Raw genomic sequence first — 55,559 nt, 5'->3', positions numbered from 1 at the left:
GCGGAGACGGCGTGGAATATGCCGTACCAGAGCCCCCGGATCACGCCGAACTGGGGGATGAAACGGCTGGCCAGGATCACCGCGCCGATGCCCTCGATCAAAAAGGTGCCCCGCAGGGCGTGGCGCACCACCCGGACCACGCCGTCCATTTCGTTCAGATTAAAGGTAGAGACCATCACCAGCCGCTCGGAGAGTCCGATGCGGCGGCGCAGGGCCAGGGACAGCAGGGTCAGCACCGTCATGAACCCCAGGCCGCCCATCTGGATCAGCCCCAGGATGACCACCTGGCCGAAGAGGCTCCACTGGGTCCAGGTGTCCACCAGGATCAGGCCTGTCACGCAGGTGCAGGACGTGGCGGTGAACAGCGCCGTGAAGAATCCGGCGCTCTGCCCGTCCCGCGAGGCGACGGGGAGCGTCAGGAGCAGCGCGCCCAGCAGAATGATGATGCCGAAGGAGAATACCACCACCCGGGTGGGATTGAGGCCCCGCCGGTTCTGGAACCGTTCCCGCAGCCAGGCCATGATTTCGTAACGCATGGAATGCTTCCTTTCCCCCGCGCGGATTTCCCGGCTTAGGCCGCTCCGCGCGAAGTTATTCAAATTGCAGTATAGCATACCCCAACCACGGATTCAAGTCAACCATGATTTCCCGACGCCGGCAAAAAACCGGCAGGGACAAACGTCCCTGCCGGTTTGAGGGTGCGGAGCGCTCCCGTCAGCGCTGTCCCTTGTCGTAGGGGATGCCTTCCGCCTTGGGCGCGCGGGAATTCTGGGAGGTGAAGGCCAGCACGATGAGGGAGATGATGTAGGGCAGCATGTTGTACACGCTGCTGGGGAGCTGGAGCGAGTTGAGGAAATCGAAGCCGGTGTACACGTTGGCCAGAGCGCGGAACAGGCCGAACAGCAGCGCCGCCAGGGCGATGCGGGTGGGCTTCCACTGGCCGAAGATCATGACGGCCAGGGCCAGGAAGCCGAAGCCAGCCACGCCGTTCTCAAACTTCCACTCGCTGACGCCGGCGGTGATGTACACGATGCCGCCCAGGCCGCCCAGCATGCCGGAGATCAGCACGCCCGCGTAGCGCATCTTCATCACGCTGATGCCCACGCTGTCCGCCGCCTGGGGATGCTCGCCGCAGGCGCACAGGCGCAGACCGAAGCGGGTCTTATACAGCACCACATAGGCCATCACCAGCGCGATGAGGGCCAGCAGCATGAACCAGTTGAACTCAAAGCCCCCGATGTTGACCAGGAAGGCCTTCTTGGGCTCGATGTACTGGATGGTGGAGGACACGTTGTCCACGCTCTCGGCGGTGTTCATGGCCTTGACGAACACGGTGGCCGCCGCGGTGCCCAGCAGGTTCATGGCGGTGCCCACCAGGGTCTGGTCGGCCTTGAAGTTGATGGCCGCCACCGCCAGCAGCAGGGAGTAGACCATGCCCAGGCCGATACTGGCCAGGACCACCAGTACGATGATCAGGAAGGGGGACGTGCCGCCGGGGAGGAACTTCATCATCAGCGCGCCGCCCAGGGCGCCCATGACCATGATACCCTCCAGACCGATGTTGATGACGCCCGAGTGCTCCGAGAAGCAGCCGCCCAGGGCCACCAGGATCAGAACGGAGGCAAAGATCAGCGTATATTGGATCAGAAGCAGCATTACGCGTTGCCTCCTTTCTGCGCCGCGGCTTTGGCCGCCTCACGCTCGGCACGGCGGTCCAGCTGCCGGTCCAGCGTGGTCTTGAAGAACAGAACGAAGCCGCACAGGTAGATGATCAGCGACGACACCAGATCGGAGATCTGGGCAGAGTACATGGTCTTGTCCACGTACGCGCCGCCGTTGGTGATGTGCTGGATGAAGTAGGAGGAGAAGATGGCGCCGATGGGGTTCAGGCCGCCCAGGAAGGCAGCGGCGATGCCGTTGAAGCCCATGGCGGGCACCGAGGACTGGGTGGTGGACCACTGCTCGAACCCGGTCAGGTACAGCAGGCCCGCGCCCATGCCCGCCAGCGCGCCGGCGATGGCCATGGTGAGGATGATGTTGCGCTTCTCCTTCATGCCGCAGTACTTGGCGGCAAACTTGTTGAAGCCGGTGGCCTTGAGCTCATAGCCGAACTTGGTCTTTTCCAGCAGCACCCAGATGAGCACCGACATCACGACGGCCAGGGGGATGGCGATGGTGACGTAGCGGTTGTTGCCGAACAGCGCGCTCAGCCCCAGGGAGGGGATGATGGCGCCGGGGTTACCGGTGGAGAGCTGGATGGTGTAGGGGCTGGCGCCCTCCTTCACGTTGGTCAGCAGGGTGTTGACCAGGTAGAGGCTGATCCAGTTGAGCATGATGCAGGAGATGACCTCGTTGACGTTGCAGTAGGCCTTCAGCGCGCCGGAGATGGCGCCCAGCACCGCACCGGCCAGGATACCCGCGATGAGGCAGACAAACCAGGGCATGTTCAGGCCCAGGGCGAAGTAGAGGCTGGCGCCCGCGCCCACCACATACTGACCGGCGGCGCCGATGTTAAAGAGGCCCACCTTATAGGCAAACAGGATGGACAGCGAACACATCAGCAGCGGCGCGGTCTTGACCAGAGTGTTGCCCAGATAGCGCAGCCGTGCGTTGGCGGTGGGATAGTAGAGGAAGTTCTCCACGATGGTCTTGATGGCCTCCCACGCGCCGGCGGGATTGATGATGAGCAGCACGATGTAACCCACGATCAGGCCGATCAGGATGCACAGCAGAGCCGCCAGCAGGGACTGTACGCCCTTGTTGCGCAGAAGGGGCTGTCGTTTTCCTTTCATCTCTTATGCCCCCTTTCGCTTGGCGCCGGCCATGTACAGACCCATCTCTTCCACGGTGGTGGTCTTGGGGTCCAGTTCGCCCACGATCTCACCCTCGTACATGACCAGGATGCGGTCGGACAGGGCCATGACCTCGTCCAGCTCCAGCGACACCAGCAGCACGCCCTTGCCGGCGTCCCGCTGGGCCACGATCTGCTTGTGGATGTACTCGATGGCGCCCACGTCCAGGCCGCGGGTGGGCTGCACCGCGATCAGAAGCTCGGGGTCCTTGTCGATCTCGCGGGCCACGATGGCCTTCTGCTGGTTGCCGCCCGACATGGCCCGGGCGATGGTGATGGGGCCCTGGCCGGAGCGCACGTCGTACTGCTCGATGAGCCGCTCGGCGTACGCGCGGATGGCCTTCCGCTTCAGGAATCCGGCCTTGGAGACAAACTCCGGCTCGAAATACCGCTGGAGCACCATGTTGTCCTCCAGGGTGTAGTCCAGCACCAGGCCGTGCTTGTGCCGGTCCTCGGGGATGTGGCTCATGCCCATGGTGGAGCGCTTGCGGATGGAGGTGTGGGTGATGTCCTGCCCATTCAGGGAGATCTTGCCGCCCTTCAGCGGCTCCAGACCGGTCAGGCCGTAGACCAGCTCGGTCTGGCCGTTGCCGTCGATACCGGCGATGCAGACGATCTCGCCGGCCCGGACGTTGAAGCTCACGCCCTTGACGGCGTTGTTGCCGTGGCTCTTGGAGCCCACGGTGAGGTCCTCCACTTCCAGGATGACATCCTTGGGCTTGGCGGGCTCCTTGTGGACCTGGAACTCCACGTTGCGGCCCACCATCATCCGGGAGAGCTCTTCCTTGGTGGTATTGGCGATGTCCACCGTGCCGATGTACTTGCCCTTGCGCAGCACCGAGCAGCGGTCGGCCACCTCCATGATCTCGTTGAGCTTGTGGGAGATGAAGAGGATGCTCTTCCCCTCCTTCGCCAGGTTGTGCATGATCTGCATGAGCTCCTCGATCTCCTGAGGCGTCAGCACCGCGGTGGGCTCATCAAAGATGAGGATCTCATTGTCGCGGTACAGCATCTTCAGGATCTCGGTGCGCTGCTGCATGCCCACCGTGACGTCCTCGATCAGCGCGTCCGGGTCCACCATGAGGCCGTATTTCTCCGAGAGGGCCATCACCTTTTTGCGGGCATCGGCCTTCTGGAGGAAACCGTGCTTGCACGGCTCCACGCCCAGGATGATGTTGTCCAGGACGGAGAAGCACTCCACCAGCTTGAAGTGCTGATGGACCATGCCGATCCCCAGATCGTTGGCGTCATTGGGGTCTTTGATCTGCACCACCTGTCCGTCCTTCTTGATGGTGCCCTCCTCCGGCTGGTAGAGTCCGAACAGCACGCTCATCAGCGTGGATTTTCCGGCTCCGTTTTCGCCCAGCAAGGCGTGGATCTCGCCTTTTCTCAGCTGCAGCGTGATATTGTCATTGGCGATGATGCCGGGGAAGCGCTTCGTGATATTCAGCATCTCAATGGCATAGGGCTGTTCCAAGCTTACCGACCTCCTTCTTTCGCAGGATAGTGACAAGACTATTGTACTATATTGCGTCTCATTTTTCAAAATAATTTTGTGGAAGAGAGAGAAAGAGAGGGCGGGATGAACCCGCCCTCTCTTAGAGACAGAGATAACCGGTACCGGTTTTACTTGATGTTGCCGTAAGCGTTGACGGTGATGGCCGAAGCGTTGGCAGCGGGCTCCACGGAGGTGTCGTTGGAGACGGTGATGGTGCCGTCGTACAGAGCGGCCACCAGAGCCTTGTAGCTGTCCTGGGTGAAGTTGTCATCCCACTGGGTGGACTCCATGGGCAGCTGGACGTAGTTGGCCTCGGGATCGTCGCCGGACACCAGGCCCAGGGTCTCGATCTTACCAGCGTAGTTGGACCAGTTGTCGTTGTTGATGATCTCGTCCAGGATGTGCTGGGTGGTGGGGGCCAGACCCTTCATAGCGGAGGTGACGGTCATGCCCTCGCCGTACTGGTCGATGATGGCAGCCTGGTCCACGTCCACGCCGATGACCTTGCCGCCAACCTTGGCAGCGGCCTCAGCCGCGGAGGTGTAGATGCCGCCGCCGCAGGCAAAGACGACTTCCACGCCCAGGGTCTGATACCAGTTGTCCATGTAGCTGGTGATGTCGGCGTCGCCGGAGAACTGGTTGCCGTAGACGTACTCCACGGTCACCTGATCGGCGATGCCCAGCTCAGAGGCAGCGGCGTCGGCGCCCTGGATGAAGCCGTAGCCGTAGCGCATGACGGCGGGGACGGCCATGCCGCCCAGGAAGCCCAGGTGGGTGTAGCCCAGCTGCACGGCGGCGTAGCCGGCCATGTAGCCGCACAGCTCCTCCTGGTACACGGCGCTGTACACGTTATCGGAGTAGTAGTAGTCGGTGACGTTCCAGTTGTCGGGGTTGTAGTCGTACTCCTCGCCCTTCAGAGGCACACCGGCCTCCAGGATGTCGCCGGCGGCCACGTCCAGAGCCACGAACTTCACGTCGGGGTAGTTCTGGGAGGCCTCCACGATGGTGCCGCCGAAAGCGTAGCCGGGCATGACGATGACGTTGTAGCCGTCAGCCACGGCGGCGTCCACCATGGCCACACGCTCGGCGGTGGAGTCGCCGCTGGGCTTATAGTAGTTGAAGGTCACGTTGTTGGCATCACAGAAGGCCTTGCAGGCCTCGTAAGTGGTCTGGTTGAAGGACTGGTCGGTGATGTCGCCATAGTCGGTGATCATGGCCACCTTGTAATCGCTGGCGGCAGTGCTCGGATCACCGCTGCCCTCCGGCGGATTGCTGGTGGTGCTGCCGCCGCCTCCGCAGGCCACCAGGCCGGCGCTCATGGACAGGGCAAGCAGCAGGGCTGCGATCTTTTTACCCTTCTTCAATGTAATCAACCTTCCTTTCCTGAACAGAAACAAGTTCCCAGCCGGAGGCGGCCTTTCCGCGTCTCTCTGGGCTGGGCACGCATATATTATACAACACCGACGAATAAAGGGCAACTGTAATTTTACAATTCGACGGAACTTTTTACAAAAGTGTTAAATAAGTGCGAAGGAGCCCCTGCAAATTTGCAGAGGCTCCTAATTTCTTATGATTTCTTTACGATTCCTTACGCGTCGGCCAGCTTCACCAGGGCGCTGGCGCCGATGCGGTCCGCGCCGGCATCCATCATGGCCTGGGCCGCCTCGAAGGTGCGGATGCCGCCGGCGGCCTTGATCTTCACCTCGGGGCCGATGTGGGCCTTGAACAGGGCCACATCCTCCACGGTGGCGCCGCCGGTGGAGAAGCCGGTGGAGGTCTTGATATACTCCGCGCCCGCCTCGGTGACCAGCTCGCAGAGCTTGATCTTCTCCTCCTCGGTCAGGAGGCAGGCCTCCACGATGACCTTCAGGATGCGCCCGTTGCAGGAGGCCTTGATGGACTTCATCTCGGCCAGCACGTCGTCCCAGCGGCGGTCCTTCACCCAGCCCAGGTTGACCACCATGTCGATCTCGTCGGCGCCGTTGCGCACAGCGTCCTCGGTCTCAAAGACCTTCACCTCGGTGGTGGAGTAGCCGTTGGGGAAGCCGATGACGGTACAGATCTTCAGGTCGTTGCCCACGTAGTCGGCCGCCTGCTTGACATAGGAGGCGGGGATACACACCGAGGCGCACTCGTACGCCTTGCCCTCGTCGCAGATCTTCTTGATCTGCTCCCAGGTGGCCTCCTGTTTCAGAAGGGTGTGGTCGCAGTGTCTCAAAATTTCCTTCTTATCCATGCTGCATATTCCTTTCTCTTCACGCTCAGGGCGGATATGGGCCTCCATCATTATACCCTTTTTCCAGGTTTTCGGTCAAGGGGCGCTTACTTTACCTCGATGAGCTGGTAGCTCCGGGTGCCCAGGCCGATCTTCTCGGCGTGGCTCAGGCAGGTCTGCCAGTTGGTCTCGGGGAAGTTGTTGCAGAAGTGGTCGTGGTGGTCGTGGAAGCCCTCACGGTGGAGGTTCTCGTCCAGCTGGGAGCCGGGGATGGGCTGCTGGCGCAGGCAGGCGTCAGCACAGGCCTGGTCCAGGGCCACCGGGTCGAAGGAGGCGAACATGCCCACGTCGGGCAGGATGGGCAGGTCGTTCTCCGCGTGGCAGTCGCAGTAGGGCGAGATGTCGATGACCAGGCTGATGTGGAAGTGGGGACGGCCCCACAGCACCGCCTTGGAGTACTCGGCGATCTTGGCGTTGAGCTCGTCGTTGGCGCAGCTGTTGGAGTTGGAGATGGCGTCGAAGTTGCACATACCCAGACAGCGGCCGCAGCCCACGCACTTGTTGTGGTCGATGGAGGCCTTCTTGTTCTCCCCGAAGGAGATGGCGTCCTGGGCGCACTGCTTGGCGCACTGGCGGCAGCCCACACAGACCGACTGGTCCACGTCGGGCTTGCCGGCGTTGTGCTGCTCCATCTTACCGGCGCGGCTGCCGCAGCCCATGCCGATGTTCTTCAGCGCGCCGCCGAAGCCGGTGGCCTCGTGGCCCTTGAAGTGGGACAGGGAGATGAACACGTCGGCGTCCATGATGGCCCGGCCGATCTTGGCGTTCTTCACGTACTCGCCGCCCTCCACGGGGACCTCCACGTCGTCGGTGCCCTTCAGGCCGTCGCCGATGAGGATCTGGCAGCCGGTGGTGAAGGGGGAATAGCCGTTCTCATAGGCCGCGTCCAGGTGCTCCACGGCGTTCTTCCGGCGGCCCACATACAGGGTGTTGCAGTCGGTGAGGAAGGGGATGCCCCCCAGGCTCTTCACCACGTCGGCCACCACCTTGGCGTAGTTGGGCCGCAGGTAGGACAGGTTGCCCGGCTCGCCGAAGTGGAGCTTGATGGCAACCATCTTCTTCTCAAAGTCGATGTCTCCGATGCCGGCGGTACGGATGAGCTTCTCCAGCTTGTTGAGCAGGTTCATCCCGGGCTTGGCCCGCAGGTCGGAAAAATACACCTTTGCTTCGTTCATACTCGCATCTCTCCTTCTTTACTCCGGCTTTCGGAAATCGGGCAGCAGATGGTTGACCGCCACCGCAACGGCGATGCCAACCACCGTCTCCACCACCCGGCTGAGGAAATAGATATACCGCTCCACGCCGCCGTGGTTGATGAGCACCACGCTGAGCACCACGCAGCCCAGGGAGCTGGAGCTGGCCCGGCCGATGAGATTGCACAGCCAGATCACCGCCACGCACCCCGCGCCCAGCATCAGCCCCAGCAGCAGATTGCTGTTCACGCTGTCGTCCACAAAGAGGATCACCAGACCCACAAGGCCGCCCAGCAGGGTGCCGATGGTGCGGGAGACCCCCTGCCGGAAGGATTTCTCCACCGAGTCCTGCATGCAGATCACCGACGCGATACAGGCATAAAAGGGACCCACCTCACCGGACGGGTCCCAGAAGGGCAGGAAGATAAAATAGCACAGGGTCACCGCCACGGCGGTCTTGATGTTGCGCATCCCCGGCTTGTGCCAATGGAGCTTCACGGCAATTCCTCCCCGCCCGGACGCCAGGCGCACCAGACGGTGTGGGGCATGTCCATATCATAATAGTGTTTGACCAGATGCCCCCGGGGGGTCAGGCCGTTGCGCTGAGCCACCCGCTGAGAGGGCAGATTGTTGTCCCGGATGATGGAGCAGACCCACAGAAGGCCCAGGCGCTCAAAGGCGTAGTCCATGCACCCACGGGCCCCCTCAGTGGCGTAGCCCATCCCCCAGAAGCGACGTTTCAGGAGATACCCCACCTCGGGCACCCGCCGTCCGTCCCAGTCCTGGAGGGTGAGGCCGATCTGGCCCACCATCTCCCCGCTCGTCCGGTCCACGGCGGCCCAGAGGCCGAAGCCCTCCTCCCGGTAGCGGCGGAGCTGGTTCTGGAGCCACTGGTCCACCTCTTCGTCGGAAAAGGCGTGCTCGTAGGCGTACATGGTCTCCTTGTCCTGGAGGATCTCGCACAGGTCGCCCCGGTCCGCCGGGGTGAGCGGGCGCAGGAGGAGACGCTCCGTCTCCACCACCGCGTCCGCCCCCAGTTGCGCTGCGCGGTCCATGCTCAGAAGGACAGGCCCAGCCCGCCGGTGATCTGCTGCATGGAGCTGGCCGCGTCGCTGTCGGCCTTGCGGATGGCCTCGTTCACGGCGGCCACGATCAGGTCCTGGAGCATCTCCACGTCCTCGGGGTCCACCGCCTCGGGGTCGATGGTCAGGCTCTTGAGCTCCCGCTTACCGGTGACCACAGCCTCCACCACGCCGCCGCCGGCCTGGGCGGTGTACTCCTTCTCCTGGAGCTCCTGCTGCATCTTCTGCATGTCCTGCTGCATCTTCTGGGCCTGCTTGATCATATTCATGTTGATGCCGCCCATGCCCCCCATACCGGGGCGTCCAAAGCCTTTCGCCATGTGTACTTCCTCCTTTAAATCTTCACAGCGATCCGGGTCCTATTCAATGACCACGTTGTCAAACTGCTTGCCTGTTTCCACTAATTCGTCCAGCTTGTCCTTCTTTGCCGCCGCTCGCTTCGGGCGGGCCGCGCCGGGCGCCGGGGGCTTCCCCACCGCCGCCTTGCAGCGCACAGGATGCCCCAGCATCCCCTCCGCCGTCCGGGCGATGGCCTGGAGCACAGCGGTCTTGCCCACCATGCTCTTGGTAAAGGCGCTGTCCATCCAGAGGGTCAGCTCCTCCCCTTCCAAACGCCCGTCTACCATGGCGGAGTTGCTGAGGAAGGGGTAGACGCCCGCCGGCACCACCCCGTGGAGGGCGGCCACCAGGTCGGGCCAGATGGAGACGCTGCCGCCCGTCGCGGGAGCGGCAGACTGCGCCGGGGCCTGTTGGGCGGTCCGGGCCGCCGGGCGGCTGGGCTGCCGCACCGGAGCGGCCGGAGCAGCGGCCGGGGCCTCGTCCTCCCACACCGGCTCGTCGGGCAGCGGGGGCCGCTCCTCCTCCCAGGGGGGACGGTCCTCCGCCGGGGCGGTCTGCGCGGGCTGGGCCGCGGGAGTGGGCGTCTTTGTCTCCTGCACCGGAGCCGCCTCCGTCTGGACTGCCTTGGTCCGGGGGGCAGCGCGGCGGGGGGCCGCCTTGGCCTTCTGCTCCTCGGTGAGCTCCGAGACCGGAACACAGCCGGAAGAGACCCGCTCCTCCAGCCGGGCCAGCCGGGCCAGCACCCCGGCGGGGCTGCTGTCCAGGGTGGCGTCGCACAGCCGGATGAGGCACAGCTCCATGTCGGTGCGGCGGTTGCTGCTGCGGGGCAGGTCGTTGGCGGTGCGCTGTAAAAGCTCCAGCATCTGCATCAGCCGCCGGGGCTCCAGCGCCGAAGCAAGGCGGCGCATGGTGGTCTCGTCATAGCCGCCGGTGAGGAGGGCCGCGCCTCCCTCCGGCGCAGTACGGCGCACCAGCAGGTCCCGGGTGAGGGCAGAGAGCTCCCCCACCAGCGCACCCAGGTCCTTGCCCGAGGCGTACAGCCGCGCCAGCGTCTCCAGCGCCCCGGCGGTGTCCCCGGCGGCGATGGTCTCCATCAGGCGGGCGGTCTCCAGATTGCCGGCCAGACCCAGGGCGGAGAGGACCTCCTCCTCCCCCAGCTTCCCATCGGGGCTGGCGCACTGGTCCAGCAGCGAGAGGGCATCCCGCAATCCGCCGTCGGCCAGGCGGGCCAGCAGCGCCGCGCCCTCCGCCGTCAGGTCGATGCCCTCCTGCCCCGCCACATACTCCAGCCGCCGGGCGATGTCCCCGGGCAGGATGCGCTTGAAGGAGAACTGCTGGCAGCGGGACTTGATGGTGGCCGGGACCTTGTGCAGCTCCGTGGTGGCCAGAATGAACATGAGGTGGGCCGGGGGCTCCTCCAGGATCTTCAGCAGCGCGTTGAAGGCCGCCGTGGAGAGCATATGCACCTCGTCCACGATGTAAACCCGCTTGCGCACCGCGGCGGGGGTATACACCGCCTCGTCCCGCAGGGCGCGGACCTGGTCCACGCCGTTGTTGGAGGCGGCGTCCAGCTCCAGCACGTCCAGGATGGAGCCGTTGTCGATGCCCAGACACGCCGGGCACTGGTTACAGGGGTTGCCGTCCACCGGGTGCTCACAGTTGACCGCCTTGGCCAGGATCTTGGCGCAGGAGGTCTTGCCGGTGCCCCGGGTGCCGGTGAACAGGTAGGCATGGGACAGCCGCCCCGCCGCCACCTGGCGCTTGAGCGTGTCGGTGATGTGGGACTGCCCCACCACGTCGTCGAAGGTGCGGGGCCGCCATTTTCGATACAGGGCCTGGTACAATGCTGTCACCTCATCCACACAAAACAAACAAAAAGGAGCGGAGGATGCGGGTCCGCCCCGTCCCTCGCTCCTCTCCTATTCATGTCCCGCCCGGCACAGGGCAAGACCGCACACCGGCCTTTGAAGTTTTCGTTATGCCCGTTACCCAGGCAGCCGGCTCAGGAACGGTTGTCCCACGGCACACGGAGCGATCCGCTTAGTGCTGCTCGGTTCCCCGCCTGACACGGTTCACGGGACCCCGTTGCGCGGGGCCGGTCCATCATCGCTGCTTACCAGGGTCAGACGACACAACGAAAATCCGGGGGCCGGGATTCATCCCTGCTGTAGCGGATTGCAGGTACAGGGCACCGCTATCTCCCCGACTAGTGCGGCCTTGCCGTGGGCCGGACGGACATGTCCGGCTTCGGAAAGCTCGTACGTGTTATCATACATCATTTTCTCCGATTTATCAAGTTCCATTTCAATTTTTGTACGGGAATTTCCGCGCGCCCGGGCGGGGGCCTCCGCCCCCGCCCGAAGACGCAACATTTCAGCGGAGATTGTGGCGGTAATGCCACCCGTCCCGCCGCCAGCGGCACCCTCCCGCGCCGTCCAGCCAGAGCTCCACATTGGACCCCGGCGGCAGGCGGAGGACCAGTGCGGTCCTGCGCCCGCCCCGGCACAGCGTCAGGCCGTAGGCCCCCGGGGGGAGGTGGCCGAAGCACACCTCCCCGCCGGTGAGAAGGGGCCGCTCGGTCTGCTGCTCCCGCTCCAGGCTCCACAGGCACACCCGGTCCAGCGGCTCCCAGGCACACACCCACACCCGTACGCCGCACCGGCTCCAGCCGGGAAAGGCGCACAGGTCCTGCCGGGCCTCTTCCCCGTGCCCCAGGCAGAAGGAGGGGCCGGCGATCAGGCCTCCATCTTGGCCTTCACCAGATATTCGCCGGCGGTGACACCGCCGAAGAGATACATCCCGGCGGTGTTGGTCTTGGTGGCGGCGGTCAGGGTCTCCACACCGCCTACGATCTGAAAAAGGCCCACGAAGCACCCCGCCACGGCGTTGCCGTTCTGGTCCCGGATGATGCCGCTGACGGTGCCGTTGTAGGTGCGGGTGTCCACCGTCATGACGATGGTCATGTTGACGATGGAGCCGTTCAGAACCGTGGCCGCCATGGGGGCGGTGGCCCGGTAGCCCTCGGCGGTGGCCAGGACGGTATACACCCCATCGGCCACGTCGTAGAAGGCGAACTCGCCGTCCGCCACCGAATAAGTGGCCGCCACCGCGGTGTCCAGGGCATCCATCAGGGTCAGCTTCACCCCGGCCAGCGGGGTCTCCACCCCCAGCTGATTCACCTTCACCACGCCGGCGATGGCGCCCAGCGCCAGGGAGGTGTCGGCGGTACAGACCAGATTGGCCTGGATGGTGCCGCCGCCGGTGAGGGTCACGCCGAAGGCGTCGCTGAGGAGATAGCCCTCCTTGACGGCGCTGACGGTGTAGCTCCCGGCGGGCACCCCGTCCAGGGTGTAGGCGCCCTCGGCGTCGGTCATGGTGTGCTGGAAGGGCTGGCCCAGGCTGTCAAAGAGCTTGACGGTGGCGTCGGGGATGGGGTCGGTGCCGTCAGTGACGGTGCCGAACACCGTGCCGGAGGCCCCGGCGGCGGGGGTCAGGTTCAGATTGATATCGGCCTCCTGCAGACCGGAAATGGTAAAGTTGGAGCTGTACTCCAGACCGTACAGGTCCTGCTTGACATCAGCCATTGGAACGAACCTCCTGATGTGATCTGCCCGGACCGCTCTCCCGGCCGGGCACCTACAGCCTATGCCGCTCCGGCCGGGCGGGTGCCTCTTTCGATAAAGCTCGATCTCCAATATTGAAAAACACACTACGCGGATGCTCTCCCCCGCATTGACACCCATTTCTCTGTGGTTTTATAATGCTAATTACTTGTAATCCCGGGGAAAGGAGCGAGATGCGCCATGCACGCCCTGATTCTGGACTGTGACAACACCATGGGCCTGCCCGGCCGGGACGCCGACGACGGTCTGGCCCTGCTCTACCTGCTGGGCTGCCCCGACGTGGAGGTGCTGGGGGTGACCACCACCCACGGCAACGCCCCGCTGGAGCTGGTGGAGGAAAACACCCGCCGCCTCCTACGGGAGCTGGGCCGGGAGGATATCCCCTGCTACCGGGGCGCGCCCGGCCCCGGCGACCGCCGCAGCGAGGCGGCGGAATTTTTAGCCCACACCCTCCGCGCCCGGAAGGGCGAGGTGGCCGTGCTGGCCACCGGCGCCCAGACCAATCTGCTGGGGGCGGCCGAGTACGACCCGGAGTTCTGGCAGAATGCCGCCGCCTTCTCCCTCATGGGCGGGCTCATCGAGCCACTGTTCGTGGGCGGTAAGGAGATGGGAGAGCTCAATTTCTCCTGCGACCCCCAGGCCAGCCTGGCGGTGGTCACCCGTGGGAAAAATGTGGCCGTGTGTACCGGCACCCACTGCCTGCCCGCCTATCTGGACCGCGCCGAGACCAACCGGGTCCTCGCCGGCTCCGGGCCGGTGGGGGACTATCTGGTCCGAAAGCTGGGCTACTGGTTCGACTACAACCGGGACCACTGGAACCAGGACGGGTTCGTGAACTGGGACACCGTGGCCGCCGCGTGGCTCGCCCAGCCGGAGCTTTTTGAGGCGAAACAAGCCGTCATTACCCCCACCGAGACCTCCATGGCCCGGGGGATGCTGCTGGGCGGCGGCGCGCCCCATACCATTACCCTCCCGGTCATCCGGGACGCCCACGCCTTCCGCGCCCAGGTCTTTGCCCACTGGAAGGCCGCCCGGGTGGACCCCGCCCGGTCCTGACTCAGAAAGGAGTTTTCAGCCCATGTCCATTCGATTCCCCCGCGTCCTGACCGCCGCGGCCCTCTCTGCCGCGCTGCTGGCCGGGTGCGGCTCTGCCGCCGCCGACCCCACCCCGGAGCAGACCCTTCCCACCGACTTCGATTCCCTGGTGGAACTGGCCCGGGGCACCACCGTCACCTTCTACGGCTGGGGCGGCGATGACGCCCGCAACCAGTTCCTCCAGACCACCGTGGCCGATACCTTAAAAGAGAAATACGACATCACCCTGGAGGTGGTGGGCATGGACATCGACGCCATCCTGGCCAAGCTCTCCGGGGAAAAGGGGGCCGGGCAGACCACCGGCACCATCGACATGATCTGGATCAACGGCGAGAACTTCTACTCCTGCAAGGAAAATGGGCTCCTCTACGGGCCCTTCACCCAGGACCTGCCCAATTTCAACGCCTATGTAGACCAGGAGGACACCGAGACCCTCACCGACTTCTGCTACCCCATTGAGGGGTATGAGGCCCCCTATGCCAAGGCCCAGCTGGTCCTCATCCGCGACAGCGCCGCCACCCCGGAGGCCCCCACCAGCACGGAGGAGCTGCTGGAGTTCGTCCAGAAATACCCGGGTAAAGTCACCTACCCCGCGCCCCCCGACTTTACCGGCTCAGCCTTCGTGCGCAATGTGGTGTACGATATCTGCGGCTGGGAGCAGTTTCAGGACATGGAGGCCGACAAGGAGACCCTCCGCGCCGCCGTGGCCCCCGCCATGGAGTATTTGCGGGAGCTGAACCCCTACCTCTGGAACGGCGGCGAGACCTTCCCCGCCTCCTCCACCCAGCTCACCAACCTCTTCGCCGACGGCGAAGTGCTGCTGGACATCAGTTATAGTCCCTACAGCCCGGCGGTGAACATCGAAAAGGGCATCTACCCCGACACCGCCCAAGCCTTCCTCTGGGACAACGGCACCATCGGCAACACCAATTACATAGCCATCGCCTACAACGCCCCCAACAAGGCCGGGGCCATGGTGGTCATCAACGAACTCCTCTCCCCGGAGCTCCAGGCCGCCCAGTACGAGGCCCAAAAAGTCCTCCCCGTGCTGGACGAGGAGAAGCTCTCGGCGGAGGAGCAGGCCCTCTTCGACGCCGTGGACATCGGGGAAGGCACCCTGCCCCAGGATGCGCTGCTGGAGCGCCGCCTGCCCGAGATGCCCGCCGCCCTGGTGCCTCTGCTGGAGGAGATCTGGACCGAGGAAGTGGTGGGACAGTGAAGCGTCTGGCTCCCCTGCTGCTCCTCCTCCCCTTCCTGGCCCTGATGGGGCTGCTCCTCTGGGCCATGGGCTGCGCCCTGGTGCAGAGCCTGGGCTACATCCCCGCCTTCGGCCTCACCGAGCTCACCCTGGACTATTATCAGGCCCTCTTCACCGACGGGACCCTCACCGCCTCGCTGATGCTGAGCCTGAAGGTGGCCTTTCTGTCGGCCCTCTCCTCCACCGTGCTGGGCACCGCCCTCTGCGCCGCCCTGCTGGCCCTGCGCCGGGGGCGGCGGGGGGCGCTGCTGCTGGTGCGCCTCCCCATTCTGGTGCCCCACACGGTGACCGCCCTCTTCCTCATCGTGCTGCTGTCCCAGAGCGGACTGGTGGCCCGGGCGCTCTACGCCGGGGGGCTCATCGACGGACAGGAGGACTTTCCCTCCCTTCTCTTCTCCTCCGGCGGCATGGGGATGCTGTTGGCCTATCTGTGGAAGGAGATCCCCTTCGTGGCCTACTTCGTGGCTGCCCTCATGGGGAGCGTCCGAGACACGTTGGGCGAGGCGGCCTGCAACCTGGGGGCCTCCCCGGTGCGGGCCTTCTTCCACATCACCCTGCCGCTGAGCCTCCCCGCCATCGGCAGCGCCTTCCTCATCATCTTCGCCTACGCCTTTGGCTCTTATGAGGTGCCCCTCCTGCTGGGCAGCACCCTGCCCAAGGCCCTGCCGGTGCAGGCCTATCTGGAGTACACCCACCCCGACCTGCGCCACCGGCCCTACGCCATGGCCATGAACGGATTTATTCTGCTGGTGAGCCTGCTGCTGGCCCTGGTGTACGCCTGGCTGCTGCGGCGGAAGTTGAATGCCGGGAGGGTGGTGCAATGAGACGGAATCCCCTTCCCGCCCTGGCCGTGGCCGTGGCGGGACTCTGTATTCTGCTGCCGGTGGCACTGCTGGCGGTATGGAGCGTGGCCGGGCGGTGGCCCTGGCCGGAGCTGTGGCCGGAAAGCTTCTCCCTGCGGGGGTTTCAGGAGCTCTTCGCCTCCTATAACCACACGGGGGCGCTGCTGCTGTCCAGCGTGGGCCTCTCCCTGACCGCGGCGGCTCTGGCCACTCTGGTGGGGGCTATGACCGCCCGGGCCCTGGCCTTCCACTCCTTTCCCGGGAAAGAATTGGTCCGCTTCGGCGCGCTGTTCCCCATCCTGGTGCCGGGCACCGTGCTGGCCATGGGCCTGCACACGGTGTTCCTCCGGCTAGGGCTGGCCGACACCTTGGCGGGGGTGGTGGTGGTCCATGTCATCACCGCCCTCCCCTACACGGTGAGCATCCTCACCGACGTGACCCAGGCCTGCGGCAAAAACCTGGAAGAACAGGCCGCCGTGCTGGGTGCGTCCCCCGCCCGGGCCTTCCTCCACGGCACCCTCCCCGCCCTGGCGCCGGGGCTCCTGTCGGCGGGGAGCATGGCTTTCGCCATCTCATACAGTCAATACTTCACCACCCTCCTGCTGGGCGGCGGCCAGGTGCGCACTCTGTCCCTGGTGATGGTCCCCTACATCCAGAGCGGGGACCGCACCCTGGCCTCCCTTTACGCCCTGCTCTTCGTGGGCTCGGCTCTGGCTGTGTTCGCGGTGCTGGAGGGGCTCATCCATCTTTGGACAGGAGGCAGGAAATGGAACTGAAACTCACCGGCGTCCGCGCCGCTCTGGGAGGCAAGGAGATCCTCCATGGCGTGGACCTCACCGTCCGGGACGGGGAGCTGCTGGCCCTGCTGGGGGCCTCGGGCTGCGGCAAGAGCACCTGTCTCAAAACCATTGCGGGCATCGTCCCCCTCAGCGGCGGGTCAATTTCCCTGGGGGAGGAAAATCTGGCCGCCCTGCCGCCCCACCGCCGGGGCGTGGTGGTGGTCTTTCAGGATTTAAGGCTCTTCCCCCACCTGACGGCGGCGGAAAACGTGGCCTTCCCCCTGCGGATGCGGGGCGTGCCCCGGCAAAAGCGGCTGGAGGAGGCCGGGCACTGGCTGGAGCGGGTGCAGCTCGCTGGGCTGGACAGGCGCAGAGTGGGCCAGCTCTCCGGCGGACAGCTCCAGCGGGTGGCCCTGGCCCGGGCTCTGGCCGCCCAGCCCCGGGTGCTGCTGCTGGACGAGCCCTTCTCCAGCCTGGACGAGAATTTAAGAGAGGATATGCGCGCCCTGGTGCGCACCCTCCAGGCACAGCTCCACATGACCACCGTCCTGGTCACCCACGACCGGCGGGAGGCCCTCTCCATGGCCCACCGGGTGGCGGTGATGTTCGACGGGTCCATCGAGCAGTGCGGTACGCCCCCAGAGGTCTACGCCGCCCCCGCCACCCGTCGGGTGGCCGACTACTTCGGCGGCGGCGGGTACCTGCCCGGCATCGTGCGGAACGGGGTCTTTTCCGTGGGGGAGCTCTCCTTCCCCGCCGCCGTTCCCGACGGGGCCTGGGACGCCTTTCTCCGCCCGGACGCCCTGAAACCGGGCAGCGGCCCCCTCCCCCTCACGGTGGCCGAGACGGCCTACCTGGGCGAGAGCTACCAGACCACCCTCACCGGGCCGGAGGGCTTCCGGCTCTCCATCACCGCCCCCAAGCCCCTGGGCCCGGTGGGCCAGACCGTCCTCACCGGAGTGGACGGGACCCGGGCGGTCCTGTTCCCTCATACTATTTAAAAGGAGGATCTGCGGATATGGATTTACGATTGGTCAAAAGCGGCCTGTATGGGCTGTGCATCGGCGACGCCCTGGGCGTACCGGTGGAATTTCGCAGCCGGGAATCCCTCCGGGAGTCCCCGGTGGCCGACATGCTGGGAAACGGCACCTACCACCAGCCCGCCGGCACCTGGTCGGATGACAGCAGCATGACCCTGGCCCTGGCGGACAGCATCGGCCAGGCCGGCGGTATTGACCCCCAGGACATGATGGAGCGGTTCCGCTCCTGGTATCAGGAGGGCGCCTACACCCCCTGGGGTGTCTGCTTCGACGTGGGCAACGCCACCGCCCAGGCCATCGGCCGCTATCAGGCGGGGGTCGCCCCCGCCCTCTGCGGCGGCACCCAGGAGCGCTCCAACGGCAACGGCTCCCTCATGCGCATCCTGCCTCTGGCCTACGTCCTGTACGCCCAGTACGGCCCGGATCTCACCAGGCACCCCCAGGCCATGGAGACCATCCATCTGGTCTCCTCCCTCACCCACCGCCACCCCATCTCCCTGTCGGCCTGCGGGATCTACCTCAGCGTAGCCGCTCGGCTGCTGGACGGGATGACCCTCCCCGCAGCCATCGCCGCCGGGGTGCCCCAGGCCCTGGATTGGTACCGCTCCACCCCTGACTTTGCCCCGTGGATGGACACCTGGGCCCGCATCGCCGCCCCCGACGCCCTCCGCGCTCTGCCTGAGGAGGAGATCCGCAGCAGCGGCTATGTGGTGGACACTCTGGAGGCGTCCCTGTGGTGTCTCCTGAACACCAATCATTATCGGGACAGCGTCCTCAAAGCGGTGAATCTGGGCAGCGACACCGACACCACCGCCGCCGTCACCGGCGGTCTGGCCGGTCTGGCCTATGGCCTGGACGCCATCCCCAGGGCGTGGCTGGACCAGCTGGCCGGACAGCCCCTCGTCCAGCAGTGCTGTGACAGCCTCATCTCCTTTTTGGAGCACTCAGACAACTGAATTTTTTCGGCCGGAGCGCGTGGGTTTTTCCGCCGGGGCGTGTATGATAGAGTAGAAGGCGCCTGGAAAGGAGGGGACGGCATGGAAGAAGAGCTTCTGGAGTTGCTGCGCGCCCGGGACTCCCGGGGAGCCGATGTGCTGCTGCTCCACTACGGCCCTCTGATGCGCTATATCATTTCCCCCATCCTCGCCGACCCCCGGGACCGGGAGGAGTGCCTGTCCGAGGTGGTCCTGCGGGTGTGGGAGCGCTCGGACCAGTTTGACCCCCAGCGGGGCTCGTGGAACGCCTGGCTCACCGCCCTGACCCGCAACACCGCCCTCAACCGCGCCCGGCACAACCGCCGCTTCCCCGCCGGAGCGGAGGTGGACGAGCTCACCCCCTCCCCCGCCCCCACGCCGGAGGAGGCGCTGCTGCGGCAGGAGCGGGCCGAGGAGGTCCGTCGGGCGGTGTCCGCTCTGTCCAAGGGCGAACAGGCCCTCTTCTACCGCAAATACTACTACTTACAGTCCACCGCACAGATCGCCGCCGAGCTGGGGCTCTCCCCCCGGGCCGTGGAGGGACGGCTGTACCGGCTGCGCGCCCATCTGCGCAAGGCATTGGGAGGTGACGGGCATGGATAAACAGGACTGGACCTCTCTGGAAGAACCGGTATTTGACGAACTGCTGCTGGAAAACGCCCCGGACACGCCGCCGGATGACCTCATCTCACAGATCACCCCCTGGCGGAAGGCTGTGAACCGGGTGCTGTGGGGCTGCGCCCTCACCGCCCTCACCCTGAACTTCCTGCTGCTCAACTACCTGCTCCCCGCCATCGGAGTGGTGCTGATGTTGCTGGGCTTCCGCACTCTGCGGCGGGAAAACCGGTGGTTCCGGCTGTGCTATGCCCTCGCCGCCCTGCGGTGCGCCCTGACGGGCTACTCCCTCATCCGCAACACCACTGTGTTCCCCGCCGCTCCCTGGGAACAGGCCCTGGGCGTCATCAACCTGCTTCTCCTCCTCGCCGTCTTTTTCGCCCTGTGGCGGGGGCTGTGTACCCTGCGGGAAACCTCCGGTCTGGAGTTCTCCACCGGCAGCGCCGCCGCCCTTCTGGTGTGGTACGGCATTCTCTTTGTCCTGGCCATGCTGGGCGCGGTCGGATTCCTGGCCGTCATCGCCATCGTGGTGGCCTATGTCCTCATCCTCCGGAACCTCTTCCGCCTGTCGGGCGTGCTGGACGAGGCGGGCTACGCTATCCAGGCCGCCCCGGTGCGGCTGTCCGACCGGTGGGTGGTCCGGATCTTCGCCGTCATTCTGGCCGTGGGTATCGCCCTGGGCTACCTCTTCGGCGGCAGCTATCCCATGGACTGGGCGGAGCAGAACACCGACACCACCGCAGAGGTCCAGGAGATCAAAGACCACCTGGCGTCTCTGGGCTTCCCGGAGGACATCCTGAACGACCTCACCGACGCCGACCTGCTTTCCTGCGCCGGAGCCAAGCAGGTGGTGGTGGATGTGATGGACCACCCGGCCAACCGGGGTCGCAGGGTGACCGAGCAGCAGGGCAACAGTTTTTACAGCGATACGGTCTATGACACCAAGGAGCTGCGCATCACCGGCATCGCCGTGGAGCTGCCCGACGAGCGGGAGAGCTGGAAGATCATCCAGCACTTCCAGTGGCTCGAAAACCCCGGTTTCTACGGCACCGAATCCATCCAGCTCTGGCCCGCCAGCCGGACGGACGAGGGCTGGGGGATGCGCGGGGACTTCACCGGCCAGGTTCTCTATGACGAAAACGGCAAAACCTACATATCCCCCTACTTCTATCTGGGTGAGGAGACCTATACCTCCAGCAGCGTGTTCTGGGGGAGCACGCAAAACCAGGACCTCTTCGCCGCCTTCTCCCTCCCCGACCGGGGCGAGAACCACCGGGGCTATGTGTCCTACACCATTCAGGAGATGGTGGACGGTTATATCGTGGACGCCTGGATCAACTACACCCACCAAATGACCTGGTGGCAGTATCCCGTCCGCAGCGCTATGGAGACCCGGATGGTCAATGCCCGGAACGACACCGGGACCTTCCTCACCATCCAGGACGCCCTCCAGTTCTACCCCCACGACGGGATCACGGACCTCATCAACGCCGAATGACGAAAATCCCCGGGTATCCGCATCGGTATCCGGGGGTTTTTGTGCGCTTTGATGTGAAATTTTCTCTTGACATCGTGTACAGCGGCTGTTATACTGATTGAGCACAATAAAGCAGAACGGTCCCCGTCCTCACCTCCAGCACACGCGAAGAGGTTCACATGGTTTGAACTCCGCCGGTCTTTGCCGGTGGGTTTTCATGCGATGCGGGTACCGGACTGGTAGCCGCTTTTTTGTTTGATTTACCGAGAATGGGAGGTGCTGTCGTATCAGCAACAAGGGTCATCAAATCAACGAAGAGATCCGCGACAAGGAAGTTCGCCTGGTTTCCGCCACCGGCGAGCAGCTGGGCATCATGTCTGCCCGGGAGGCGCTGGAGAAGGCCATGGAGGCCGATCTGGATCTGGTAAAGATCTCGCCCACCGCCGTCCCCCCGGTCTGCAAGCTCATGGACTACGGCAAGTACAAGTTCGAGCAGACCAAGCGGGAGAAGGAAGCCAAGAAGAACCAGCGCGTCGTGGAGATCAAGGAAGTCCGCATGTCGCCCAGCATCGACGTGAACGATTTCAACGTCAAGCTGCGCAACGCCCAGAAGTTCCTGGGCGAGGGCAACCGGGTCAAGGTCACCGTCCGCTTCCGCGGCCGCGAAATGGCCCACACCGACATCGGCCGGAACCTCCTGGTCAAGTTCGCGGAGGATTGCGGCGAGGTCGCCACGTTGGATAAGGAGCCCAAGCTGGACGGCCGTCACATGTCCATCTTCCTCTCCCCCAAGACCGCCAAGGAGACCAAGAAGTAAGCTCCTGCGGCCCACTATGAAACAGTAAAGGAGATCACCACCATGCCTAAGCTGAAAACCCACAGCGGCGCGAAGAAGAGATTCGACCTCACCAAGACCGGCAAGGTCAAGCGCGCCCACGCCAACAAGCGTCACCTGCTCAACGGTCACGGCAAGACCACCAAGCTGAAGAGAGGCCTCCGCGCCGGCGCTTATGCGGATAAGACCAACGAGCCCGCCATCAAGCGCATGATCCCCTACAAATAAGAATCATTTACTCATTGATATAGGAGGCTAACCGACAATGGCTAGAGTCAAAGGCGCGATGATGACGCGCAAGAGAAGAAATAAGACCCTCAAGCTGGCTAAGGGCTACTTTGGCGCTAAGAGCAAGCACTTCAAGATGGCCAAGGAGCAGGTCATGAAGTCCCTGGTGTACGCCTACACCGGTCGCCGCCTGAAGAAGCGCGACTTCCGTCAGCTCTGGATCGCCCGCATCTCCGCCGGCTGCAAGCAGAACGGCATGAACTACTCCACCTTCATGAACGGCCTGAAGAAGGCCGGTGTGGAGATCAACCGCAAGATGCTCTCCGAGCTGGCCATCCACGACAAGGCCGCCTTCACCCAGCTGACCGAGCTGGCCAAGAGCAAGCTGGCCTAAGTCTTTTCGCCAAAATGACCGGGACTTCGTAAGAGGTCCCGGTTTTTTTGCGCGTTCCGTGACCGGGGACCCCGGAGGGGTTGCGCTCGCCGCGCGGACCGCCTACTCGGCGGGAGCCCCATTTCTTTTCGCGGAAAAGAAATGGGGAAAAGAAAAGGCGGAGAGGGGAACTTCTCGTTCCCCTCTCCACTCCCCTCCAAAAGGGCGGCCTTTTATGGGGCCGCCCCGATTGCCAGGGTACAACGCTTTCCGGATAGGCGGAAAGCCCGGAATTGGCCACGCCATGCTTTGGAAATACCGCCGCAGCCGAATGAAAGCCGGGATGCGTTTTGGGGGAGTCCAGAGGGGGGTATCCCCCCTCTGGGCTTTCTTTCCCACCGCTTTCTTTGCAAAGAAAGCGGTGCCCTGTCCGGGCAGGACGCCTGCGCGGCGAGCGCAACTGTTCCGGGCTTCCCGGAAATAAAGCAGTCCCGGAACTCCAAAGAAGCTCCGGGGCTGCTTTTTGTTTTCATAGAATCGTTTAATAAGCGGTCCAGCCGCCGTCGGTGGCGAAGGGCACGCCGGTGACATATCCGGCATCGTCGGAGGCCAGATAGAGGATGGCGCCCACCTGCTCCTCCGGGGTGGAGCTGCGCTTGAGCAGAGCGGTGGTCTTGCCGCCGATCATGGTCTCGGCCTTGGCCTCCTCCAGGCTCTTGCCCGCGGCCATGGCCGCCTGGATCTTCTGCTGGATCTCCTGGGCGGAGGCAGCGGTGAGGGGCGTGGCAGTGTTGGCCGGGTTCACCGAGTTGACCCGGATGTTGAAGGGAGCCAGATCGTTGGCCATGGCCTTGGTCAGGCCGTTGACCGCGTGCTTGGAGGTCACATAGGCGCTGGAGCGGTAGAAGCCGGTCAGGCCGGTCACCGAGCCCACGTTCACGATGGCGCCGCCCTGGCCCCGGGCGATCATGCGCTTGGCCTCCTCCCGGCAGCAGAAGAAAATGCCGTTGAGGTTGGTGTTGATGACCCGGTTCCACTCCTCGGTGGGCATCTCGTCGATGCGCTCGCCGTGGCCCACCACGCCGGCGTTGTTGATGGCAATATCCAGGGGGCCCACCTTGGCGTCGATCTCGGCAAAGAGCGCCTGGACCGCCTCTTCCCTGGTCACGTCGGCGGCCAGGAAAATCGCCTTGCCGCCCTTCTGGACGATCTCGTCCACCACGGCCTGTCCCCGCTCGGCATTGCGTCCCACGACCACCACAAAGGCGCCCTCGGCCGCGGCCCGCAGGCAGGCGGCCTTGCCGATGCCGGACGTTCCGCCGGTGATAAGCATGGTCTTTCCGGCAAAGCGGTTTTCAAATACGTACATGAGCTTCCCCTCCTTTAGATTGGTCAGCTATATTATATACTATTGAGTTTATTTAAGCAACTATAAGTTTCAGTTTATCCCAATCTTTTCGAAAAATTTTTTGCGTTTTTTTGAAATTTCCTCTTGCATTTTCCGGAGACATACGCTATAATAGTCAACGTTGCAGCGGTGAGCTGCTGCGGTTGACAGAACTGATCCGGGTGTAGCGAAGTTTGGTATCGCGCGTGGTTTGGGACCACGAGACCGCAGGTTCAAGTCCTGTCACCCGGACCATATGCGCGAGTGGTGGAATTGGCAGACTCGCTAGATTCAGGTTCTAGTGTGCATTACGCACGTGCGGGTTCAAGTCCCGCCTCGCGCACCACAAAAAATAACCACACCCCTTTCGGGTGTGGTTATTTTTATCATTACCCGAAATGCTAAGGGAGGATGACCTCACATGCGAATGAGAAAAAAGCCCAACCTGGACGTGCGCATGGAGCGCTGCGAGGAGCTGCTCATCCGGGAGCCCGAGGCCTGGAAGGGCCGCTGGCGGGAGCTCAAGCCCGACGCCGACGGCCTCCACCTGGAGATCGGCTGCGGCAAGGGCCGCTTCACCGTGGAGACCGCCCGCCTCCACCCCTCCACCCTCTTCGTGGCGGTGGAGCGTGTGGCCGACGCCATGGTCATCGCCATGGAGCGGGCCCGGCAGTTGGAGCTGACCAACGTCTTTTTCATCGACGCCGACGCCGCCCGACTGCGGGACTACTTCGCCCCCGGCGAGGTGGACCGCATCTATCTCAACTTCAGCGATCCCTGGCCCTCCAACCGCCACGCCAAGCGCCGCCTCACCCACACCGACTTCCTCATGCGCTACCGCCTGGTCCTCCGGGAGGGCGGCCAGATCCACTTCAAGACCGACAACCACGATCTCTACGAGTGGTCCCTCTTCCAGTTCCCCAAGGCGGGCTATACCCTCTCTGAGGTGACGCGAAACTTGCACGAGCACGGCATCCAGGGGGTCATGACCGACTACGAGGAGAAGTTCCATAATCTGGGCACCCCCATCAACCGCTGTGTGGCCACCGTGGGACCTCTTCCGGCAGAACTGAAAGACTGGATCGACCCTCTGGACCGGCCCCGTGAAAATGCCGAAGATCCTGTGTAAAGTTTCTGTAAAAACTGTGTAAGGCTTTTGATTTTTCTCTTGCATGCCCGGGGGGATTTTGGCATAATAGCAGGCGTGATGTAAAAACTTCATAAAATCGCGGTAAAACTTTACCGCAAGAGAGAAGGAGAACTTCGGACATGCAACTGGAAGACATATTCATGCTCTTCGGCGGCCTCGCACTCTTCCTCTACGGAATGACCTTGATGAGCACGGGTCTGGAGGTAGCGGCCGGCGACCGGCTGAAATCCATCCTGGAGCGTCTCACCTCCAATCGCCTGCTGGGTATGCTGGTGGGCGCCGGAATCACCGCTGTGATCCAGAGCTCCTCTGCCACCACCGTCATGGTCGTGGGCTTCGTCAACGCCGAGCTCATGACCCTGCAGCAGGCGGTGGGCGTCATCATGGGCGCCAACATCGGTACCACCGTCACCGGCCTGCTCATCGCACTGGACATCGGCCTCATCGCCCCCCTTATCGCCTTCGTGGGCGTCATCATGGCCACCATGATCAAGAACCAGAAGGCCAACTGTATCGGCCAGATCGTGGCCGGCCTGGGCATCCTGTTCATCGGCATGGACCTGATGAGCTCCTCCATGGCCCCCCTGCGGGATTATGAGCCCTTTGTGCAGCTGCTCACCAAGTTCTCCAACCCCCTGCTGGGCATTCTGGCCGGCACGCTCTTCACCGCCCTGGTGCAGAGCTCTTCCGCCAGCATCGGCATCCTCCAGGCCCTGGCGATCAGCGGCGTGGTCGGCCTGGACAATGCCGTGTTCGTCCTCTTCGGCCAGAACATCGGCACCTGCATCACCGCCTTCCTGGCCTCTCTGGGCGCCAACCGCAACGCCAAGCGGGCCACTCTCATCCATCTGATGTTCAACGTCATTGGCACCTGCATCTTTACGACCATCTGCCTGCTCACCCCCTTCGTGTCGGTCATCCAGAACGCGCTGCCCGGCGCGGTGGACGCGCAGATCGCCACCACCCACATCATCTTCAATGTGGTGACCACCCTGATCCTGCTGCCTCTGGGCGGCGTGCTGGCCAATGTGGCCTGCCGCATCCTCCCCGACCGTCCCCAGCCCCAGGGAGAGGGCGTCTTTTCCCTGTCCCTGGTGGACGAGCACGGCATGGGCTCCACCGCCATCGCCCTGCAGGAGCTGCACAAGCAGCTCACCGCCATGTTCGCTCTGGCCCGGGAGAATGTGGAGCTGTCCTTTGACGCCCTGCTGGACCGTAACGAGGAGAAATTCAAGCGCGTGGCCGAGCAGGAGGAGGAGATCGACCTCTACAACGCCGAGATCACCCGCTGCGTGGGTCGCCTGTCCACCCATGAGATGGCCCCCGCTGACTCCGACCGCTTCAGCCGCATGCTCATCATCTGCGGCAACATCGAGCGCATCGGTGACCACGCCATGAATATGGCCGAGTACCTCCTCCCCCTGGAGAAGCGCCACCTGAAGCTGGACGAGGACACCACCAAGGAGCTGCTCAACCTGCGCACCCTGGCCACCCACGCGCTGATGGCCATTGACTTCGAGGACGACAAGCCCTCCCACCGCCAGCGCACCCAGGACACCGTCTCCCTGCTGGAAGTGGACAGCGACGAGAAGAACCGCCAGTACCGCGCCGCTCAGATCGAGCGGATGAAGCATGGCCACACCGATCCGGAGGTCAGCATCCTGTACAGCGAGATCCTCACCGACATCGAGCGTCTGCTGGACCACACCCTCAACATCGCCGAGGCTCTGAACAAGTAAAGAACGCCGAAGAGGCCGGACCCATCGGGGTCCGGCCTCTTGTGTTTTCCGGGGCGGCACGGTATAATCATCAAAAAAGACAGGAGGGATCTCATGAAGACTGGCGCCATTCTCGTGGAGACCGGTACGGCGGCTCTGGACGCCTCCGCGCCCCTCTCCCCCGCTCAGCGCCTGGTCCGCACCCTGCAGTGCGTGGGTGTGGGCCCCATCGTGCTGCTGACCCCCCTTGCCTCTCTGGAGGAACAGGAGAAGCGCATGGCCCACTGGGGCGTGCTGTGTCTCCCGGACCACGCCCAGGGCCGGGCCGACGCCGTGGATTTTCTTGTTTCCCGATGTGATCGTCTGCTCCTTGCCCCCTCTGATGTGCCCTTCGTCTCCACCGATACGATGGGGATCCTGCTGAATTGCGGCCTTCCCCTGGTGCGCCCCCGCTGCCGGGAGGTAGACGGCTGGCCCCTGCTCCTCCCCGCCCAGCGTCTGGCCGAAGCAGCAGAGTCTGGTCTGCTCTCCGGCACCCTGCCCGCCGAAACCCTGAACATCGATGACGCAGGGAGCCTGCGGGAGTCCCTGGCCGAGGGGAAGTGGCCTCTGCTGCGGGATCTGCGCCGGGAGGAGGCCATCCGCCCCACGGTCAAACTGCGCCTGTGCGGTGAACGGCCCTTCCTGGGGCCCGGTGTGGCACAGCTCCTCTCCCTCATCGATGCCACCGAGTCGGTGCGCATGGCCAGCCAGCAGATGGGCCTGTCGTACAGCAAGGCCTGGAAGATGATCTCCGTATTGGAGGAGGAACTGGGCGAAGCGGTGGTGCTCCGCTGTCAGGGCGGCAAGCACGGCGGCTCCGCCCGCATCTCTCCCTTTGGGCTGGACCTGCTGGAGAAGTACCGCCGCCTGGAGGAGGAGTGCCAGGCCTTTGCCCGCTCCCGCTTCCGGGCCATCTTCGGCGGCGAAAGAAGCGTTTGACAAATCCGGGACAGGTATACTATAATGTAGAACAATGATTCTAACAGAACAGACGGCCGCTGAGCGGCCGTCTCTTCCGATGACCAAATACTTTTGGAAAACCATTCCTATCCATCTCCGGAATAAGCCGCCCTGCGGTTTATTCGCGCGGCCGCTCTGCCGGAGCCGTTGGGGCCGGCCCCGGCCGGAGCTCTCGCTCATGCCGCGCCGATCTGTGAATCCCTCTCTCGACCGAAAACGGCCGGAGCCATATGGCTCCGGCCGTTTTCCAGTTTCTTAGTAGTTCTTGGCCTGCAGCTCAAAGTAGGCCTGGGGATGGGCGCACACGGGGCAGACCTGAGGGGCCTCCTTGCCCACGTGCAGGTGGCCGCAGTTGCGGCACTTCCACACATAGACGTCGCCCTTCTGGAACACCTGACCCTCCTCCAGGTTCTTCAGCAGGGTCAGATAGCGCTCCTCGTGCTCCTTCTCGATCTTGCCCACGCCCTCAAACAGGAAGGCCAGACGGGTGAAGCCCTCTTCCTTGGCGGTCTCGGCCATCTCCTTGTACATCTGGGTCCATTCCTCGTTCTCGCCGGCGGCGGCGGACTTCAGGTTGGCGGCGGTGTCGCCGATGCCGCCCAGCTCCTTGAACCACAGCTTGGCGTGCTCCTTCTCGTTGCCGGCGGTCTCCTCGAAGATGGCCGCGATCTGCTCGAAGCCCTCCTTCTTGGCCTTGCTGGCAAAGTAGGTGTACTTGTTACGGGCCATGCTCTCGCCGGCAAACGCCTTCCACAGATTGGCCTCGGTCTTGCTGCCCTTCAGTTCCATAAATATGATCTCCTTTCTAATTCAGATCGGGGTTGAAATCAACCCTCGCCTTTCCAGAATCCGTGCAGGTTGCAGATCTCATAGGCCTCCACCTTTTCCGAGCTGGTGAAGGTCCGCAGCTCCGGCGCGTCGCCGGGCTTGGGGAAGCGGAGGGTGACGGTATCGCCGTCCACCGCCGCGATGAAGGTGATGTAATGCTCGGGGAGCATGGGGTGGGCCACCTCGCCCACCTTCACGGTGACCGTGCTGCCGCTGCCGTGGGGCTTGCGCTCCACCACGGGGACGTGCTTCTCCAGCGCGCCGTCGGCGGTGTTGGGCTTCCACTCGCTCATGAGCTCTCCGCAGCAGATGACGGGCACACCCTTGTCAACCACTTTCCAGACCACATTGCCGCAGTGGGCACAGCGATAGAGCTTGAATTCCATCTTGCTTCCTCCTTTGTTCTGTCAGGATGTTTTGGCCAGTTCCTCCGCGGCCCGGCACCGGGCGCAGCAGCCGTGGAAGATCAGCTCATGTCCTTCGATTTGGTGTTCACTGGCGCCGTCCGCCTTTTCATCCAGCTCCCGGCAGTAGGGCAGATCCAGATCGTATACGCCGCCGCACTTGTCGCAGCGGAAATGGCAATGGGGCTTCGTATTGCCATCATAGCGCTCTACCGGGAACGCCATGCGGGTGATCCGGCCCTCGTTGGCCAGGAGATTCAGGTTGCGGTACACGGTGCCCAGGCTCAGACTGGGATTCTCCGGTTTGAGCCACTGGTAGACCATCTCCGCAGTGGGATGCTCCGTCGTGTCCATCAGTGCCTGATAGATGAGCTCACGCTGGCGCGAATAGCGTTTGCCGTTCATGGCAGGCCCCCTTCTTCTCTTATTAGTAACCATTACTGTTATTAGGAATATACCATACTTCTCCTCAAATTGCAAGCCCTTTTTTCCGATGAAACAAAACGCATAAAGCGCCCGGCTGCGTGGCACGCTAGTCTCGGCGACTTCCCATGGAAATACCCACCGAAGAGGAGACTTTGTTATGAGACGAATTCTGATCCTGTGCGCCCTGTCCTGCGGGCTGGTCCTGATCCTGACGGGCTGCTTCGGCAGCAACACCACCACGCCCACGACCACGCCGATGAACACGCCCATGGTCACCCCGGACACGACGCCCGACAACACCCCCGATATGACTCCGGATGTGACGCCGGACGTGACCCCTGACACCTCGCCCGACACCAGCAGCCCCATGGAGAACGCGGCGGATGACATGGGCAAGGCCGCCCGCTACGCCGCCGACGATGCGGGCCAGCTGGTCCGGGACGCCGCTGAGGGCGTGGGCAATGCCGCCCGGGACATCGGCAACGGCGTGAAAAACGCTCTTAACTAAGAGCGGGGAAGGTGTGCTCGCCGCACGGGCCGCTTGCTCAGCGGGAGCCCGATTTCTTTTCGCGAAAAGAAATCGGGGAAAGAAAAGGCGGAGAGGGGAACTTCTCGTTCCCCTCTCCACTCCCCTCCAAAAGGGCGGCCTTTCAAGGGGCCGCCCCGTTTTTTGCCGCAGTACAACGCTTTCCGGATAGGCGGAAAGCCCGGAATTGGCCACGCCGCACTTTGGAAATACCGCCGCAGAAGAATGAAAGCCGGGATGCGCTTTGGGGGAGTCCAGAGGGGGGTATCCCCCCTCTGGGCTTTCTTTCCCACCGCTTTCTTTGCAAAGAAAGCGGTGCTCCCGCCGAGTAGGCGGCCTGCGCGGCGAGCGCAAGTCCTCCGGGCTTCCCGAAAAAACAGATTATCGGACCCACTGCAGCAGCAGCTCCAGCGCCTTCGGGGTGAGCAGCAGGAGCGCCAGCAAATTGGGCAGCGCCATCAGCCCATTCCACAGGTCCGCCAGCTGCCACACCGCCCCCAGCTCCCCGGTGCTCCCCGCCACGATGGCGAGCAGGCACACCGCCCGGTAGGCCGTCCGCCCCCTGGTCCCGCCGGTGAGCCAGTGGAGGCACCGCTCGCCGTAGTAGCTCCACCCCACCAGGGAGGTGAAGGCAAAGAGCAGCAGGCACACCGCCACCAGGGCCGTCCCCCACTGCCCCAGCACCGTGGAGAAGGCCCGGGCGGCCAGGGGCGCCCCCAGCATCCCCTCCGGCACATGCCCCTCCTGGAGGGCCGTCCCGGCGGTCAGGGGGTCATAAACGCCCGTGGTGAGGATCACCAGCGCGGTCACGGTACATACCAGCAGCGTAGCCACTCCCACCTCCAGGATGCCCCACATGCCCTCCTCCGCCGGGTCCTCCACCCGGGCAGCGGCGTGGGCCATGGCAGAGGAGCCCATCCCCGCCTCATTGGTGAACACGCCCCGGGCCACCCCGTAGCGGATGGCGGAGGCGGCCACATACCCCACCGGCGCGGCGGGCCGGAAAGCCCCCTCCAGAATGGCCCGGAAAGCGTCCGGCAAATACGTCCGCTGTGTCCACAGCACCGCGCAGCCCCCCGCCAGAAAGAGGAAGGCCATCAGGGGTACCAGACTCTCGCTGACCTTGCCGATGCGGCCCACGCCGCCCCAGATCACCGCCCCGCAGGCCAGCGCGGTAAGGACCCCCACCGCCAGCCTGGGACAGCCCCAGGCGGCCTCCAGAGCGGTGGCGATGGAGTTGGCCTGGACCAGATTTCCCCCCGCCAGCGAGGACCCCAGGCAGCACAGGCAGAAGCACGCCGCCAGCACAGGGCTGTGGAGCCCTCGGGCCATGTAGCACATGGGTCCTCCCTGCCAGCCGCCGTCCTCTCCCCGCTCCCGGTAGGCCACCGCCAGGGTCTTTTCGGCGCACCCGGTCATCATCCCCAGCACCGCTGATACCCACATCCAAAAGACCGCCCCAGGGCCCCCCAGCACGACGGCGGTGGCCACGCCGGCGATGCTGCCGGTGCCGATGGTGGAGGCCAGGGCGGTAGCCAGGGCCTGGGTCTGGCTCAGGCCGCCCCCGCCGCTTTTCTTCCGGGTGAAAAGGCTCCCCACCGTGGCTTTCAGCCAGGTTTTCAGGCCAAAGAGCTGGAAAAAGCCGGTGCGCACCGAGTACCAGAGCCCGGTCACGAGAAAAAGCCCCAGCAGCCACGGGTTCCACAGGGCATCCGCCGCCCGCTCCAGTGTGAGCATCCTCCTCACCTCCCTTTCTGGGAGGGTATGCGCCTCCTGCCCCCACCATGCCGGAAACCTGGGGCCTCCCGGTGCATAGGATGGGGCAAACCCGTTTGGAGGTGGCCCATGGATACCCTTTCCCTCTGCCTCATCGTCCGGGATGAGGAGGACGTGCTGGCGCGGTGCCTGGAGAGCGCCGCCGGGCTCTACGACGAGCTCATTATCGTGGACACAGGCTCCACCGACGCCACCGTGGACATCGCCCGGCGCTTTACCGAGCACGTCCACTTCTTCCCCTGGCGGGACGACTTTGCCGCCGCCCGCAACTTCTCCTTCCAGCAGGCCACCATGTCCTACTGCATGTGGCTGGACGCCGACGACGTCCTCCTCCCCGCCGACCGGGAGGCCTTTCTGGCCCTCAAGCGGGACGTGCTCCCCGGCCCCGACGTGGTGATGGCCCCCTATCACGCGGGGCTGGACGAGAAGGGCGCGCCCCTGCTCACCTACTGCCGGGAGCGCATCGTCCGCAACGCCCCCCATCTGCGCTGGGAGGGGGCGGTCCACGAGTGCATCGCGCCGGTGGGAGAGGTGGTCTACACCGACGCCGCGGTCACCCACCAAAAACTCCGGCCAAGCGACCCGGACCGCAATCTGCGCATCCTGGAGGGGGTGCTCTCTCGGGGGCGCAATCTCTCCCCCCGGGAACAGTTCTACTACGGCCGGGAGCTGGCCGCCCACGGCCGCTTTGAGGAGGCTGTGAAGGTGCTGGAGGACTTCCTCACCGTAGGCTGGGGCTGGAAGGAGAACAACATCGAGGCCTGCCGCAATCTGGCCCAGTGCTATCTGGCGCTGGAGCGGCCCCGGCAGGCCCGACGGGCCCTGCTGGAGAGCCTGGCCTTCGACGGCCCCCGGGCGGAGGTGTGCTGCGACCTGGGAAAGCTCCTGCTGGACCAGGGGGATTACGTCCGGGCCGCAGCGTGGTATCAGGAGGCTTTGAAACACCCCTGTGACCCCCGCAGCGGGGCCTTCTGCCTCCCCGACTGCCACGGCTTCCTCCCCTGCATCCAGCTTTGCCTGTGCTGCCATCACCTGGGACAGCGCGCCGAGGCCGAGGCGTGGAACCGCCGGGCGGGGACCTATCGCCCCGACCACCCGGCCTACCGCTACAATCTGGACTTCTTCGCCCGAACCTAAAAAATCCGGGCCCCGCGGAAGCTTCCGCAGGGCCCGGTTGGGATCGGTATTTAGAAGAGGTCCATCTTTTTCAGCACCACGGCCACCACGCCGATGATACCGGCGGCGACGACCAGCGGGAACCACCAGAACTGATCCAGCGGCAGCCCCGCCACGTTCATGCCGTAGAAGCCGAACACGATGTTGGGGATGGTCAGCAGGATGGTGATGGAGGTCAGCACCTTCATGATGACGTTCAGGTTGTTGGAGATGACGCTGGCGAAGGCGTCCATCATGCCCGAGATGATGGAGGAGTAGATGTTGGCCATCTCAATGGCCTGGCGCACCTCGATGAGCACGTCCTCCAGCAGGTCGTGGTCCTCCTCGTAGAGGGTGATGATGCGCCCGCGCAGGATCTTCTCCAGGGTCACCTCGTTGGCCTTCAGCGAGGTATTGAAGTAAACCAGGGACTTTTCCAGGTCCAGGAGCTGGATGAGCTCCTTGTTGCGCTGGGACTTGTAGAGCTGGCGCTCCATATAGCTGTAGATCTTGTCGATCTGCTTCAGGTACTGCAGGAAGCGCTTGGCCACCCGCAGCAGCATATAGAGGATGAAGCTGGTGCGCTTCTGGGTCTCGGCATTGCGGACCAGACCGTCCTGGAAGTCCTTGATGATGGAGGATTCCTTCAGGCAGACGGTGATGATGTGCTTCTCGGTGACGATGATACCCAGAGGGAGGGTGGAGTACACCACCTGGTCGTCCTTCTCCACGGCGGGCACGTCGATGATGAGGAGGGTCTGGCCCTCCTCGGTGTCGATACGGGAGGTCTCCTCCTCGTCCAGAGCCGCCCGCAGGAAGGAGGGCTCCACCGCCAGGGTGGCGGCCACGGTGTTCAGCTCATCCTCGCTGGGGTAGGTCAGGTTGACCCAGCAGCCGTCCTGGATGGTGTCCAGCCGGGTCATCTTTCCGTTGATGGTCTTGTGGATGGTAAGCATCTGAAAATCACGCCTTTCCGGCGGGCCGTTCTCCAAAAAAGGGCATGAAAAACCCGCGCGTTGTCTTGTCTCGCACCGGTGCGCAACACGCACAGCACCGGCGCTGCGGCAACACAGACCGCGCGGGGACACGGGTGTTAACCCGCGGCCTCACTGTCCTGCGCCGCTCGCTTGCTGTCATTCATTCGTTTTCGACTCCCAGGGTCGCTGCTCACGGCGCATATCACTCCTTTTTGGTCAAACATGGCGGCGGAGATCCCGCCTTGGGGCTGGCAAACCCCACACCACGCTACTCATTATAACCCGCCCCAGGCGGGATTGCAAGGGTAAAAAGTGCCCGGCCCCTCAGCGGGCCGGGCACTTTTTCGTATGGATCGGTTGGTCAAATCGACGCTCAGCGCTTCTTGTTGAAAATCTCAAAGATCTGGCCCCAGCCGTCGTCATCCACGCCCTCATCCAAGTCGCTGGAGGTGGTGGTGCTGACGGTGGGCTGGAACTCGCCCGCGGGGGCCGCGGCAGGCGCGGGAGCGGCGGTGGGAGCGGGAGCCTCCGCAGCGGTGGCGGCGGCCTGCTCGGACTTCTTGGCACCGGCGGTGGTGAAGGGGGTGCTGGAAATGGCGCCGGGGTAGTTGTCCTCAAAGCCGGTGGCGATGACGGTGACCCGGATCTCGTCCTCCAGGGTCTCGTCAAAGGCGGCGCCGAAGATGATGTTGGCGTCGGGGTGGGCGGCCTGCTGCACCAGTCCGGCGGCAGTGTCCACCTCGTCCAGGCCGATGTCCATGGAGCCGGTCACGTTGACCAGCACGCCCTTGGCGCCGTTGATGGAGGTCTCCAGCAGGGGGCTGGAAATGGCCATCTTGGCGGCCTCCTCGGCCTTGTTCTTGCCGGCGGCCCGGCCCACGCCCATGTGGGCCATGCCCGCGTCCTTCATGACGGCGGACACGTCGGCAAAGTCCAGATTGATGAAGCCCGTCTTTTTGATCAGGTCCGAGATGGACTGCACCGCCTGGCGCAGCACGTCATCGGCGATCTCAAAGGCGTTCTGGAAGGTGATCTTCTGATCGGTGGCGTACTTCAGGCGCTCGTTGGGGATGATGACCAGGCTGTCCACCTTGTCCCGCAGATCCTCGATGCCCTTTTCCGCCTGGGTCATACGGCGGCGGCCCTCAAAGTTGAAGGGCTTGGTGACCACGCCCACGGTGAGCAGCCCCATCTCCTTGGCGATGTCCGCCACGATGGGGGCGGCGCCGGTGCCGGTACCACCGCCCATGCCGGCGGTGATGAACACCATGTCGGTGTTCTCCAGCGTCTTGGAGATCTGGGCGCGGCTCTCCTCGGCGGCCTTGCGGCCCTTCTCGGGGTCGGCGCCCGCGCCGCGGCCGCCGGTCAGCTTCTCGCCCAGCTGTACTTTATAGGTGGCCTTCGAGGCATCCAAAAACGGCTTGTCGGTGTTGGCCGCGATAAAGTCAACACCCTCCATGCCGGTCTCAATCATCCGGTTGACCACGTTATTTCCGCCGCCGCCAACGCCGATCACCTTGATCGAAACTACGTTATCCGGCCCGGTATCCAGTCCAAACGCCATAACTGCTCCTCCTAATGTATACGATTCAACATTCTGTTGTAGAAAACTCCAAATTTATCCGCTTCCCTGCGGATCTGCTGCGTCTTGTTTTATTTTATCTCGCTTTTGCTTAGGGGTCAATAGTTCCCTTCGGATTTCTGCAAAGTTTTGGAACAGGCGGGTGCCGAACACCACCACCGCCGCCAGGTACAGCGGGATGCCCAGCTTGTCCCCCAGCCAGGTGAGAAACACCGCGATGGCGGCATTTCCGATGGCGCCCGAGAGGAAGATCCCCAGCTTGAACTGGCCCTTCAAGCGGGCCCGGGCGCCGCCCAGCGCCGAATCCAGCGCCGCCAGCAGTCCGGCCGCCACGTAGAGGGACCAGTCCACCGGCACCGTCCAGGGGCACAGGAACCCCAGCAGCAGGCCCAGACCCAGGCCCACGCCTTCCAGCCACAGCATCAGCCCTCACCCCCTTCGTCAGACTCGGTGGCGGGACTGAGGTAGTCGGTGGCAATGGTCCCGTCGTACTTCTCGATGAGCAGCTTTTCGCTCATGGTCACGCTCACCTGGATCTTCCACTGGCTCAGCACGTCCACCACGCCGCCCCGCATGGTCAGGGCGTTGTAGAGGGTGGTGGGGTCGCCGATGGCGTAGATGACAAAGGGCGCGGCCAGGCGCTGGCCGTTGATCATCACCACCGAGCCGGCGCAGCGGATCTCGCTGGTGGCCAGGATGCGCTCCCCGTTGAGGGAGAGGGCCTGCGCCCCGGCGTCCCGCAGCTCGTTGACCACCGAGAGGAGGTCGCTGTCATGGATGAGGTAGTCGTTCTCGTCTCCGCTGGTGTTGGAGGCGGTGGAGTCCTGCAGGATCACCATCACGCCGGGCCCCTCCACATCGGTGAGCCCCGCCACCATGGACAGGTAGTCCACCTCCGACTTGAGGGCCTCGTTCTCCTCGCCGTTGGCGGCGGCGCTGCGGTAGTCCTCCAGCTCCTTCTGGGCGGTGGTGAGCTGATCCTTCAGCCCGTCCCGCTCGTTGACCAGATCGTTGTAGAGCTCCTGAAGGGTCTCCAGGCGGCTGGCGCTGGTGGCGTCCACTCCGGTGTGCAGGCGCACGCTCTTGAGCTGCAGCGCCAGGAGAAAGCCCAGCACCAGGAACGCGGCCACCACGGCCAGCTCACCCCGTTTTCGCCTCTTTTGCATGTTTGTCCTCCTAGTCCCCGATCTGCGTGGGCTCCATGGGCGTCACGCTCTCCGCCGGAGCACTCTCCTCCGGCGCGGCGGAGCTCTCCGCCCCCTCGGTCGGGGTGGTCTCCTGGGGCGCGCTCTCCACCGGGGCACTCTCCTCCGGGAGGCTCTCCCACGTGGGGAGCTGGGTCTCCGGCATCCAGCGCTGGGTGGTCAGCCACGCCCGGTTCCCCTCCGCCGGGAGGGTCAGCGTCCCCGTTACGGTGCCGTTGCGCTCCTGCAGCTCGGTCAGCGCCCCGTTCAGGCGGCGGACCTGGAGGGCGAAATCGCTGCTGTACAGGGGCACCTCCACCGTGAGGGTGGCGTCATAGCCAAAGCGGATCTCGCTCTCCGAGGTGAGATCGATGAACTCGGTGATGTGGCCCGTGAGCCCCTGCGCGTCCATTTGGTCCAGCAGCTCCTGAAGGGCGCTCAATTTCTTGGCCTGCTCCTCCTCCACCGCCAGGGTGGAGCCCACCGCCGGCGAGAGCGGGGTCAGGCCCAGCAGGATGGCCCGGCCCTTGGTCAGCGTAGAGTCCCCCTGCTCCAGGATCTTGCACCGGGCGTCCATCAGCCACCAAGCCCCGTCGTACTCCAGCACGGCCACTGGTTTGCTCTCGGTGACGGTGATGAGGAGGGTATCGGGGAATTTCCGGTGGATAGAGATGGTGTCGATATAGGGCAGCTGGGCGCTGACTTGCCGCACGATGGTCGCCTTGTCCAGCCGGAACAGGTTCTGCCCCTGCTCCACGCCGGTGGCGGCGATGATCTCCTCCGCCGTGTAGCGGGACTGGCCGGTGACCACGATCTCGTTGGCCCGGAAAAAGACGATACAGCCCGTCAGAATGGCGGCCAGAATGAGAAGGGTGGAGAGCAGCTTATAGAGCAGCCCAAACCGCCCCCGGTTGCGTCTTCGTCCGCGTCTTCTCTTTCTGGCCGCCATAGCTCTGTCCTCCGACTCTGTTGTGTTCCCGGTCCTGAGCCTTCAGTCTAGCAGAACCGTCTGAAGAAACTGTGAACAATCCTTAAAAAAAGAGAAAAGGTCCGCCGGCGGTCTCACCCCTCCGGCGTCTGCTCCACCCGGCGCACCCGGCCGCCCAGCGCGGTCAGGTCCCGCTCCAGTCCGGCGTAGCCCCGGTCCAGGTGTTTCAGGCCCGTGATGGAGCTCTCCCCTTCGGCTCCCAGGGCGGCCACCAGCAGCGCCGCGGCCCCCCGCAGGTCGGCGGCCTCCACCGCCGCGCCGTGGAGGGAGCGCACACCGCTCACCGCGGCCACTCTCCCCTCCACCTTGATGTCCGCGCCCATGCGGCACAGCTCCTGGGCATGGCGGTAGCGGTTTTCGAAGATGTGTTCCACAAAGAGGGTGGTCCCCCGTCCCCGGGCCAGGGCCGCCATCACCGGCGGCTGGGCGTCGGTGGGAAAGCCCGGATAGGGCGCGGTGTGGATGGGCCGCACCGCCTGCAGACCCTCCCGCCCCACCAGCTCCACCCAGTCGGCGCCGGTGCGGACGGTACACCCGGCCTCGGCCAGCACCGCCGTGACGGTGGAAAAATGCCGGGGGTCCGCCCCGGTGACGGTGACGGCGCCCCCCGCGGCGGCGGCCGCCGCCAGATAAGTACAGGCCACGATCCGGTCGCCCACCACGGTATACTCCCCGCCGTGGAGAGGCTTTCCGCCCCGGATCAGGATGGTGGAGGTCCCTGCCCCCTGCACGTCGGCCCCCAGCGCCCGGATGGCGCTCAGGTGCAGGTCGATGGGCCGGGGGCCCAGCTCACAGCCGCCGGGAAAGGTGAGCTCCGCCTCCCCCGTCCGGCCCAGAATGCCCCCCAGGAAGATCACCGACGAGCGCATCTCCCGCATAAGGGCGTCGGGGACGCTGCTGCCGGTGAGGGTACTGGCGTCCACCTCGATGTCGGTCCCGTGCTGCTCCGCCCGGCAGCCCAGGTGGCGCAGGATGTCCAGCGAGGCCGCCACGTCGGAGAGGGGCGGGCAGTTGTGGATCACACTCTTCCCCGGCGCCAGAATGGCGGCGGCCAGAATGGGTAAGACGCTGTTTTTGGCCCCGTGGACCTCCACGCCTCCCACCAGAGGGCGTCCGCCCTCCACGATGATTGCTTGCATGGCTGTTCCTCCTCGGTCAGTCTTGCTCCATCCTATGGCCGGGGAGGTTTGGGGGTGCTTATCCCTGTTTGCGGCGCACCAGGTCCAGCAGGGTGCGGTAGATCTGCTCGCTGGCGTCGGGCACCGCCATGTGCCGCAGGGCGGCGCCCATGGCGTCCCGCTTCTCCTTATGAGTGAGAAGGTCCAGGGTGGTCTCGTAGAGCTTCTGAGCCGAGCAGTCCTTCTCGGGCAGCAGCACCGCGCCGCCGGCCTCGGACAGCACCCGGGCGTTCTTGGTCTGGTGGTCGGCCACCACGTTGGGCGAGGGCACCAGCACCGAGGGCTTGGCGATGGCGGTGAGCTCCGAGATGGTGGAGGCGCCCGCCCGGCAGAGCACCAGGTCGGCCGCCGCCATCACCACCGGCATGTCGTAGATGTACTCCCGCAGGTCGATGGAGGGGTGCTCCTTCAGGTCCACACCCAGATCGGCCAGGGTCTTGTTGATGTTCTGGAAATCCCGGCCCGCGCCGTGGATGTGGTGGAAGGGCTCCCCGCCCTTGCACTCCAGGGCGATGAAGTCGGCCATCTGCCGGTTCATCACCGCCGCGCCCAGGCTGCCCCACACCGACACCACCACCGGGCGGTCATCGGCGATGCCCAGCTTCTCCCGGGCCTCCTTGCGGGTGTACTGGAAGAAGTCGCCCCGCACGGGGGTGCCGGTGACCACCACCTTCTCCGGGTGGTCGTAGTGGCTGCGGCTCTCCTCAAAGCCCACCATCACCACGTCCACCACCTTGGACAGGGTCTTGGTGGTCAGGCCCGGCACGGCGTTGGACTCGTGGACGGCGGTGGGGATGCCCTTGGCCGCCGCGGCGTTCACCACCGGGTAGGAGGCATAGCCGCCGGTGCCCACCACCAGGTCGGGCTGGAACTCCTTCAGGATGCGGTTGGCCTGGCCCTTGGAGCGGCCCATGTTCACCACGGTCTTGAGGTTGTGGCCGATGGCCGCCGGGGTGAAGGAGCGGCGGAAGTTGGTGATGGTCACGGTGCGGATGTCATAGCCCTCCTTGGGCACCAGGCGGTTCTCCATGCCGCCATCGGCTCCCACGAAGAGGATCTTGCAGTCCGGGTCCCGGAGCTGGAAGAGCCGGGCCAGGGCCACGGCGGGGTTGATGTGTCCGGCGGTACCGCCGCAGGTAAAGAGTACGTTCATCTGTCTATCACTCCATATCTTCCCGTCAGCCCTGTTTGGACGCCGGGATCTGTCTCGATACACTTAACACCATGCCCATCTCGGCCAGCTGGATGAGCAGTGCCGTGCCGCCGTAGCTGAAGAAGGGCAGGGAGATGCCGGTGGTGGGGATCAGGTTGGTGACCACCGCCACGTTGAGGAACACCTGGACCGCCAGCAGGGTCATGATGCCCACCGTCAGCAGCGCGCCGAAGCGGTCCCGGGCGTGGATGGCGATCCAGAAGCCCCGCAGGATGAGCAGGGCAAAGAGAAAGAGGATGACACAGGCGCCCACCAGGCCCAGCTCCTCACAGATGACGGGGAAAATGAAGTCGTTCTCCGGCTCGGGGAGGAAGAGAAATTTCTGCCGCCCCTTGCCCAGGCCCACGCCCAGCAGGCCGCCGGAACCGATGGTGTAGAGGGACTGGATGATCTGGTAGCTCTCGCCGGTGGCGTAGTAGTCCCAGGGGTTGCGCCAGACCAGGATACGGGTGGACTGGTAGCCGCTCATCATCAGGATCAGCAGCACGCCCATACACGCGCCGCCGGCCACGAACCAGCCCATGTGGATGCCCGCGGCGAAGAGCACCGCCGCGCCGCCCACCAGGATGAGGATGGTGCCCGACATGTGGGGCTCCAGCATCATGAGGATGGCGATGGAGCCCAGGATGACGGCGTAGGGGATCAGCTCCAGAAAGCCGGTGCGCTGCATGAGTCCCAGGGGGACGCTCCAGTAGGAGCGGGGGTTGAGCTTTTTGGGCTTCTCACTGTCCCGCTTGGACAGGCGCGCGGCAAAGTAGAGGATGACGCCCACCTTGGCGATCTCCGAGGGCTGGAAGCTGATACCCGCAATGCTCATCCAGCGCTGGGCGCCCACGGTGGCGCGGCCGTAGCCGAAGGGCAGCACCAAAATCAGCAGGACATAGGAGGCCGCCAGCACGCCCATCGACATCCAGCGGAAGCGCTGGTAGTTGATCTTGCTGATGACGTACATGGCCACCAGACCGCCCGCGCCGTAGCCCGCCTGTTTGAAGAAGTAGTTGGCCGGGTCCTTCCCCTCGTTGATGGCGGTGGGATAGGAGGCGGAAAAGACCATGATGGCGCCCACCACGGTCAGGATGGTCACCAGCATCAGAAAGGGCAGGTCGATGGGCCCCCGGGCCAGCTGCTCCTCCATCGTCAGGTCTCGTTTACGGGTTCGGGACAAGGGATCGCCTCCTTACTGCGCGGCCCCCGCCGCATGGATCAGAGGGGATAGCGGTTCATCACGCCCAGCCAGGCCAGCAGGCAGAACACCACTGTCACGGAGGTGAACACCGCCACCAGCTTCACCTCACTCCAGCCGCCCATCTCGAAGTGGTGGTGCAGCGGGGCCATGCGGAAGATGCGCTTGCCGTGGGTGAGCTTGAAGTAGGTCACCTGGATGATGTCCGAGAGGGTCTCGGCGATGTAGATGATGCCCACCAGAATGAGGATCAGGGGCATATCCAGCGCAAAGGCCAGGCCGCACACCATGCCGCCCATGAAGAGGGAGCCGGTGTCGCCCATAAAGACCTTGGCGGGGTGGAAGTTATAGATGAGGAAGCCCAGCAGGCCGCCCACCAGAGCGGCGGCGATGAGGCTGATGTCCGAGCGGCCCCAGAGCGAGGCGGTCACGGTGAAGAACAGGGCCACCGGCACGGTGACGCTGCTGGACAGGCCGTCGATGCCGTCGGTGATGTTCACCGCGTTGACGGTGCCCACCATCACGAAGGCGGCAAAGACCATGTAGACCACCCAGGGGATCTGGAAGGTCACGTTCACAAAGGGGATGTACAAGTCGGCGGTGAGATAGCCCTCATTGCGCAGCAGGATGGTGAACACCACCGCCGCCGCCAGCTGCAGCAGGAACTTGGGCCCGGCGGTAAGGCCGGTATTCTCCTTCTTCTTCACCTTCATATAGTCGTCCAGGAAACCGATGGCGCCGAACACCAGGGCGAAGAGATAGGTATACAGACCGCCCAGGCGGCCGGACACCAGGTCCTTCCAGCCCAGCACCACCAGCACCACGGCCATGGACAGGATGAACATCAGGCCGCCCATGGTGGGGGTGCCCTGCTTGGTCATGTGCCAGGTGGGTCCGATCTCCTTGATGGACTGCCCCGCCTTGAGCGCCCGCAGGGCGGGAATGAGGAAGCGGCCCGCCACGGCGGACACCAGGAAACTCAGCACCATGCTGAAAATCACGCGTACATCCATTCTTTGAACCTCCATACCTCTTTTGCAAAAAATCATAGAATCACAAGGAGGTATTTTATCACACACAGCGCTTGATTTCTACCTGAAATATCACGAAATATCCCCGGAGCGCCCCTGGTCCTCTTCCCGTTTTGCCATGGCGGGCACCGCCTCTTCCTCCGCGAAGAAGGCGGCCACCTCTTCCCGCTCGTCCAGGTGGCGGAAGGAGCCGTTGACCTCCTGGTAGGTCTCGTGGCCCTTGCCGGCCAGCAGCACCACATCCCCCGGCCGTGCCATGGCGAGGGCGGCCCGGATGGCCTCCCGCCGGTCGGGCACCACCAGGCGCGGGGTGTCGCAATCGGTCATCCCCTTCAAAATGTCCCGGAGGATGGCGTGGGGGTCCTCGCTGCGGGGATTGTCGCTGGTGAGGACCACATAGTCGGCCAGCGCCGCCGCGATTTCCCCCATAGGGGCGCGCTTGGTGGCGTCCCGGTCGCCGCCGCAGCCGAAGAGGCAGATGAGCCGCCCCTCGGTGAAGCTGCGGACCGTGGTGAGGATGTTCTCCAGGGCGTCAGGGGTGTGGGCGTAGTCGATGAGGACGGTGAACTCCGCCGGGACGTCCACCACCTCGATGCGGCCCTTCACGCCTTTGGCCCGGGAGAGCGCCGGGGCCAGCCGGTCCAGCGGGAGCCCCAGAGCCAGCCCCGCACCCAGAGCTGCCAGAGCATTATATAAGGTGAAGCCCCCGGGGATGGGGACCTCCACCCGGGCGATGCTCCCCCGGGTCACCGCTTCAAAGCGCACCGCCCGGGGCAGCAGCGTGACGTTCCGGGCGGTGAGCCAGGCCTCGTCTTTTCCCTCGGAGTAAGTGAGGACCGGGCAGGCCACATGGTCCGCGTACCACCGCCCCGCCTCGTCGTCCAGGTTCAGCACTGCCGCCTCGCACTGGCTAAAAAGCTTCCCCTTGGCGTCCCGGTAGGCCTCCATGGTGTGGTGGAAGTCCAGGTGGTCCTGAGTCAGGTTGGTGAACACCCCCACCCGGAAGGGGATGCCGTCGGTGCGGCGGAGGGCCAGGGCGTGGGAGGAGACCTCCATCACCACATGGGTGCATCCGGCGCAGGCCATCTGCATAAAAAGGCGGTGGAGCTCCCAGCTCTCCGGGGTGGTCCGCCGGGCGGGGAGCTCCCGGTCGGCGATGAGGATCTGGTTGGTGCCGATGAGGCCTACCCTGGCCCCCAGCACCTCCTCCAGCATGGTCTTGATCAGGTAGGTGGTGGTGGTTTTCCCGTTGGTGCCGGTGACGCCGATGACGGTCAACCGCTCCGCCGGATGGCCGAACCAGTTGGCCGACACCACCGCCAGAGCCGCCCGGGTATCGGCCACCCGTACCCAGGCCCCCTCCTCCGGGGGAACGCGGCAGAGCACCGCCGCCGCCCCCAGGGCAAAGGCCTCGGCGATGTGCCGGTGGCCGTCCTCCTTCTCCCCCTCCAGCGCCACGAAGAGGTCCCCGGGCCGGAGGGAGCGGGTGTCATATGTTATTCCATAAATTTCCATTTCCAGGTCGGCGGACGCCCCCAAAGGGGTGGCGCCCAGCAAAAGCTGACGCAGTTTCATGGATTCACCCCTTTGGGTTTGGTTCCGCCCACCCGGCGGGTCAAAACATTCGGTTGTTTACAGGCCGCTGCCCGCGCCGCCGCTGGCGGTGCTCTGGATGAAGTGGACCTCCACCACGGTGCCGCGCTCCACCTCAGTACCCTCGGCGATGGACTGGCTCTCCGCCTTCACGTCGCTGCCCACGGTGAGGCCGGTGGACTTCAGATAGAGTCCCGCGTTCTCCAGGGCCGTCTGGGCCTGCTCCCGGTTCATGCCGGAGACATTGGGCACCGTCACCTTGTCGGTGGGCTTCTCGGCACCCAGGTACAGGATCACCTCGCTGCCGCCGGGGATGGCCACGCCGCCGATGGGCGTCTGGTCGGTGACAGTGTCGCCCTCGCCCACGGTGCGCACCTCCAGGCCGTTGGCCTGGATCTTGGCGGTGGCGTCGGCCAGGGTCATGCCCACCACGTTGGGCACCGTCATGTCCATGGTGGCCTTCTCCTCGTCGGTGTACTGCTTCGCCACACCCAGATAGTCCAGGATGTCGGGCAGCAGCTCACCGGCCTGGAGGGCCGCCATGTTACCGCCGCTGATGTAGTAGCCGCCGGAGGTGTAGAGGGCGCCGGGGCTGGCGGGCTTGGGGCTGTCGTAGGCGATGAGGACCACGACCTGGGGATCGTTGGCCGGGGCAAAGCCCAGGAAGGAGACGATGGTGTGGTCGTCCTCGTTCTTGACCTCAGAGGAGCCGGTCTTGCCGCCGATGCGGTAGCCCGCCACGTAGGCCTGCTTACCGGTTCCGGGCGGGATGACCACCTGCTCCAGAATGGTGCGGCAGCGCTCGCTGGTCTTTTCGCTGACCACCTGGCGGACCTCGGTGGGCTCGGTGTGCTGCACCACGTTGCCGTCGGCGTCGGTAACGCTGTCCACCACGTAGGGCTGCATCAGGTGGCCGCCGTTGATGACGGCGCTGGCGGCGGTGATGAGCTGCAGGGGGGTGACCTCAAAGCGCTGGCCGAAGGAGGCCACCGCCAGGTCAACGGTGGTGAAGGAGTCCCGGGGCCACATAATGTTATAGTTGGGGGCGCTGGGCTCACCCTGGAGGTCGATGCCGGTCTGGGACAGGAAGCCGAAGTCCTCCAGGTAGTCGTAGAAGGTCTGGGTGCCCAGCTTCTGACCGATGGCGATGAAGGCGGGGTTGCAGGAGTTGGCCACCGCCTGGGCCAGGGTCTGGGTGCCGTGGCCGGTGCGCTTGGAGCAGTGGATGGGGCTGCTGTATCCGTCCACCATCACCGAGCCGGTGCAGGTGAAGGTGCTGTTCTCATTGACCAGCCCCTCTTCCAGCGCGGCGGCCAGCACCACACTTTTAAAGGTAGAACCGGGCTCGTAGGTCTCATTGAGGGCCTTGTTGCTCCACTGCTGGTACAGGAGGTCGGCCACCGCCTGGCTCCGCTCCTCGTCGGTGAGGGTGGTGTCGTTCTGCACCTCCGTCAGCTTCTCGGACAGGGCCGGGTCGCTGATGGTGCGGGGCTCGTTCAGGTCGTAGGACGGGGAGTTGGCCCAGCCCAGGATGGCTCCGGTCTTGGGGTTCATGGCGATGACGAAGCCGCCCTCCTGGACCTCGAATTTCTCGATGCCCTCGGAGAGGACCCGCTCACAGTAGTACTGGATGGTGGCGTCCAGCGTCAGGTGGAGGTCCATGCCGTCCACCGCGTCCTCATAGTCCTCATAGCGGTAGAGGAGCTGCTTGCCGGTGCCGTCCTTGGCGGTGACGATGCGCCCGGTCTGGCCGGAGAGCACGTCGTCGTACATGGCCTCCAGGCCGTAGGCGCCCCGGTTGCCGTCGTTGTAGTTGACCCAGCCGATGATCTGGGAGGCCAGGCTGGAATAGGGATAGTAGCGCTTGGAGCTTGGCATGACGTAGATGCCCGCCGAGAGGCCGTTGTTCTTGGCGTACTCCCGGACCAGGTCGGCCTCGTCGCTCTCCACCTGGGTCTTGATGACCTCGCTCCAGGAGTTGGTCTTGGCCAGACGCTTCAGGATGTCCTCCGCGTCCAGCCCCAGGATGGAGGCCAGATTCTGGGCGATGGACTCGTTGGTGGGCTCGTCGTAGTCGGGCATCAGCTCTTCCCGCTTCTCCGGGTCGCTCTCGGCGTTGGCCTTCTCCACCTTCTCCCGGTACTCCTCCTGGCGCTGCTCGATCTCGTGGGGAGAGAGCTGGATGTAGTAGGCCTCGGCGCTCATGGCCAGGGTGTTGCCGTTGGCGTCGTAGATGGACCCCCGGTTGGCCACGACCTCCTTATCCCAGGTCTGCTGGTCGATGGCCTTCTCCTCCAGCTCCTTGTGCTGCACGATCTGCAGCTGGTAGAGGCGCCACACCAGGGGGATAAAAAAGACCACGCCGCACACCGCCATGAGAAACAGCGTGCGCTTGAGGATGCGCAGGTTGGCTGCGGTCCGATCTTGTTGGCGTTTTTTGTTGCTCTTCATGCCATTCTCCTTAAAAATACCGCAGAAGGGCGTAAGAAACTTTCGTTTTCTTACGCCCTCTTCTGGAGACCGCCGGAGCGGCCATGTTCTGTTTGGGGTCAGGGAACTATATGGTTCGGCTCAGCGGAAATATTCCACCACTTCACCAAAGATCTCCTTTACGCTCTCCACCAGGCCCAGTACGCCCGAGACGGAGGTTTCATTGTCAAAGAGCTCCACGCTGTCGGGCGAGGACAGATCCACGTAGCAGATCTGGCTCTCGCCGGGACGGATCATGCTGCCGTCGGCGGTCATGGTCTGTTCGATGTCGCTCAGATCGTAGGCCAGCTCGTACTGGGCACGCAGCTTGGCCTCCTCGCTCTTGAGGCTGGTGATCTCGCTCTTGACGCTCACCACCTGGCTGGAGATCTGGGAGAGCTCCACATAGCTCCACATCAGCAGGACCGCACACACAGCCACCGCCAAAAACCCAGCCACAGCAAACACGGAGACACGACCTGCCTCCCGCACCCGCACCTGGGGACGGGCCACGGCACGCTCCCGGGGCCGGACCTGAGGCCGGGGCTGCGCGGCAGGCGCGCGCTCCAGCCGGCGGGCGGCCGAGCCCTCATAGGCATTGCTTCCCGGCACAGAGCCGTAGGCGTATCGTCTTCTCCGCTTGGCCATCGTTGCCATGGGAACCAACTCCTTTTCTTTGGTCAATCACAACACACGCCCTCACGCGGGCTCTATACCTTTTCCGCCACGCGCAGCTTGGCGCTGCGGGCGCGGGGATTTTCCTCCAGTTCCTGCTCACCGGACACGATGGGCTTCCGGTTGACCAGCTTCACCTGGGGCTTGCGGCCGCACACGCACACCGGGAAGTCCGGCGGGCAGATGCAGCCTCTGGCAAACTCGGCCAGGGCGTTTTTCACGATGCGGTCCTCCAGCGAGTGGAAGGAGATCACCGCCAGTCGTCCGCCGGGGTTGAGCCGGGGCACGGCCGCCTGAAGCATCCGGTCCACCGAGGTGAGCTCGTCGTTCACCGCGATGCGGATAGCCTGAAAGCACCGCTTGGCGGGGTGCTGCTTCTCCTTCCGGGCCTTGGCCGGCATGGCGTCCCGGATGATGTCCACCAGCTCCAGGGTGGTCTCGATGGGCTTCTCCTGCCGGCGGCGGTCGATGGCCGCGGCGATGGGCCCGGCGTACCGCTCCTCCCCGAACTGGGCAAAGATCCGCCGGAGCTCGTCCCGGCTCCACTCGTTCACCACCGTGCGGGCGGCGAGGGGGCTGGTCTGGTCCATGCGCATGTCCAGCGGGGCGTCGGCCATGTAGCTGAAGCCCCGGGAGGCGTCGTCCAGTTGGGGCGAGGATACGCCCAAATCAAACAACATTCCATCCACGGCCGGGACAGAGAGCCCGTCCAGGATGGCGTCGATCTCGCAGAAATTGCTGTGTACCAGGCTCACCCGGTCCATCCAGGGAGCGAGCCGCTCCTGCGCGGCATCCAGGGCCGCCTGGTCCCGGTCCACGCAGATGAGCCGTCCCGTGGTCAGCCGCGCCGCGATCTCCCGGGAGTGGCCGGCCCGTCCCAAGGTGCCGTCCATATAAATGCCGTCGGGCCTGATATTCAGAGCCTGGATGCACTCCTCCAGCAGCACCGGGCGATGGGTGTATTCCATGGGACTCTCCTCCTGTGGTCTGCCTTACAGCCCCAGCAGAAGCATGGTCTCCGCCACCTGCTCGGGGGTGAGCTCCCGGCGCTTCTTGGCGTTCCACGCCTCGGCGTCCCAGAGCTTGGCCTTGTCGTTGTTGCCGATGACCACCACGTCCCGCTTCAAGCCCGCGTAGTCCCGCAGGTCCTGGGGGATGAAGATGCGCCACTGGCTGTCCGGCTCGCAGCGGGCGGCATTGGCAAAGATGACGTCCATGGCGGAGGCCTGACTGCTGGGCAGCTCCGCCACCCGCTCCTGGAGCTTCTGCCAGGCCGCCTCGGGGTACATCACCAGATATTTACAGATCCCGGCGGAGTCCCGGTTGGCGCCCACGGCGATGTGGAAGCTGTGCCCCAGCTCCTCCCGCAGACGGGAGGGCAGGAACATGCGGCCTTTGGCGTCGATGGTATGCTCATAGGTGCCTGTCATCTCCGCCTCACCTCATCATCGGCGCTCCCCGTTCCTCCACTTTGCTCCACTGTGCTTTTTAGTATAGCGGCTCTGTTATAAAATTGCAATACTCTCGTTACATGTTTTTCAGAAAAAAGTCGGAGATTTTCTGGGGAAATCCCTCGATTTTACAACAAAAACATATGTTCGATTGAAATAATACTTTGCTTATGCAACCCGATCCAAGCACGCGGCGGCGCCGCTTTTCCAGCGTTTCTTCCGATAAAGAACCGCTTTTCTCCCATTTTCAGGCAAAAAGGGGCCGCCGCGTTTTCACGCGGCGGCCCCTTCGGGTCTCCTGTCTCAGGCTCAGCGTCCGGAACCGCCGCCCGTGGAGGCAGCGCGGAAGCGAGCACGGGATTTCTTGATCTCGTCGTACGCCTCGGCCACCGCCTCCTCGGTGCGGCGCAGGGCGTCCTCGCAGTACTCGTTGGCCGCGCGGCGGAGCTCCCGGCTCCGCTCCTCGGCCTGGCGGATGATCTCGTTGGAGCGCTGCTTGGCCTGGGCAGCCAGCTCGTCCTCGGCCAGGATCTGCTTGGCCCGGTCGTCGGCCTGCTTGCGGATGAGCTCGGCCTCCCGCTTGGCGGAGGCGATGTACTCGGTCCGGCTGGCCAGCAGCTTCTTGGCCTCGCTCAGCTCCATGGGGAACTGGCTGCGGATCTCGTCCAGCAGGTCCAGGGCCTTGTCCCGCTCGATGATGCACTTCTCGCTGTTGAGGGGCACGCCCTTGGCCTCGTCGATCAATTGATAGAGTAAGTCCATCAGCTCTTCCACGCCACTGGCCATTACCCATTCCTCCTCTGTCGCATTCGTTCATTCACGTCGTCGATGATCTCCCGGGGCACGAAGTCCGAGAGATCTGCTCCGTAGCGGGCCATTTCCTTCACCACGCTGGAGCTGATGTAGGTATATTTCGTACTGGACGGCATGAACATGGTGTCCAGCCGGGGGTTCAGCTTGCGGTTGAGCAGCGCCATCTGCATCTCGTTCTCATAGTCCGACACCGCCCGCAGCCCCTTGACCAGGGTGCAGGCCCGCTTCTCCCGGGCGTACTCGGCCAGCAGGGTGGTGGACCAGTCCACCTCCACGTTGGGCAGCTTGTAGACCACCTTCCGGATCAGGTTCGCCCGCTCCTCGGGGGTGAAAAGGCCGGTGTTGATCTTGTCGGAGTTGACCATGACGCACACGATCAGCTTGTCGAAGCACACCGCCGCCCGCTTGATGATATTCAGATGCCCCAGAGTGATGGGGTCAAAGCTTCCGGGATAAATGGCTGTTTTCACCGAAACCTCCTTCCCGTGCGTCGGTCACAGACCGCGCCGGTACAGGGTGATTTTGATCTTGCCGTAGCGGTATTCCCGGCCCTTCCGATAAGGCTCCGGCAGATCGGGAAGCACCGTCTCCGCGGCACTTTCGCAGACCATTATACCATTTTCCGTCAGGATGTCAATTGCAGCGGCCCGCTCCAGCGCTTTTTCCAGCAGCCCCGCGGCGTAGGGCGGGTCTAGGAAAATGAGGTCAAACTTCTCCCCGCAGCTGGCCAGGAACGAGAGGGAATCCCCCTGCACCACCCGGGCCCGGTCCTCCAGGCGGGTGACCTTCAGGTTCTCCTTGATGAGGGCCACCGCGTCCTTCCGCAGGTCCACGAAGGTGCACTTCGCCGCCCCCCGGGACAGGGCCTCGATGCCCAGCTGGCCGGTGCCGCCGAACAGGTCCAGCACCTTCCGGCCCTCGATGTCGAACTGGACGATGTTGAAGATGGACTCTTTCACTTTATCCGTGGTGGGCCGGGTCTCCATGCCGGACAGCTCCTTCAGCCGCCGGCCCCGGGCTTCTCCCGAAATAACGCGCATGGCGTATTCCTCCTTTATGGCTCCGCCCCGGGCTTCTCCCCGGCGCGGAAAAAGTCATAGACCGCTCTGGCGGTGTTCTTGGGCACCGCCTGCTCCAGCTCCTCCAGAGAGGCGGCCCTGATGTTCTTGATGCTCTTGAAGTGCCTTAACAGCTCGGTGCGCCGCTTCTCCCCCACACCCGGGATCTGGTCCAGCGTGGAGCCCTGGACCCGCTTGGTGCGCTGGAGGCGGTTGAACTCGATGGCGAAGCGGTGGGTCTCCTCCTGGATCCGGCCGATGAAGGAGAAGATGGCCGGATTGCCCTGGATGCCGATCTCCTCCCCCGTCGCCGTCACCAGGGCGCGGGTGCGGTGGCGGTCGTCCTTCACCATGCCGAACACCGGGATGGTGAGCCCCAGCTCGTTCAGCACCTTCACCGCCACCCGTGCGTGGGTGGTGCCGCCGTCAATGAGGAGCACGTCCGGCTTGTCGCTGAATTTCTCGTCGCCGTCCAGGTAGCGCTTGAAACGCCGGGTGAGGACCTGCTCCATGGAGGCGTAGTCGTCGGCGTGGACCAGATCCTTGAGCTTGAAGTGGCGGTAATCCCGCTTGAGGGGCCTGCCGTCCACGAACACCGTCATAGAGGCCACGATGTCGTCGTCTCCGGTGTTGGAGATGTCGTAGGCCTCGATGCGCCGGGGCGGCGCAGGCAGGTCCAGGAGCTTGCCCAGCAGCTCCATGCGCTTGTTCTGCCGCTCCTCCCGGGTGGTGGCCCGGAACACCTCCTCCACAGCGTTCTTATCCGCCAGACGGATGAGGTCCATCTTGGCTCCCCGCTGGGGCGTGATGAGATTGACCCGCCGCCCCGCCTGCTCGGAGAGGAGCCGGGTGATGGGCACCTCGTCCTCCAGCTCGCAGGGGAGCAAGATCTGTTTGGGCAGGTTCCCCCGCCCGCCGTAGAATCCCCGCACCAGGGCGGAGACCACCTCGCCGGTCTCCTCCTCCATGGGGGTCTCCATCAGAGTCCAGTCCTTGGCGGCCAGCTCTCCGTCGGCGTAGTGGAGGACCACAAAGCAGCTCTTGGCCTCGCCCCGGTGGAAGCCCACCACGTCGGTGTCGGCCAGAGAGGCGGCCACCACCTTCTGCCGCTTGCCCAGCAGCTCGATGGCCTTGTATCGGTCCCGCAGCTCCGCCGCCCGCTCAAAGCGCAGCTCCTCGGCGGCCTGCTCCATCTCGGCCTTGATCTCGTCCCCTACCTCCTGGAACTTGCCCTCCAGGAGCCGCACCGCCTGCTCGATGGCCTCCCCGTAGCGGGACTGGTCCATGTCCTTCCGGCAGTAGCCGTCGCACTTGCCCATGTGGTAGTTGAGGCAAGGCCGCCCCTTTCCGATGTCCCGGGGGAACACCCGGGCGCAGGCCGGTAAGCGCAGCGCCGTCAGCAGCGCGTCGATGATGGCCTGGCTGGCCCCCCGGTTCCCAAAGGGTCCGAAGTAGCGGGCTCCGTCGTCCTCCGCCCGGTTGGCCATGGAAAAATGGGGGTAGGGCGATTTCACATCCAGGCGGATATAGGGGTAGCCCTTGTCGTCCTTCAGGAGGATGTTGTAGTGGGGCTGGTGGCGCTTGATGAGGGAGCTCTCCAGCACCAGGGCCTCGAACTCCGAGTCGGCCACGATCACGTCGAAGTGGTCGATCTGGCTCACCATGGCCCGGGTCTTTTCGGTGTGGGAGGCCAGGTTGGCAAAGTACTGGCTGACCCGGTTTTTCAGGGCCTTGGCCTTGCCCACATAGATGACCGTATTCTTGGCATCCTGCATAATGTACACACCCGGCTTCAGCGGCAGGGCATGGGCTTTTTCTTTCAGTTCTTCAAAGGTCATAGCAGAAACAGTATGCCCTCCTTTTTGATGAAGTCAGTGTGCTTTCTGCACCCGGCGCGGGGCGCATGTCCTCGCCGGACAGGCCGCCTGCTCGGCGGGAGCACCGCTTTCTTTGCGAAAGAAAGCGGTGGGAAAGAAAGCCCAGAGGGGGGATACCGCCCCTCTGGACTCCCCCAAGGCGCTCCCCGGCTTTCATTCTTCTGCGGTGGTATTTCCTTACCTCGGCGTGGCCAATTCCAAGCCTGGTGCCTATGAAGAAAGCGTTGTACTGCCGGCAAAACCAGGTGGCCGAAGGCCGCCCACTTAGGGGGATTCTCAAGGGGGCAGACAGCCCCCTTGAGGCCTTTTCTTTCCCCGGTTTCTTTTCCGCGAAAAGAAATCGGGCGCTGTCCGCGCAGGACGCCCGCCCGGCGAGGGTAAAACTCCTCCGGGCCTCCCGGGAGCAAAACTCACGCTTCAAATCAAAAAAAGCGCCGCACACGGCGGCGCTTTTTTTCGGCACAGGATTACTCGGCGAAGTTGGAGCTGATGAGCTCGATGAGGCCCTCAATGGCCTCCTTCTCGTCGGGGCCGTCGGCGATCAGGTTGATCGAAGTGCCCTTCACGATGCCCAGGGAGAGCACGCCCAGCAGACTCTTGGCATTCACTCTCCGCTCATCCTTTTCCACCCAGATAGAGCTCTTGAACTCATTGGCCTTCTGGATGAAGAAAGTCGCCGGACGCGCGTGCAGACCGACCTGGTTATTCACCATTGCCTCTTTCATATACATAGCGTTTCCTCCCCTAATATGCCTCGCATATTTGCAATTATAAGAATACCAAATTTGTCCCAAATCGTCAATGCCAATTTGCACAAATTCCTGCTCCCACCTCTGGCGCTTTCGCTGAATGGAGCGGATCTGCTCGAAGATGCAGGAACGCCATCACTCCCTTCTCTCCGGCGGGGCGGAGCGCTCAGCGCAGCTCCACCACCGTCACACCGTCCTCACCCTCGCCGAAGCGGCCAGGGCGGAAGGATTTCACATAGCGGCTGCGCTTGAGGTGCTCCCGCACCGCCTTGCGCACCGCGCCGGTGCCTTTGCCGTGGATGACGGTGACCTCCTGGAGGCGGCCCAGCATGGCGTTGTCCAGGAACATGTCCAGGGCGTTGATGGCCTCATCGGTCATCATGCCCCGCAGGTCCACCTCCGGCGACGCGCCCAGGGAACGCAGCTTGTGCTCAGCCTGGCGCACCACCTTGCGGGCCTCCTTCTGGGTCTGGGTCTCCCCCTCTACCACGCGGACCTCGCTCTGCTTGGCGGTGATTTTCAGAATGCCCGCCTGGAGCTGGAGGGAGCCGTCCTTGTTCACGCTCAGGACGGTGGCCTGGGTGCCCATCTTCACCAGCTCCACCGTGTCGCCCGCCTTGGCCGGACGGGTGGGAGGGGGTGCGGGCTCCTCCTTGCGGCGGCCCAGCTTGTCCTCGGCCTCGTTCAGGCGGTGCTTCAGCCCGGCGCGGGCCTCGTTGACCCGCTGCCAGTCCTCCTCCTTGCGCTGCTTCTTGCGCATGTCGTTAAGCTCTTTAAAGACCTGGTCGGCCGTGTCTCTCGCCTCGTCCAGGATGCGCCGGGCCTCGGCCTGGGCCTTCTCCACGGCCTTGGCCCGCTCCTTCTCCAGCTTCTCCCGGTACTCCCGGGCCACCTTGGCCGAGTCCTCCATCTCCCGACGGAGCTTGGCGGCCTCTTCCTTCTCCCGCTCCATCTGCTGGCGCTGCTCGTCCAGCTGGGTGAGCACGTCCTCAAAGCGGACGTTTTCCGCGTCGATGCGCTCGGCGGCTTTCTGGATGATATATTTCGGCAGTCCCAGCCGCTCGGAGATGGCGAAGGCGTTGGACTTGCCGGGAATGCCGATGAGCAGCCGGTAGGTGGGGGCCAGGGAGTCCACATTGAACTCACAGGAGGCGTTCTCCACCCCCTTGGTGGTCATGGCGTACACTTTCAGCTCGGCGTAGTGGGTGGTGGCGGCCACCAGGGCGCCCAGCTCCCGGGCGCTCTCGATGATGGCGGCGGCCAGGGCGGCGCCCTCGATGGGATCGGTGCCCGCGCCCAGCTCGTCGAAGAGGATGAGGGTCTCGTCGTCCGCCTCCTTCAGGATGCCCACGATATTGACCATGTGGGAGGAGAAGGTGGACAGGCTCTGGGCAATGGACTGCTCGTCGCCCACGTCGGCCAGCACCCGGGAAAAGACCTGGATGCGGCTGTCGGCGTCCACGGGGATGTGGAGGCCGCACTGGGCCATGAGCACCAGAAGGCCCATGGTCTTGATGGTCACCGTCTTACCGCCGGTGTTGGGGCCGGTGATGACCAGGGTGTCGAAGTCCTCCCCCAGCATCAGGTCGTTGGGCACGGCCTTGTTGGGGTCCAGCAGCGGGTGGCGGGCCCGGCGGAGATAGAGCCCCCGCTTGACGATCTTGGGCTCGGCGCCCTTCATGCGGTAGGAGAGCTTGGCCCGGGCGAAAATGACGTCCAGCATGAGCAGGAGGTCATAGTTCTGGGCGATGTCCTCCCGGTAGGCGGCGCACTCGGCGGAGAGCTCGGCCAGGATGCGCTCGATCTCCTTCTCCTCCCGGGACTGGAGCTCCCGCAGCTCGTTGTTGGCCTTCACCACGCCCATGGGCTCGATGAAGAAGGTGCCGCCGGAGGAGGACACGTCGTGGACCAGGCCGGGCACGTCGTTCTTGTGCTCCGACTTCACCGGCACCACGAAGCGGTCGTTTCGTTGGGTGATGATGGCCTCCTGGAGGTACTTGGCCTGGTTGGAGGAGATGAGCTTGTTGAGGATGTCCCGGACCTTGCTGGCGGTGGCCCGGATGTGGCGGCGGATGTCGGCCAGCTCCGGACTGGCCGAGTCGGCGATCTCATCCTCGCCCACGATGGAGCCGGTGATCTTCTCCTCCAGATACCGGTTGGGGGTCAGGGAGGCGAAGAGGTGGTCGATACACGTCTTGGCCGCGCCGCTGCGGCCGTCGGCGTACTCCTTGGCCGAGCGGGAGGCCCGCAGCACTGCCGCAATGTCCAGCAGCTCCCGGGTGTTCAGCGCGCCGCCCATGTTGGCCCGCTGGAGGGAGGCCGCCACCGGCTTCACCCCGGAAAAGGAGGGGCTGCCGCTGAGGGTCATCAGGTCCACCGCGGCGCTGGTCTCGGCCAGGCGGCGGCGCACGTCGTCCTCGTCGGTGAGGGGGCGCAGGTTCAGGCAGCGCTCCTTCCCCTCTTCGGTCACGGCCTGCTCGGCCAGGCGCTCCAGCACCCGGGGCAGCTCCAGAGTCTGAATGGATTTTTCAAATAAATCGGTCATAGACACGCTCCAAATCAAATCGCCCGGACCGTCCGGGCGGTTTTATCCTAAAAAGGCGGGACGATTCGTCCCCTTTTATCATACACCAAAGTGCCGTCAAATTCCAGTCCCCTCTTACGTCCGGTCCAGCTGGTCCTTGACCCGCTCCCAGTCCTCCGGGCGGTTGACGTTGCAGAGGATGCGCTCCAGGTCGAAGCCGGGCAGGTCCCCTTCCTCGATCACCCGCACCTTCACCTTGGGAAAG

Annotated in this window: 55 protein-coding genes, 2 tRNA genes and 1 other RNA gene (2 of these 58 only partly in view); 18 read left to right on the top strand and 40 right to left on the bottom strand. The window is 64.3% G+C overall.

All coding sequences use genetic code 11. From position 1 onward, the window contains the following. From B5G43_RS05005 to B5G43_RS04940, 14 genes are all read right to left on the bottom strand, one after another. Nucleotides 1-536, bottom strand: the 5' end (the start) of a protein-coding gene (locus B5G43_RS05005) for a potassium transporter TrkG (RefSeq protein WP_087259369.1). 847 nt of this gene lie to the left of the window's left edge; only the first 536 of its 1,383 coding nucleotides appear in the window; the start codon lies at nt 534-536; the stop codon falls past the left edge of the window. Between the two features lie 178 nt (nt 537-714). Then, complete coding sequence (locus B5G43_RS05000; RefSeq protein ID WP_087259368.1) at nt 715-1,656, bottom strand: ABC transporter permease; 942 nt, start codon at nt 1,654-1,656, stop codon at nt 715-717. Further along, complete coding sequence (locus B5G43_RS04995; RefSeq protein ID WP_087259367.1) at nt 1,656-2,792, bottom strand: ABC transporter permease; 1,137 nt, start codon at nt 2,790-2,792, stop codon at nt 1,656-1,658. The genes B5G43_RS05000 and B5G43_RS04995 overlap by 1 nt, the downstream gene beginning before the upstream one ends. 3 nt (nt 2,793-2,795) lie before the next feature. Continuing rightward, entirely contained in the window at nt 2,796-4,304 is a 1,509-nt protein-coding gene (locus B5G43_RS04990) for an ABC transporter ATP-binding protein (protein ID WP_087259398.1), read from the bottom strand. Between the two features lie 173 nt (nt 4,305-4,477). Continuing rightward, nucleotides 4,478-5,713, bottom strand: coding sequence for a BMP family ABC transporter substrate-binding protein (locus B5G43_RS04985; protein WP_242960460.1), 1,236 nt, complete (start codon nt 5,711-5,713; stop codon nt 4,478-4,480). A 224-nt stretch (nt 5,714-5,937) separates the two neighbouring features. Next, nucleotides 5,938-6,585 carry a deoxyribose-phosphate aldolase gene (gene deoC / locus B5G43_RS04980; protein ID WP_087259366.1) on the bottom strand — a complete coding sequence of 216 codons (648 nt, stop codon included), beginning with the start codon at nt 6,583-6,585 and terminating at the stop codon, nt 5,938-5,940. An 86-nt stretch (nt 6,586-6,671) separates the two neighbouring features. Continuing rightward, complete coding sequence (locus B5G43_RS04975) at nt 6,672-7,799, bottom strand: DUF362 domain-containing protein (RefSeq protein WP_087259365.1); 1,128 nt, start codon at nt 7,797-7,799, stop codon at nt 6,672-6,674. Between the two features lie 18 nt (nt 7,800-7,817). Next, nucleotides 7,818-8,315 (bottom strand): FUSC family protein, encoded by a 498-nt coding sequence (locus B5G43_RS04970; RefSeq protein ID WP_087259364.1) that lies wholly within the window; start codon nt 8,313-8,315, stop codon nt 7,818-7,820. After that, nucleotides 8,312-8,872, bottom strand: a complete 561-nt coding sequence (locus B5G43_RS04965) for a GNAT family N-acetyltransferase (protein ID WP_087259363.1) — start codon at nt 8,870-8,872, stop codon at nt 8,312-8,314. The genes B5G43_RS04970 and B5G43_RS04965 overlap by 4 nt, the downstream gene beginning before the upstream one ends. Before the next feature lie 2 nt (nt 8,873-8,874). Continuing rightward, entirely contained in the window at nt 8,875-9,219 is a 345-nt protein-coding gene (locus B5G43_RS04960; protein ID WP_087259362.1) for a YbaB/EbfC family nucleoid-associated protein, read from the bottom strand. A gap of 39 nt (nt 9,220-9,258) precedes the next feature. Then, nucleotides 9,259-11,100, bottom strand: a complete 1,842-nt coding sequence (gene dnaX, locus B5G43_RS04955) for a DNA polymerase III subunit gamma/tau (RefSeq protein WP_242960459.1) — start codon at nt 11,098-11,100, stop codon at nt 9,259-9,261. 88 nt (nt 11,101-11,188) lie between these two features. Further along, nucleotides 11,189-11,453, bottom strand: an RNA gene (ffs, locus tag B5G43_RS04950) — signal recognition particle sRNA large type. A gap of 158 nt (nt 11,454-11,611) precedes the next feature. Continuing rightward, nucleotides 11,612-11,878 carry a hypothetical protein gene (locus B5G43_RS04945; RefSeq protein ID WP_140397569.1) on the bottom strand — a complete coding sequence of 89 codons (267 nt, stop codon included), beginning with the start codon at nt 11,876-11,878 and terminating at the stop codon, nt 11,612-11,614. Between the two features lie 95 nt (nt 11,879-11,973). Then, complete coding sequence (locus B5G43_RS04940) at nt 11,974-12,822, bottom strand: carboxypeptidase-like regulatory domain-containing protein (RefSeq protein ID WP_158097356.1); 849 nt, start codon at nt 12,820-12,822, stop codon at nt 11,974-11,976. Between the two features lie 219 nt (nt 12,823-13,041). Here B5G43_RS04940 and B5G43_RS04935 point away from each other — a divergent pair, with 219 nt between their 5' ends. From B5G43_RS04935 to rplT, 11 genes are all read left to right on the top strand, one after another. Continuing rightward, on the top strand, nt 13,042-13,917 hold the full coding sequence (locus B5G43_RS04935) for a nucleoside hydrolase (protein WP_087259358.1): 876 nt from the start codon (nt 13,042-13,044) through the stop codon (nt 13,915-13,917). A 22-nt stretch (nt 13,918-13,939) separates the two neighbouring features. After that, nucleotides 13,940-15,175 (top strand): ABC transporter substrate-binding protein, encoded by a 1,236-nt coding sequence (locus tag B5G43_RS04930; RefSeq protein WP_087259357.1) that lies wholly within the window; start codon nt 13,940-13,942, stop codon nt 15,173-15,175. Next, nucleotides 15,172-16,038 (top strand): ABC transporter permease subunit, encoded by an 867-nt coding sequence (locus B5G43_RS04925; RefSeq protein ID WP_242960458.1) that lies wholly within the window; start codon nt 15,172-15,174, stop codon nt 16,036-16,038. The genes B5G43_RS04930 and B5G43_RS04925 overlap by 4 nt, the downstream gene beginning before the upstream one ends. After that, nucleotides 16,035-16,832 (top strand): ABC transporter permease subunit, encoded by a 798-nt coding sequence (locus B5G43_RS04920; protein WP_087259356.1) that lies wholly within the window; start codon nt 16,035-16,037, stop codon nt 16,830-16,832. The genes B5G43_RS04925 and B5G43_RS04920 overlap by 4 nt, the downstream gene beginning before the upstream one ends. Continuing rightward, nucleotides 16,823-17,836 carry an ABC transporter ATP-binding protein gene (locus B5G43_RS04915; RefSeq protein ID WP_087259355.1) on the top strand — a complete coding sequence of 338 codons (1,014 nt, stop codon included), beginning with the start codon at nt 16,823-16,825 and terminating at the stop codon, nt 17,834-17,836. Before B5G43_RS04920 ends, B5G43_RS04915 begins: the two co-directional genes overlap by 10 nt. 17 nt (nt 17,837-17,853) lie before the next feature. Further along, complete coding sequence (locus B5G43_RS04910; protein WP_087259354.1) at nt 17,854-18,831, top strand: ADP-ribosylglycohydrolase family protein; 978 nt, start codon at nt 17,854-17,856, stop codon at nt 18,829-18,831. Nucleotides 18,832-18,912: 81 nt separating this feature from the next. Further along, nucleotides 18,913-19,452: a sigma-70 family RNA polymerase sigma factor gene (locus B5G43_RS04905; RefSeq protein WP_087259353.1), complete on the top strand. Its 540-nt coding sequence runs from the start codon at nt 18,913-18,915 to the stop codon at nt 19,450-19,452. After that, a complete protein-coding gene (locus tag B5G43_RS04900) occupies nt 19,445-20,962 on the top strand; it encodes a hypothetical protein (protein WP_087259352.1) in 1,518 nt (505 codons plus the stop codon). The genes B5G43_RS04905 and B5G43_RS04900 overlap by 8 nt, the downstream gene beginning before the upstream one ends. A gap of 265 nt (nt 20,963-21,227) precedes the next feature. Next, entirely contained in the window at nt 21,228-21,758 is a 531-nt protein-coding gene (gene infC, locus B5G43_RS04895) for a translation initiation factor IF-3 (RefSeq protein WP_087259351.1), read from the top strand. Nucleotides 21,759-21,800: 42 nt separating this feature from the next. Then, on the top strand, nt 21,801-22,004 hold the full coding sequence (gene rpmI / locus B5G43_RS04890) for a 50S ribosomal protein L35 (protein ID WP_087259350.1): 204 nt from the start codon (nt 21,801-21,803) through the stop codon (nt 22,002-22,004). Nucleotides 22,005-22,041: 37 nt separating this feature from the next. Beyond that, entirely contained in the window at nt 22,042-22,398 is a 357-nt protein-coding gene (rplT, locus tag B5G43_RS04885; protein ID WP_087259349.1) for a 50S ribosomal protein L20, read from the top strand. A gap of 520 nt (nt 22,399-22,918) precedes the next feature. On the opposite strand, the gene B5G43_RS04880 is transcribed toward rplT, so the two are convergent. Further along, the gene (locus tag B5G43_RS04880) at nt 22,919-23,746 is read right to left on the bottom strand and encodes an SDR family NAD(P)-dependent oxidoreductase (RefSeq protein ID WP_087259348.1); all 828 of its coding nucleotides are present in this window, start codon (nt 23,744-23,746) and stop codon (nt 22,919-22,921) included. A 196-nt stretch (nt 23,747-23,942) separates the two neighbouring features. On the opposite strand from B5G43_RS04880, the gene B5G43_RS04875 reads away from it, so the two are divergent. The 5 genes from B5G43_RS04875 to B5G43_RS04855 all read left to right on the top strand — a co-directional run bounded on the left by B5G43_RS04875 (nt 23,943) and on the right by B5G43_RS04855 (nt 27,613). Continuing rightward, a tRNA-Pro gene (locus B5G43_RS04875) sits at nt 23,943-24,019 on the top strand. 3 nt (nt 24,020-24,022) lie between these two features. Continuing rightward, nucleotides 24,023-24,110: transfer RNA gene (locus B5G43_RS04870), tRNA-Leu, on the top strand. 75 nt (nt 24,111-24,185) lie between these two features. Next, entirely contained in the window at nt 24,186-24,893 is a 708-nt protein-coding gene (gene trmB, locus B5G43_RS04865; protein WP_087259347.1) for a tRNA (guanosine(46)-N7)-methyltransferase TrmB, read from the top strand. Between the two features lie 140 nt (nt 24,894-25,033). Further along, nucleotides 25,034-26,653 (top strand): Na/Pi cotransporter family protein, encoded by a 1,620-nt coding sequence (locus B5G43_RS04860; RefSeq protein WP_087259346.1) that lies wholly within the window; start codon nt 25,034-25,036, stop codon nt 26,651-26,653. A 93-nt stretch (nt 26,654-26,746) separates the two neighbouring features. Continuing rightward, a complete protein-coding gene (locus B5G43_RS04855) occupies nt 26,747-27,613 on the top strand; it encodes a LysR family transcriptional regulator (RefSeq protein WP_087259345.1) in 867 nt (288 codons plus the stop codon). Nucleotides 27,614-27,889: 276 nt separating this feature from the next. On the opposite strand, the gene rbr is transcribed toward B5G43_RS04855, so the two are convergent. From rbr to B5G43_RS04840, 3 genes are read right to left on the bottom strand one after another with little or no spacing between them, the layout of a single operon-like run. Beyond that, nucleotides 27,890-28,423: a rubrerythrin gene (gene rbr / locus B5G43_RS04850; protein WP_087259344.1), complete on the bottom strand. Its 534-nt coding sequence runs from the start codon at nt 28,421-28,423 to the stop codon at nt 27,890-27,892. A 38-nt stretch (nt 28,424-28,461) separates the two neighbouring features. Beyond that, a complete protein-coding gene (locus B5G43_RS04845; protein WP_087259343.1) occupies nt 28,462-28,848 on the bottom strand; it encodes a desulfoferrodoxin family protein in 387 nt (128 codons plus the stop codon). Between the two features lie 21 nt (nt 28,849-28,869). Then, nucleotides 28,870-29,271 (bottom strand): transcriptional repressor, encoded by a 402-nt coding sequence (locus B5G43_RS04840; RefSeq protein WP_087259342.1) that lies wholly within the window; start codon nt 29,269-29,271, stop codon nt 28,870-28,872. Between the two features lie 178 nt (nt 29,272-29,449). Here B5G43_RS04840 and B5G43_RS04835 point away from each other — a divergent pair, with 178 nt between their 5' ends. Then, nucleotides 29,450-29,800: a hypothetical protein gene (locus B5G43_RS04835; RefSeq protein ID WP_087259341.1), complete on the top strand. Its 351-nt coding sequence runs from the start codon at nt 29,450-29,452 to the stop codon at nt 29,798-29,800. 399 nt (nt 29,801-30,199) lie between these two features. Here B5G43_RS04835 and B5G43_RS04830 read toward each other — a convergent pair whose 3' ends face one another. Then, nucleotides 30,200-31,555 carry an alanine/glycine:cation symporter family protein gene (locus B5G43_RS04830; protein ID WP_087259340.1) on the bottom strand — a complete coding sequence of 452 codons (1,356 nt, stop codon included), beginning with the start codon at nt 31,553-31,555 and terminating at the stop codon, nt 30,200-30,202. 108 nt (nt 31,556-31,663) lie between these two features. Between B5G43_RS04830 and B5G43_RS04825 the strand changes: the two genes are divergently transcribed. Next, complete coding sequence (locus B5G43_RS04825) at nt 31,664-32,731, top strand: glycosyltransferase (RefSeq protein WP_087259339.1); 1,068 nt, start codon at nt 31,664-31,666, stop codon at nt 32,729-32,731. A 50-nt stretch (nt 32,732-32,781) separates the two neighbouring features. Here the strand turns inward: B5G43_RS04825 and B5G43_RS04820 are convergent, their stop codons facing one another. The 21 genes from B5G43_RS04820 to B5G43_RS04720 form a co-directional block, all read right to left on the bottom strand. Further along, nucleotides 32,782-33,705, bottom strand: coding sequence for a magnesium transporter CorA family protein (locus tag B5G43_RS04820; protein ID WP_204244536.1), 924 nt, complete (start codon nt 33,703-33,705; stop codon nt 32,782-32,784). 394 nt (nt 33,706-34,099) lie between these two features. After that, on the bottom strand, nt 34,100-35,290 hold the full coding sequence (gene ftsZ / locus B5G43_RS04815; RefSeq protein ID WP_087259338.1) for a cell division protein FtsZ: 1,191 nt from the start codon (nt 35,288-35,290) through the stop codon (nt 34,100-34,102). A gap of 54 nt (nt 35,291-35,344) precedes the next feature. Then, nucleotides 35,345-35,731: a small basic family protein gene (locus B5G43_RS04810; RefSeq protein WP_087259337.1), complete on the bottom strand. Its 387-nt coding sequence runs from the start codon at nt 35,729-35,731 to the stop codon at nt 35,345-35,347. Further along, entirely contained in the window at nt 35,731-36,474 is a 744-nt protein-coding gene (locus tag B5G43_RS04805; protein ID WP_087259336.1) for a DUF881 domain-containing protein, read from the bottom strand. Before B5G43_RS04805 ends, B5G43_RS04810 begins: the two co-directional genes overlap by 1 nt. A gap of 10 nt (nt 36,475-36,484) precedes the next feature. Continuing rightward, nucleotides 36,485-37,441, bottom strand: a complete 957-nt coding sequence (locus B5G43_RS04800; protein WP_087259335.1) for an FtsQ-type POTRA domain-containing protein — start codon at nt 37,439-37,441, stop codon at nt 36,485-36,487. 113 nt (nt 37,442-37,554) lie between these two features. Continuing rightward, nucleotides 37,555-38,619: a UDP-N-acetylglucosamine 1-carboxyvinyltransferase gene (locus tag B5G43_RS04795; RefSeq protein WP_087259334.1), complete on the bottom strand. Its 1,065-nt coding sequence runs from the start codon at nt 38,617-38,619 to the stop codon at nt 37,555-37,557. Between the two features lie 58 nt (nt 38,620-38,677). Beyond that, nucleotides 38,678-39,811 carry an undecaprenyldiphospho-muramoylpentapeptide beta-N-acetylglucosaminyltransferase gene (gene murG, locus B5G43_RS04790; RefSeq protein ID WP_087259333.1) on the bottom strand — a complete coding sequence of 378 codons (1,134 nt, stop codon included), beginning with the start codon at nt 39,809-39,811 and terminating at the stop codon, nt 38,678-38,680. A 25-nt stretch (nt 39,812-39,836) separates the two neighbouring features. After that, on the bottom strand, nt 39,837-41,036 hold the full coding sequence (locus B5G43_RS04785; protein ID WP_242960457.1) for a putative peptidoglycan glycosyltransferase FtsW: 1,200 nt from the start codon (nt 41,034-41,036) through the stop codon (nt 39,837-39,839). 38 nt (nt 41,037-41,074) lie between these two features. After that, the gene (gene mraY, locus B5G43_RS04780; protein WP_087259332.1) at nt 41,075-42,067 is read right to left on the bottom strand and encodes a phospho-N-acetylmuramoyl-pentapeptide-transferase; all 993 of its coding nucleotides are present in this window, start codon (nt 42,065-42,067) and stop codon (nt 41,075-41,077) included. 90 nt (nt 42,068-42,157) lie between these two features. Beyond that, a complete protein-coding gene (locus B5G43_RS04775) occupies nt 42,158-43,660 on the bottom strand; it encodes a UDP-N-acetylmuramoyl-L-alanyl-D-glutamate--2,6-diaminopimelate ligase (RefSeq protein WP_087259331.1) in 1,503 nt (500 codons plus the stop codon). 57 nt (nt 43,661-43,717) lie between these two features. Next, nucleotides 43,718-46,129, bottom strand: a complete 2,412-nt coding sequence (locus B5G43_RS04770; RefSeq protein WP_087259330.1) for a penicillin-binding transpeptidase domain-containing protein — start codon at nt 46,127-46,129, stop codon at nt 43,718-43,720. Between the two features lie 120 nt (nt 46,130-46,249). Beyond that, nucleotides 46,250-46,804 carry a hypothetical protein gene (locus B5G43_RS04765; RefSeq protein WP_087259329.1) on the bottom strand — a complete coding sequence of 185 codons (555 nt, stop codon included), beginning with the start codon at nt 46,802-46,804 and terminating at the stop codon, nt 46,250-46,252. Between the two features lie 53 nt (nt 46,805-46,857). Further along, nucleotides 46,858-47,790 (bottom strand): 16S rRNA (cytosine(1402)-N(4))-methyltransferase RsmH, encoded by a 933-nt coding sequence (gene rsmH / locus B5G43_RS04760; protein WP_087259328.1) that lies wholly within the window; start codon nt 47,788-47,790, stop codon nt 46,858-46,860. A gap of 24 nt (nt 47,791-47,814) precedes the next feature. Beyond that, nucleotides 47,815-48,252, bottom strand: coding sequence for a division/cell wall cluster transcriptional repressor MraZ (locus tag B5G43_RS04755; protein WP_087259327.1), 438 nt, complete (start codon nt 48,250-48,252; stop codon nt 47,815-47,817). A 330-nt stretch (nt 48,253-48,582) separates the two neighbouring features. Next, a complete protein-coding gene (locus tag B5G43_RS04750; protein WP_087259326.1) occupies nt 48,583-49,059 on the bottom strand; it encodes a hypothetical protein in 477 nt (158 codons plus the stop codon). Beyond that, the gene (coaD, locus tag B5G43_RS04745; RefSeq protein ID WP_087259325.1) at nt 49,059-49,556 is read right to left on the bottom strand and encodes a pantetheine-phosphate adenylyltransferase; all 498 of its coding nucleotides are present in this window, start codon (nt 49,554-49,556) and stop codon (nt 49,059-49,061) included. The genes B5G43_RS04750 and coaD overlap by 1 nt, the downstream gene beginning before the upstream one ends. 24 nt (nt 49,557-49,580) lie before the next feature. Beyond that, nucleotides 49,581-50,126 carry a 16S rRNA (guanine(966)-N(2))-methyltransferase RsmD gene (rsmD, locus tag B5G43_RS04740; protein ID WP_087259324.1) on the bottom strand — a complete coding sequence of 182 codons (546 nt, stop codon included), beginning with the start codon at nt 50,124-50,126 and terminating at the stop codon, nt 49,581-49,583. Nucleotides 50,127-50,140: 14 nt separating this feature from the next. Next, nucleotides 50,141-51,982, bottom strand: coding sequence for an excinuclease ABC subunit UvrC (gene uvrC / locus B5G43_RS04735; protein ID WP_087259323.1), 1,842 nt, complete (start codon nt 51,980-51,982; stop codon nt 50,141-50,143). A gap of 506 nt (nt 51,983-52,488) precedes the next feature. Beyond that, complete coding sequence (locus tag B5G43_RS04730) at nt 52,489-52,752, bottom strand: HPr family phosphocarrier protein (RefSeq protein ID WP_087259322.1); 264 nt, start codon at nt 52,750-52,752, stop codon at nt 52,489-52,491. Between the two features lie 184 nt (nt 52,753-52,936). Further along, nucleotides 52,937-55,315 carry an endonuclease MutS2 gene (locus tag B5G43_RS04725; protein ID WP_087259321.1) on the bottom strand — a complete coding sequence of 793 codons (2,379 nt, stop codon included), beginning with the start codon at nt 55,313-55,315 and terminating at the stop codon, nt 52,937-52,939. A 114-nt stretch (nt 55,316-55,429) separates the two neighbouring features. Then, a protein-coding gene (locus B5G43_RS04720) for a molybdenum cofactor guanylyltransferase (protein WP_087259320.1) crosses the window boundary here: on the bottom strand, nt 55,430-55,559 show its 3' end. The gene runs 461 nt beyond the window's last position; 130 of the gene's 591 nt are visible here — the last part of the coding sequence; the start codon falls outside the window, past its right edge; its stop codon occupies nt 55,430-55,432.

Source organism: Flavonifractor sp. An92 (genome assembly GCF_002159175.1).
In the GTDB taxonomy this organism is placed as follows: domain Bacteria; phylum Bacillota; class Clostridia; order Oscillospirales; family Oscillospiraceae; genus Pseudoflavonifractor_A.
Note: the sequence above shows the minus strand (reverse complement) of the source record. Positions and strands in the feature narration are given on the sequence as shown.

Excerpts from the sequence above, each read along its gene's own strand:
- B5G43_RS04905 (WP_087259353.1), top strand. The coding sequence starts at position 18,913 with ATGGAAGAAGAGCTTCTGGAGTTGCTGCGCGCCCGGGACTCCCGGGGA.
- B5G43_RS04750 (WP_087259326.1), bottom strand. The coding sequence starts at position 49,059 with ATGGCCAGTGGCGTGGAAGAGCTGATGGACTTACTCTATCAATTGATC.
- B5G43_RS04725 (WP_087259321.1), bottom strand. The coding sequence starts at position 55,315 with ATGACCGATTTATTTGAAAAATCCATTCAGACTCTGGAGCTGCCCCGG.
- rpmI (WP_087259350.1), top strand. The coding sequence starts at position 21,801 with ATGCCTAAGCTGAAAACCCACAGCGGCGCGAAGAAGAGATTCGACCTC.
- rbr (WP_087259344.1), bottom strand. The coding sequence starts at position 28,423 with ATGGAACTGAAGGGCAGCAAGACCGAGGCCAATCTGTGGAAGGCGTTT.
- uvrC (WP_087259323.1), bottom strand. The coding sequence starts at position 51,982 with ATGACCTTTGAAGAACTGAAAGAAAAAGCCCATGCCCTGCCGCTGAAG.
- B5G43_RS04820 (WP_204244536.1), bottom strand. The coding sequence starts at position 33,705 with ATGCTTACCATCCACAAGACCATCAACGGAAAGATGACCCGGCTGGAC.
- rsmD (WP_087259324.1), bottom strand. The coding sequence starts at position 50,126 with ATGCGCGTTATTTCGGGAGAAGCCCGGGGCCGGCGGCTGAAGGAGCTG.
- B5G43_RS04835 (WP_087259341.1), top strand. The coding sequence starts at position 29,450 with ATGAGACGAATTCTGATCCTGTGCGCCCTGTCCTGCGGGCTGGTCCTG.
- B5G43_RS04915 (WP_087259355.1), top strand. The coding sequence starts at position 16,823 with ATGGAACTGAAACTCACCGGCGTCCGCGCCGCTCTGGGAGGCAAGGAG.
- B5G43_RS04995 (WP_087259367.1), bottom strand. The coding sequence starts at position 2,792 with ATGAAAGGAAAACGACAGCCCCTTCTGCGCAACAAGGGCGTACAGTCC.
- B5G43_RS04830 (WP_087259340.1), bottom strand. The coding sequence starts at position 31,555 with ATGCTCACACTGGAGCGGGCGGCGGATGCCCTGTGGAACCCGTGGCTG.
- B5G43_RS04975 (WP_087259365.1), bottom strand. The coding sequence starts at position 7,799 with ATGAACGAAGCAAAGGTGTATTTTTCCGACCTGCGGGCCAAGCCCGGG.
- B5G43_RS04755 (WP_087259327.1), bottom strand. The coding sequence starts at position 48,252 with ATGACAGGCACCTATGAGCATACCATCGACGCCAAAGGCCGCATGTTC.
- B5G43_RS05000 (WP_087259368.1), bottom strand. The coding sequence starts at position 1,656 with ATGCTGCTTCTGATCCAATATACGCTGATCTTTGCCTCCGTTCTGATC.
- B5G43_RS04825 (WP_087259339.1), top strand. The coding sequence starts at position 31,664 with ATGGATACCCTTTCCCTCTGCCTCATCGTCCGGGATGAGGAGGACGTG.
- trmB (WP_087259347.1), top strand. The coding sequence starts at position 24,186 with ATGCGAATGAGAAAAAAGCCCAACCTGGACGTGCGCATGGAGCGCTGC.
- rsmH (WP_087259328.1), bottom strand. The coding sequence starts at position 47,790 with ATGGAATACACCCATCGCCCGGTGCTGCTGGAGGAGTGCATCCAGGCT.
- deoC (WP_087259366.1), bottom strand. The coding sequence starts at position 6,585 with ATGGATAAGAAGGAAATTTTGAGACACTGCGACCACACCCTTCTGAAA.
- B5G43_RS04900 (WP_087259352.1), top strand. The coding sequence starts at position 19,445 with ATGGATAAACAGGACTGGACCTCTCTGGAAGAACCGGTATTTGACGAA.
- B5G43_RS04770 (WP_087259330.1), bottom strand. The coding sequence starts at position 46,129 with ATGAAGAGCAACAAAAAACGCCAACAAGATCGGACCGCAGCCAACCTG.
- B5G43_RS04765 (WP_087259329.1), bottom strand. The coding sequence starts at position 46,804 with ATGGCAACGATGGCCAAGCGGAGAAGACGATACGCCTACGGCTCTGTG.
- B5G43_RS04880 (WP_087259348.1), bottom strand. The coding sequence starts at position 23,746 with ATGTACGTATTTGAAAACCGCTTTGCCGGAAAGACCATGCTTATCACC.
- B5G43_RS04775 (WP_087259331.1), bottom strand. The coding sequence starts at position 43,660 with ATGAAACTGCGTCAGCTTTTGCTGGGCGCCACCCCTTTGGGGGCGTCC.
- murG (WP_087259333.1), bottom strand. The coding sequence starts at position 39,811 with ATGAACGTACTCTTTACCTGCGGCGGTACCGCCGGACACATCAACCCC.
- B5G43_RS04795 (WP_087259334.1), bottom strand. The coding sequence starts at position 38,619 with ATGCAAGCAATCATCGTGGAGGGCGGACGCCCTCTGGTGGGAGGCGTG.
- B5G43_RS04935 (WP_087259358.1), top strand. The coding sequence starts at position 13,042 with ATGCACGCCCTGATTCTGGACTGTGACAACACCATGGGCCTGCCCGGC.
- B5G43_RS04800 (WP_087259335.1), bottom strand. The coding sequence starts at position 37,441 with ATGGCGGCCAGAAAGAGAAGACGCGGACGAAGACGCAACCGGGGGCGG.
- rplT (WP_087259349.1), top strand. The coding sequence starts at position 22,042 with ATGGCTAGAGTCAAAGGCGCGATGATGACGCGCAAGAGAAGAAATAAG.
- B5G43_RS04845 (WP_087259343.1), bottom strand. The coding sequence starts at position 28,848 with ATGGAATTCAAGCTCTATCGCTGTGCCCACTGCGGCAATGTGGTCTGG.
- B5G43_RS04810 (WP_087259337.1), bottom strand. The coding sequence starts at position 35,731 with ATGCTGTGGCTGGAAGGCGTGGGCCTGGGTCTGGGCCTGCTGCTGGGG.
- B5G43_RS04965 (WP_087259363.1), bottom strand. The coding sequence starts at position 8,872 with ATGGACCGCGCAGCGCAACTGGGGGCGGACGCGGTGGTGGAGACGGAG.
- B5G43_RS04840 (WP_087259342.1), bottom strand. The coding sequence starts at position 29,271 with ATGAACGGCAAACGCTATTCGCGCCAGCGTGAGCTCATCTATCAGGCA.
- B5G43_RS04860 (WP_087259346.1), top strand. The coding sequence starts at position 25,034 with ATGCAACTGGAAGACATATTCATGCTCTTCGGCGGCCTCGCACTCTTC.
- B5G43_RS04855 (WP_087259345.1), top strand. The coding sequence starts at position 26,747 with ATGAAGACTGGCGCCATTCTCGTGGAGACCGGTACGGCGGCTCTGGAC.
- B5G43_RS04940 (WP_158097356.1), bottom strand. The coding sequence starts at position 12,822 with ATGGCTGATGTCAAGCAGGACCTGTACGGTCTGGAGTACAGCTCCAAC.
- B5G43_RS04920 (WP_087259356.1), top strand. The coding sequence starts at position 16,035 with ATGAGACGGAATCCCCTTCCCGCCCTGGCCGTGGCCGTGGCGGGACTC.
- ftsZ (WP_087259338.1), bottom strand. The coding sequence starts at position 35,290 with ATGGCGTTTGGACTGGATACCGGGCCGGATAACGTAGTTTCGATCAAG.
- B5G43_RS04910 (WP_087259354.1), top strand. The coding sequence starts at position 17,854 with ATGGATTTACGATTGGTCAAAAGCGGCCTGTATGGGCTGTGCATCGGC.
- B5G43_RS04990 (WP_087259398.1), bottom strand. The coding sequence starts at position 4,304 with ATGCTGAATATCACGAAGCGCTTCCCCGGCATCATCGCCAATGACAAT.
- B5G43_RS04730 (WP_087259322.1), bottom strand. The coding sequence starts at position 52,752 with ATGTATATGAAAGAGGCAATGGTGAATAACCAGGTCGGTCTGCACGCG.
- B5G43_RS04960 (WP_087259362.1), bottom strand. The coding sequence starts at position 9,219 with ATGGCGAAAGGCTTTGGACGCCCCGGTATGGGGGGCATGGGCGGCATC.
- mraY (WP_087259332.1), bottom strand. The coding sequence starts at position 42,067 with ATGGATGTACGCGTGATTTTCAGCATGGTGCTGAGTTTCCTGGTGTCC.
- B5G43_RS04930 (WP_087259357.1), top strand. The coding sequence starts at position 13,940 with ATGTCCATTCGATTCCCCCGCGTCCTGACCGCCGCGGCCCTCTCTGCC.
- B5G43_RS04805 (WP_087259336.1), bottom strand. The coding sequence starts at position 36,474 with ATGCAAAAGAGGCGAAAACGGGGTGAGCTGGCCGTGGTGGCCGCGTTC.